The organism is Sagittula sp. SSi028, from assembly GCF_048553715.1.
GTDB lineage: Bacteria > Pseudomonadota > Alphaproteobacteria > Rhodobacterales > Rhodobacteraceae > Sagittula.
This window is the reverse complement of sequence record NZ_JBLZNC010000003.1, coordinates 111,378-169,048: the sequence shown is the minus strand read 5'-3', so window position 1 is coordinate 169,048 and position 57,671 is coordinate 111,378. Positions and strand designations below refer to the sequence as shown.

General features: G+C 63.5%; 50 protein-coding genes and 1 tRNA gene (2 of these 51 cut by a window edge). 37 read left to right on the top strand and 14 right to left on the bottom strand.

Features of this window, described 5'->3' with window-relative positions:
• The 10 genes from hydA to ACN5AZ_RS06920 form a co-directional block, all read left to right on the top strand.
• A protein-coding gene (gene hydA, locus ACN5AZ_RS06965; RefSeq protein ID WP_419428138.1) for a dihydropyrimidinase crosses the window boundary here: on the top strand, nt 1-383 show its final stretch. 1,072 nt of this gene lie to the left of the window's left edge; 383 of the gene's 1,455 nt are visible here — the last part of the coding sequence; its start codon lies beyond the left edge, outside the window; its stop codon occupies nt 381-383.
• Between the two features lie 118 nt (nt 384-501).
• Complete coding sequence (locus tag ACN5AZ_RS06960; protein ID WP_419428137.1) at nt 502-846, top strand: hypothetical protein; 345 nt, start codon at nt 502-504, stop codon at nt 844-846.
• A 210-nt stretch (nt 847-1,056) separates the two neighbouring features.
• Nucleotides 1,057-1,836: an ABC transporter ATP-binding protein gene (locus tag ACN5AZ_RS06955; protein ID WP_419428136.1), complete on the top strand. Its 780-nt coding sequence runs from the start codon at nt 1,057-1,059 to the stop codon at nt 1,834-1,836.
• Nucleotides 1,833-2,285: an N-acetyltransferase family protein gene (locus ACN5AZ_RS06950; RefSeq protein WP_419428135.1), complete on the top strand. Its 453-nt coding sequence runs from the start codon at nt 1,833-1,835 to the stop codon at nt 2,283-2,285. The genes ACN5AZ_RS06955 and ACN5AZ_RS06950 overlap by 4 nt, the downstream gene beginning before the upstream one ends.
• 8 nt (nt 2,286-2,293) lie before the next feature.
• On the top strand, nt 2,294-3,241 hold the full coding sequence (locus ACN5AZ_RS06945) for an ABC transporter permease (protein WP_419428459.1): 948 nt from the start codon (nt 2,294-2,296) through the stop codon (nt 3,239-3,241).
• Nucleotides 3,242-3,341: 100 nt separating this feature from the next.
• Nucleotides 3,342-4,190, top strand: coding sequence for an ABC transporter permease (locus ACN5AZ_RS06940; RefSeq protein WP_419428134.1), 849 nt, complete (start codon nt 3,342-3,344; stop codon nt 4,188-4,190).
• A 54-nt stretch (nt 4,191-4,244) separates the two neighbouring features.
• Complete coding sequence (locus tag ACN5AZ_RS06935) at nt 4,245-5,231, top strand: ABC transporter substrate-binding protein (protein WP_419428133.1); 987 nt, start codon at nt 4,245-4,247, stop codon at nt 5,229-5,231.
• Nucleotides 5,232-5,446: 215 nt separating this feature from the next.
• The gene (locus ACN5AZ_RS06930; protein ID WP_419428132.1) at nt 5,447-6,730 is read left to right on the top strand and encodes a calcium-binding protein; all 1,284 of its coding nucleotides are present in this window, start codon (nt 5,447-5,449) and stop codon (nt 6,728-6,730) included.
• Between the two features lie 147 nt (nt 6,731-6,877).
• Nucleotides 6,878-8,623 carry an alpha-amylase family glycosyl hydrolase gene (locus ACN5AZ_RS06925; RefSeq protein ID WP_419428131.1) on the top strand — a complete coding sequence of 582 codons (1,746 nt, stop codon included), beginning with the start codon at nt 6,878-6,880 and terminating at the stop codon, nt 8,621-8,623.
• Between the two features lie 106 nt (nt 8,624-8,729).
• Nucleotides 8,730-9,650, top strand: a complete 921-nt coding sequence (locus ACN5AZ_RS06920; protein WP_419428130.1) for a calcium/sodium antiporter — start codon at nt 8,730-8,732, stop codon at nt 9,648-9,650.
• A 13-nt stretch (nt 9,651-9,663) separates the two neighbouring features.
• On the opposite strand, the gene ACN5AZ_RS06915 is transcribed toward ACN5AZ_RS06920, so the two are convergent.
• The 5 genes from ACN5AZ_RS06915 to ACN5AZ_RS06895 form a co-directional block, all read right to left on the bottom strand.
• Nucleotides 9,664-10,896, bottom strand: coding sequence for a glycosyl transferase (locus ACN5AZ_RS06915; RefSeq protein ID WP_419428129.1), 1,233 nt, complete (start codon nt 10,894-10,896; stop codon nt 9,664-9,666).
• On the bottom strand, nt 10,889-11,671 hold the full coding sequence (locus tag ACN5AZ_RS06910) for an HAD-IIB family hydrolase (protein WP_419428128.1): 783 nt from the start codon (nt 11,669-11,671) through the stop codon (nt 10,889-10,891). Before ACN5AZ_RS06910 ends, ACN5AZ_RS06915 begins: the two co-directional genes overlap by 8 nt.
• A 136-nt stretch (nt 11,672-11,807) precedes the next feature.
• A complete protein-coding gene (locus tag ACN5AZ_RS06905) occupies nt 11,808-12,764 on the bottom strand; it encodes a hypothetical protein (protein WP_419428127.1) in 957 nt (318 codons plus the stop codon).
• Between the two features lie 131 nt (nt 12,765-12,895).
• Nucleotides 12,896-16,396, bottom strand: coding sequence for a DNA polymerase III subunit alpha (gene dnaE, locus ACN5AZ_RS06900; RefSeq protein ID WP_419428126.1), 3,501 nt, complete (start codon nt 16,394-16,396; stop codon nt 12,896-12,898).
• 149 nt (nt 16,397-16,545) lie between these two features.
• Nucleotides 16,546-18,063 carry an MDR family MFS transporter gene (locus ACN5AZ_RS06895; protein ID WP_419428125.1) on the bottom strand — a complete coding sequence of 506 codons (1,518 nt, stop codon included), beginning with the start codon at nt 18,061-18,063 and terminating at the stop codon, nt 16,546-16,548.
• Between the two features lie 172 nt (nt 18,064-18,235).
• Between ACN5AZ_RS06895 and ACN5AZ_RS06890 the strand changes: the two genes are divergently transcribed.
• From ACN5AZ_RS06890 to pdeM, 10 genes are all read left to right on the top strand, one after another.
• Nucleotides 18,236-18,841, top strand: a complete 606-nt coding sequence (locus ACN5AZ_RS06890; RefSeq protein ID WP_419428124.1) for a MarR family winged helix-turn-helix transcriptional regulator — start codon at nt 18,236-18,238, stop codon at nt 18,839-18,841.
• A 207-nt stretch (nt 18,842-19,048) separates the two neighbouring features.
• Nucleotides 19,049-20,407, top strand: a complete 1,359-nt coding sequence (gene xdhA, locus ACN5AZ_RS06885; protein WP_419428123.1) for a xanthine dehydrogenase small subunit — start codon at nt 19,049-19,051, stop codon at nt 20,405-20,407.
• Nucleotides 20,404-22,809 (top strand): xanthine dehydrogenase molybdopterin binding subunit, encoded by a 2,406-nt coding sequence (gene xdhB, locus ACN5AZ_RS06880; protein WP_419428122.1) that lies wholly within the window; start codon nt 20,404-20,406, stop codon nt 22,807-22,809. The genes xdhA and xdhB overlap by 4 nt, the downstream gene beginning before the upstream one ends.
• Before the next feature lie 12 nt (nt 22,810-22,821).
• The gene (xdhC, locus tag ACN5AZ_RS06875) at nt 22,822-23,769 is read left to right on the top strand and encodes a xanthine dehydrogenase accessory protein XdhC (protein WP_419428121.1); all 948 of its coding nucleotides are present in this window, start codon (nt 22,822-22,824) and stop codon (nt 23,767-23,769) included.
• Nucleotides 23,736-25,259 (top strand): ABC transporter ATP-binding protein, encoded by a 1,524-nt coding sequence (locus ACN5AZ_RS06870; protein ID WP_419428120.1) that lies wholly within the window; start codon nt 23,736-23,738, stop codon nt 25,257-25,259. The genes xdhC and ACN5AZ_RS06870 overlap by 34 nt, the downstream gene beginning before the upstream one ends.
• Nucleotides 25,260-25,301: 42 nt before the next feature.
• Complete coding sequence (locus ACN5AZ_RS06865; protein WP_419428119.1) at nt 25,302-26,387, top strand: ABC transporter permease; 1,086 nt, start codon at nt 25,302-25,304, stop codon at nt 26,385-26,387.
• Between the two features lie 31 nt (nt 26,388-26,418).
• Nucleotides 26,419-27,342 (top strand): ABC transporter permease, encoded by a 924-nt coding sequence (locus ACN5AZ_RS06860; RefSeq protein ID WP_419428118.1) that lies wholly within the window; start codon nt 26,419-26,421, stop codon nt 27,340-27,342.
• A gap of 32 nt (nt 27,343-27,374) precedes the next feature.
• Nucleotides 27,375-28,448, top strand: a complete 1,074-nt coding sequence (locus tag ACN5AZ_RS06855; protein WP_419428117.1) for a BMP family ABC transporter substrate-binding protein — start codon at nt 27,375-27,377, stop codon at nt 28,446-28,448.
• Between the two features lie 174 nt (nt 28,449-28,622).
• Nucleotides 28,623-31,046, top strand: coding sequence for a ligase-associated DNA damage response DEXH box helicase (locus ACN5AZ_RS06850; RefSeq protein WP_419428116.1), 2,424 nt, complete (start codon nt 28,623-28,625; stop codon nt 31,044-31,046).
• A 63-nt stretch (nt 31,047-31,109) separates the two neighbouring features.
• Nucleotides 31,110-31,775: a ligase-associated DNA damage response endonuclease PdeM gene (pdeM, locus tag ACN5AZ_RS06845; protein ID WP_419428115.1), complete on the top strand. Its 666-nt coding sequence runs from the start codon at nt 31,110-31,112 to the stop codon at nt 31,773-31,775.
• 108 nt (nt 31,776-31,883) lie between these two features.
• On the opposite strand, the gene ACN5AZ_RS06840 is transcribed toward pdeM, so the two are convergent.
• The gene (locus ACN5AZ_RS06840; RefSeq protein ID WP_419428458.1) at nt 31,884-32,930 is read right to left on the bottom strand and encodes an aldo/keto reductase; all 1,047 of its coding nucleotides are present in this window, start codon (nt 32,928-32,930) and stop codon (nt 31,884-31,886) included.
• Nucleotides 32,931-33,116: 186 nt separating this feature from the next.
• On the opposite strand from ACN5AZ_RS06840, the gene ACN5AZ_RS06835 reads away from it, so the two are divergent.
• Entirely contained in the window at nt 33,117-33,818 is a 702-nt protein-coding gene (locus tag ACN5AZ_RS06835; RefSeq protein WP_419428457.1) for an ImuA family protein, read from the top strand.
• On the opposite strand, the gene ACN5AZ_RS06830 is transcribed toward ACN5AZ_RS06835, so the two are convergent.
• The gene (locus ACN5AZ_RS06830) at nt 33,721-34,269 is read right to left on the bottom strand and encodes an REP-associated tyrosine transposase (protein WP_419428114.1); all 549 of its coding nucleotides are present in this window, start codon (nt 34,267-34,269) and stop codon (nt 33,721-33,723) included. The two genes, ACN5AZ_RS06835 and ACN5AZ_RS06830, sit on opposite strands and share 98 nt — an antisense overlap.
• A gap of 162 nt (nt 34,270-34,431) precedes the next feature.
• On the opposite strand from ACN5AZ_RS06830, the gene metG reads away from it, so the two are divergent.
• The 4 genes from metG to truB all read left to right on the top strand — a co-directional run bounded on the left by metG (nt 34,432) and on the right by truB (nt 39,608).
• Nucleotides 34,432-36,144, top strand: coding sequence for a methionine--tRNA ligase (gene metG, locus ACN5AZ_RS06825; RefSeq protein ID WP_419428113.1), 1,713 nt, complete (start codon nt 34,432-34,434; stop codon nt 36,142-36,144).
• A gap of 255 nt (nt 36,145-36,399) precedes the next feature.
• Nucleotides 36,400-37,221: a LysR family transcriptional regulator gene (locus ACN5AZ_RS06820; RefSeq protein ID WP_419428112.1), complete on the top strand. Its 822-nt coding sequence runs from the start codon at nt 36,400-36,402 to the stop codon at nt 37,219-37,221.
• 47 nt (nt 37,222-37,268) lie between these two features.
• The gene (locus ACN5AZ_RS06815) at nt 37,269-38,642 is read left to right on the top strand and encodes an MATE family efflux transporter (protein WP_419428111.1); all 1,374 of its coding nucleotides are present in this window, start codon (nt 37,269-37,271) and stop codon (nt 38,640-38,642) included.
• 57 nt (nt 38,643-38,699) lie between these two features.
• Complete coding sequence (gene truB / locus ACN5AZ_RS06810) at nt 38,700-39,608, top strand: tRNA pseudouridine(55) synthase TruB (RefSeq protein WP_419428110.1); 909 nt, start codon at nt 38,700-38,702, stop codon at nt 39,606-39,608.
• A 6-nt stretch (nt 39,609-39,614) separates the two neighbouring features.
• Here the strand turns inward: truB and ACN5AZ_RS06805 are convergent, their stop codons facing one another.
• Nucleotides 39,615-40,442 (bottom strand): alpha/beta fold hydrolase, encoded by an 828-nt coding sequence (locus tag ACN5AZ_RS06805; protein ID WP_419428109.1) that lies wholly within the window; start codon nt 40,440-40,442, stop codon nt 39,615-39,617.
• A complete protein-coding gene (locus tag ACN5AZ_RS06800; protein WP_419428108.1) occupies nt 40,442-41,119 on the bottom strand; it encodes a haloacid dehalogenase type II in 678 nt (225 codons plus the stop codon). The genes ACN5AZ_RS06805 and ACN5AZ_RS06800 overlap by 1 nt, the downstream gene beginning before the upstream one ends.
• A gap of 168 nt (nt 41,120-41,287) precedes the next feature.
• On the opposite strand from ACN5AZ_RS06800, the gene ACN5AZ_RS06795 reads away from it, so the two are divergent.
• The 7 genes from ACN5AZ_RS06795 to ACN5AZ_RS06765 all read left to right on the top strand — a co-directional run bounded on the left by ACN5AZ_RS06795 (nt 41,288) and on the right by ACN5AZ_RS06765 (nt 47,494).
• Nucleotides 41,288-41,716 carry an FKBP-type peptidyl-prolyl cis-trans isomerase gene (locus ACN5AZ_RS06795; RefSeq protein WP_419428107.1) on the top strand — a complete coding sequence of 143 codons (429 nt, stop codon included), beginning with the start codon at nt 41,288-41,290 and terminating at the stop codon, nt 41,714-41,716.
• Between the two features lie 166 nt (nt 41,717-41,882).
• Nucleotides 41,883-42,668 carry a 3-oxoadipate enol-lactonase gene (gene pcaD / locus ACN5AZ_RS06790; protein ID WP_419428106.1) on the top strand — a complete coding sequence of 262 codons (786 nt, stop codon included), beginning with the start codon at nt 41,883-41,885 and terminating at the stop codon, nt 42,666-42,668.
• A gap of 1 nt (nt 42,669) precedes the next feature.
• Complete coding sequence (locus tag ACN5AZ_RS06785; RefSeq protein WP_419428105.1) at nt 42,670-43,401, top strand: alpha/beta fold hydrolase; 732 nt, start codon at nt 42,670-42,672, stop codon at nt 43,399-43,401.
• 5 nt (nt 43,402-43,406) lie between these two features.
• Nucleotides 43,407-44,729 (top strand): lyase family protein, encoded by a 1,323-nt coding sequence (locus tag ACN5AZ_RS06780; protein ID WP_419428104.1) that lies wholly within the window; start codon nt 43,407-43,409, stop codon nt 44,727-44,729.
• Nucleotides 44,730-45,935, top strand: a complete 1,206-nt coding sequence (locus tag ACN5AZ_RS06775; protein ID WP_419428103.1) for a TCR/Tet family MFS transporter — start codon at nt 44,730-44,732, stop codon at nt 45,933-45,935.
• Nucleotides 45,936-46,002: 67 nt separating this feature from the next.
• Nucleotides 46,003-47,091 (top strand): zinc-binding dehydrogenase, encoded by a 1,089-nt coding sequence (locus ACN5AZ_RS06770; RefSeq protein ID WP_419428102.1) that lies wholly within the window; start codon nt 46,003-46,005, stop codon nt 47,089-47,091.
• Nucleotides 47,092-47,164: 73 nt separating this feature from the next.
• Nucleotides 47,165-47,494, top strand: coding sequence for a metalloregulator ArsR/SmtB family transcription factor (locus ACN5AZ_RS06765; protein ID WP_419428101.1), 330 nt, complete (start codon nt 47,165-47,167; stop codon nt 47,492-47,494).
• Nucleotides 47,495-47,592: 98 nt separating this feature from the next.
• Here ACN5AZ_RS06765 and ACN5AZ_RS06760 read toward each other — a convergent pair whose 3' ends face one another.
• Nucleotides 47,593-49,488, bottom strand: coding sequence for an acyl-CoA synthetase (locus ACN5AZ_RS06760; protein WP_419428100.1), 1,896 nt, complete (start codon nt 49,486-49,488; stop codon nt 47,593-47,595).
• Between the two features lie 149 nt (nt 49,489-49,637).
• Between ACN5AZ_RS06760 and ACN5AZ_RS06755 the strand changes: the two genes are divergently transcribed.
• From ACN5AZ_RS06755 to ACN5AZ_RS06745, 3 genes are all read left to right on the top strand, one after another.
• Entirely contained in the window at nt 49,638-49,940 is a 303-nt protein-coding gene (locus ACN5AZ_RS06755; protein WP_419428099.1) for a DUF1992 domain-containing protein, read from the top strand.
• A gap of 73 nt (nt 49,941-50,013) precedes the next feature.
• On the top strand, nt 50,014-51,210 hold the full coding sequence (locus tag ACN5AZ_RS06750) for a class I SAM-dependent methyltransferase (protein ID WP_419428456.1): 1,197 nt from the start codon (nt 50,014-50,016) through the stop codon (nt 51,208-51,210).
• A 42-nt stretch (nt 51,211-51,252) separates the two neighbouring features.
• Nucleotides 51,253-51,927 (top strand): SOS response-associated peptidase, encoded by a 675-nt coding sequence (locus ACN5AZ_RS06745; protein WP_419428098.1) that lies wholly within the window; start codon nt 51,253-51,255, stop codon nt 51,925-51,927.
• Here ACN5AZ_RS06745 and ACN5AZ_RS06740 read toward each other — a convergent pair.
• The 4 genes from ACN5AZ_RS06740 to ACN5AZ_RS06725 form a co-directional block, all read right to left on the bottom strand.
• Nucleotides 51,924-53,699, bottom strand: coding sequence for a hypothetical protein (locus tag ACN5AZ_RS06740; RefSeq protein WP_419428097.1), 1,776 nt, complete (start codon nt 53,697-53,699; stop codon nt 51,924-51,926). The genes ACN5AZ_RS06745 and ACN5AZ_RS06740 overlap by 4 nt on opposite strands.
• A 108-nt stretch (nt 53,700-53,807) precedes the next feature.
• The gene (locus ACN5AZ_RS06735) at nt 53,808-55,049 is read right to left on the bottom strand and encodes an NAD(P)/FAD-dependent oxidoreductase (protein ID WP_419428096.1); all 1,242 of its coding nucleotides are present in this window, start codon (nt 55,047-55,049) and stop codon (nt 53,808-53,810) included.
• 82 nt (nt 55,050-55,131) lie between these two features.
• Nucleotides 55,132-56,199 (bottom strand): methylglyoxal synthase, encoded by a 1,068-nt coding sequence (locus ACN5AZ_RS06730; RefSeq protein WP_419428095.1) that lies wholly within the window; start codon nt 56,197-56,199, stop codon nt 55,132-55,134.
• The gene (locus tag ACN5AZ_RS06725) at nt 56,189-56,953 is read right to left on the bottom strand and encodes a bifunctional hydroxymethylpyrimidine kinase/phosphomethylpyrimidine kinase (RefSeq protein ID WP_419428094.1); all 765 of its coding nucleotides are present in this window, start codon (nt 56,951-56,953) and stop codon (nt 56,189-56,191) included. Before ACN5AZ_RS06725 ends, ACN5AZ_RS06730 begins: the two co-directional genes overlap by 11 nt.
• 76 nt (nt 56,954-57,029) lie before the next feature.
• Between ACN5AZ_RS06725 and ACN5AZ_RS06720 the strand changes: the two genes are divergently transcribed.
• Both ACN5AZ_RS06720 and ACN5AZ_RS06715 read left to right on the top strand, forming a co-directional pair.
• Nucleotides 57,030-57,103: transfer RNA gene (locus ACN5AZ_RS06720), tRNA-Gly, on the top strand.
• Between the two features lie 121 nt (nt 57,104-57,224).
• On the top strand, nt 57,225-57,671 hold the beginning of the coding sequence (locus tag ACN5AZ_RS06715) for an ABC transporter transmembrane domain-containing protein (protein ID WP_419428093.1). It continues 1,347 nt past the right edge of the window; the window shows 447 of its 1,794 coding nt (coding positions 1-447); its start codon is at nt 57,225-57,227; its stop codon lies off the right edge, out of view.

Genomic DNA, 57,671 nt, shown 5'->3' with positions numbered 1-57,671 from the left:
CCGAGGAATTCGTGGCCGTCACCTCCACCAACATCGCGAAAATCCTGAACTGCTACCCGAAAAAGGGCGCGATCCGCGTAGGCGCCGATGCGGATATCCTTGTTCTGGACCCCGAGAAATCAAAGACCATCACCGCCGCCACACAAACCAGCGCCATCGACTACAACGTCTTCGAAGGCCACGAAGTCAAAGGCCTGCCCCGTTTCGTGATGACACGCGGCCATGTGGCTGTCACCGATGGCACACTGACCTCGCGCGAAGGCCACGGTGAATTCGTCGCCCGCAAAGGCCGCACCCCCACCAACACCGCCCTGTCGAAATGGAAGGATCTGACCGCGCCCCGCCCCGTGGAACGCACGGGCATCCCCGCCACCGGCGTGTGACCATCTCCCCCGCAGCGTCGAACACCCCCTCGCTGCGGGCCCGCCCCCCTTCGTTTTTCCTTGGCGCAAATACCTTTTCCCGCTGTGCCACGCAAAATCACCAAAGAGGCAAGCACCGATGATCCGCTGGTTTATCTTCTTTCTGGCCCTGCCCGCTGTGGCGGCAGCAGATACCGATGTCTACGCAAATGCCGCGGGCTGCGCACGGCTCGCAGGCGAGGTGGCCAACGACGATATGGTGATTTTCCGCCCGGGCGAAAGCATCACCTTCTGGGAAAGCACCTGCCAGATCCTCGACGCCACCATGGTCGGTGCAGGCGCGATTGTGCACACGGTCCAATGCTCCGGCGAAGGGGACACCTGGGAGGATTACTACATGATCGAGACCGCCCCGGTTGACGGGTTCACGCTCCACCCAGAGGATCAGCCGGAGGCGCGCGTGGATCTCGCACCCTGCCCCTGACCTCTTCACTGCCAGCCAGAACGCCAGCACCAAAATGACCTTACCCCGCACCCCAAACCCTTTGCGACGCCCCGCTTGCGGGTCTGCGACACGTGGGTCCCTTGGCCAACCGGCATCCCGCCGCCGCCTCTCACAACACGACAAACCAAACGATCCGCCCGCAGGCAGCCCAACGGCCACCGCGGGCCAAAAGAGCCGGAGCACGCGCCGATGACCGCCATTCCCGTAATTCAGGCTAGTAACCTCGACCTGACATTCCAGACCGCCGATGGCCCCGTGCACGCGCTCAAGGACGTCTCCCTCGACATTCCGAAAGGCGCGTTCGTCTCCTTCATCGGGCCCTCCGGCTGCGGCAAGACCACCTTCCTGCGCTGCATGGCTGCGTTGGAAACCCCCACAGGCGGCACGCTGACGGTCAACGGGATGACACCGGATGATGCCCGCCGCGCCCGCGCCTATGGCTATGTGTTTCAGGCCGCAGGCCTGTACCCGTGGCGCACCATAGGACGCAACATCGCCCTGCCGCTGGAAATCATGGGCTACGGCAAAGCAGACCAGCAAAAACGCATTGCCAAGGTCCTCGACCTCGTCGAACTCACCGGCTTTGAAAATAAATTCCCCTGGCAGCTGTCCGGTGGCATGCAACAGCGCGCCTCGATCGCCCGCGCTCTGGCCTTTGACGCAGACATCCTGCTGATGGACGAACCCTTCGGCGCGCTTGACGAAATCGTCCGCGACCGCCTGAACGAGGAGCTGCTGCGCCTCTGGGCCAAGACCAAGAAAACCATCGGCTTCGTCACCCATTCCATACCGGAGGCGGTCTACCTCTCGACCCATATCGTGGTGATGTCGCCCCGTCCGGGCCGCATTACAGATGTGATCGAAAGCCCCCTGCCCGCCGAACGCCCGCTCGATATCCGCGACACGCCGGAATTCATCGACATCGCCCACCGCGTCCGTGACGGGCTGCGCGCGGGGTACGAGGAATGATCGACACCGCCCAAAGACCACGCCCCGCCACGCTGCGCCCCGCCAACCACGACGACATCCCTACCATGGCCCGGATCGTTCATGACTGGGAATGCGCCACCGGCTACATCGCCGACACGCCCGATGTGGAAACGCTCGAAGGTTTCATCGCCGACGCCTTTGAAATGCGCGAGATGACCGTCGTGGGCGACCCCGTCTTCGGATACCTCTCCATCGATCCCGCAGATAACAAACTCGGCGCGCTTTACCTGCGACACACCGGACAGGGTAACGGAAAGCGGTTGATGGATCACGCCAAACAAGGCCGCAACCAACTGTGGCTTACAGTCTATGTCACCAACACCCGCGCGCAAAATTTCTACCGACGCGAGGGGTTTCTGGAAACGCGACACCTCGCAGCCGACCGCCCCGGCGCGCCAGATATGCTGCGGATGGAGTGGCAGGCATGAAACAGACCTTGCGCAACATGACACCCGTGCTCTGCGTCATCGCAGCACTGATCGCACTGTGGTACGCCGCAGCCGTTCCCATGAACATCAAAGAAGTCCTGACCGCTGCCGAACGCGCGGAACAAACGGTCACACCAGCCGGCGCCAACACGCGCCGCGATATGGGCAATCTATCGCTTGCACTGCAAAACCCGCAGCATTGGGACAAAAGCTGGTCCACCACGCGCCCTGTTCTGCCCGCCCCCCACGTGGTCGTGCAGGAACTCTACAAGTCCACCATCGATGAAGAGCTCAACGGGCGTCGTGGGCTCGCCCGATCCGGCAGCCTGTCGAACCGCGGCCTGCTGCATCATGCCTTGGTCACCCTGAACGCAACCTTCCTCGGTTTTGTCATCGGCACGGCGCTCGGGGTCATTCTGGCGGTGGGCATCGTCCACTCCCGAACCATGGATATGAGCGTGATGCCTTGGGCGATCGTCAGCCAGACCATCCCCATCGTCGCGCTGGCCCCGATGATCATCGTGGTGCTCTACTCCATCGGCATCCAAGGCCTTCTGCCCAAAGCCGTAATTTCCGCCTATCTCAGCTTCTTTCCCGTTGTCGTCGGCATGGTCAAAGGCCTGCGCGCCCCCGACCACATGCAAATGGATCTGATGACAACCTACAACGCCTCAACCCGCGACAGGCTTTTGAAACTGCGCCTCCCCGCTTCCATCCCCTACCTCTTTGCCTCTTTGAAAATTGCCATCGCCGCCAGCCTTGTCGGTGCCATTGTCGGCGAACTTCCGGTGCAAAAGGGCGGGCTCGGCGCGCGTATGCTGGCCGGCAGCTACTACGGGCAAACCGCCCAGATCTGGGCCGCCTTGTTTATGGCCGCCGCACTCGCCGCCACACTGGTCTGGGCCATCGGTGCCATTGAGCGACGCACGTTGAAACACATGGGGATGGCGCAATGACCCAAGCAACCCGATCAAAAGCGCGCCCGCCCGCCCGTTTTTCCTTGGTCCAAATACCTATGCACGACCCTGCCCCGCGCATGGCCTTCGGAGGTGCCCCATGACGTTGATCCTATTCGCACTTGTGTTGTGGCTGCTGGGCTGGGCGTTGAACGCGGTGCTGGCAAACGGGCCTTGGCGGGATCTGCGCCTCACACAGATCGCGGTTCCGCTGATCTTTGGTGCCACCGTCCTCGCCATGTGGGAGCTCATCGTGCGCGGGGCCGAGGTGCCACGGGTTATCCTTCCACCCCCTTCGGAAATCGCCGAAACCTTCGGGGCCAACACAGCGCTGCTTTGGGGAGATTTTGTCCAGACCATCCTCAAAGGCGCGCTGTCGGGCTATCTCATGGGCAATATCGCGGCCTTCCTGACAGCTTTGCTGATCGACCGCTGGGACTTTTTGCGCCGGGGCCTGCTGCCGCTGGGCAACTTCATGGCGGCCTTGCCCATCGTCGGCACAGCCCCGATCCTTGTGATGTGGTTCGGCTTTGGCTGGCAATCCAAAGCCGCCGTTGTCGTTTTAATGGTCTATTTCCCGATGCTGGTGAACACAGTGGCCGGCCTGTCCGAGACCACCGCCATGCAGCGCGACCTGATGAAGACCTATGCCGCCTCATGGGGGCAGACATTGATGGCCTTGCGCCTTCCGGCGGCGCTGCCGTTTATCTTCAACGGATTGAAAATCACCACAACCCTGGCGCTGGTCGGGGCCATTGTTGCGGAATTCTTCGGCTCCCCCACGCTCGGCCTCGGGTTCCGGATCTCCACCTCGATTGGTCAGCTCGATCTGGCACTGGTGTGGTCGGCGATCCTGACTGCCGCTTTGGCAGGCACCGCCTTTTACGGGGTCATGGCCTGGCTCGAGAAACGTGCAACTTTCTGGCACGCCAGCCAACGCAAACGATAAGCTTCACCACGACCCCCGGCATAGAATCGGGGCACCAACCAACAGGAGAAGACCATGAAGACCAAACTCGCTGCATCCGCGCTGGCGCTGCTCGCCAGTCAGGCCTTTGCTGCCGACGATGTGACGCTTCAGCTGAAATGGGTCACGCAGGCCCAGTTCGCAGGCTACTACGTCGCATTGGAGAACGGCTATTACGAGGATGCCGACCTGAATGTCACCGTCCTGCCCGGCGGTCCCGACATCGCACCGACCCAAGTCATCGCCGGCGGCGGTGCGGATGTGATCGTGGAATGGATGCCCGCCGCGCTCGCCGCACGGGAAAACGGCTTGCCGCTGGTCAATATCGCCCAGCCGTTCAAATCCTCGGGCATGATGCTGACCTGCTGGAATGATGTGGGCATCGAAGGTCCTGAGACGCTGGCAAACCGCACCTTGGGCGTGTGGTTCTTTGGCAATGAATACCCGTTCCTGTCCTGGATGTCCTCGCTGGGCATTGCCACCGACGGCAAAGCCGAGGGCTCTGTCGAAGTGCTCAAACAGGGCTTTAACGTCGATCCGCTGTTGCAGCGTCAGGCGGACTGTATCTCGACCATGACGTACAACGAATACGGTCAGGTGCTGGACGCAGGTGTTGGCGAAGAAGAGCTGATCACCTTCAAGTATCAGGACCAAGGCGTCGCCACCATGGAAGACGGCCTGTACGTGCTGGAGGAAAACCTGTCGGACGAGGCCTTTGTCGACAAAATGTCCCGCTTTGTCGCGGCCTCCATGCAGGGCTGGAAATGGGCCGAGGAAAACCCCGAAGAGGCGGCGATGATCGTTCTCGACTATGACGAGACCGGTGCACAGACTGAAGCGCACCAGATCCGTATGATGGGCGAGGTCGCCAAGCTGACTGCCGGTTCAAATGGCGCGTTGGATGAAGCGGATTACCAGCGCACCGTGGACACCTTGCTGGCGGGTGGTTCCGATCCGGTGATCACCAAACAGCCCGAGGGTGCCTGGACCTCTGTGATCACGGACAAGGCGCTGACGAACTGATATTGGTTTCACGGCGCTGTTCGCGCCGCGACCGACCGGGGAGGGCGCTGCCCTCCCCGGACCCCTCCCGAGGTATTTACGCCAAGAAAAAGCAAAAGCTGCGGCCCGCCGGGATGGCGCAGTACGTTGATTTCCGGGGCAAATAGATATTTACTTCTCCGCTAAGCGGGTACTATGTTTCGGACTATCTCTTTTTACGTGCTTGGGGGCGCTTGATGTTTTATTTGGCCGTTTTTTTAGGCCTCGCCGGTGTGGGCGGGGCATTTGTTGCGATTACAGACACCCAAGAGCCGGAGGAGGCGGACGTCGATCCCGGTGATGGCAGTGAAGACCCCGTTGAGACGCCAGTGTCCGATGAGCTGCTTACGGGCGGGGACGGTCCGGATCTTTTGCTGGGGGGGCCCGGGCAGGACACGCTGATTGGCGGTGGCGGTGCGGATGAGCTGTTTGGCGAGGCGGGTCAGGATTCTCTGGACGGCGACGCTGGAGATGATTTTCTGGATGGTGGTGCGGGCGATGATTCACTGCAGGGCCATGCCGGATCCGATACGCTGTCAGGAGGAGACGGGGACGACCTGATCGGCGGGGGTGAGGGAGACGATCTTATCCTCGAAGGACGTGACGGGGACGATACCCTGTATGGTGGGTCCGGCAATGACACCATCCAAGCCGGTGCGGGTGATGATTGGGTCTATGCCGCCGAACCTGCTCCGCTGGATGGCGGCGAGCCCAATCGTAATCTGGTTCACGGCGGGTCAGGTGACGATGTCATCTTTGGCGGTGCTCAAGAGGATACGCTGCATGGCGGCGAGGGAGATGATGCCCTGCATGGGGATGGTGGCGATGACCTGCTGCTCGGTGGTCCGGGAGACGACAGCCTCTCCGGTCAAGGAGGCAATGACCTACTGGTTGGTGGCACTGGATCCGATGACATCTGGGGCGGTTTCGGGTCTGACACCCTGCACGGGGGTGCGGGCGATGACAGTCTGTTTGAGCGGCTGAGCGGCGCAGATCACGACCTGCTTTTCGCAGAAGACGGCGATGATACGATCGAGACCTATGGAGATAGCGATCAGGCCACGGCCGACATTTCCGGCGGGGCGGGTGACGATCTGATCATTCATAACGGCGGGGGATGGCTGGATATTCTCGGCGGTGACGGCGCGGATAGCGTTGTTCTGGACGCAGATGGCGGCGCGTGGGTGTCGCTTTATGATTTTGACCGTGACGAGGATACGTTGATGTTGATGCTCCCGCCCGAGGTCGATCCCGCACAGGTTCGCGTGGCCTATCTGGGCAATGATTTCGGTGCTGCGGAATTTGGCGTCTTTGTCGACGGCGACTTTGGCCTGAATATCGAGATCCACAACGTCGCGCCCGAAGATCTAGATGGCATGTCCGTGGCATTGATCAACGCAGGAGATGAGGCAGCCCTGACCGATGGGGAAACTGTGGTTCCGCAAGGGGAGATGGTGCTGACCACGGTCGGGGTCATGTGATCGCGACGGCGCGGGACGTGCAGGGCTCTGACGCTGCCCGGTTTTGAGGCAACACAAAGTGCCAAAGCCGGATTTTGCGGCAGGCCCGGTTCCCCCCCGAGACGCCACGCGATAGCGTCGCAGGAAAGACCCAAGGGGACCCGCGCGATGTCCAAGACACCTTCTGCATTGATAAACCGTCTGAATGCGCTGCTGATGCGGCTTTATCCCGACATGGACACCGACGCGCTGTCGGCGCAGGTGGTCGATGCCTTTTGGCCCGAGGGGGCAAAGCCGCGCGGGCGCGCCCGACAGCCCGGCAATTCCATGTGGACACAAAAGGACGCACTGCTGATCACCTATGGCGACAGCATCATGGACGGATCGCACAAGCCGTTGGATCTGATGCGCGATTTTCTGGCCGAAAACCTGAAAGGCGTGGTGAACGGGGTGCATATCCTGCCGTTCTTTCCCTTTACCTCGGACGACGGGTTTGCGGTGACGGACTATCGCAAGGTGAACCCCAGTCTTGGCGATTGGCCCGACATCCAGCGCATTGGCGGCGAATGGGATCTGATGTCCGATCTGGTGATGAACCACGTGTCGTCGCAGGGCACATGGTTCAACGCCTATCGTCAGCAACAGCCGCCCTATGACACCTTCTTTTTCGAGGCCTCGCCCGAGGATGACCTGTCGATGGTGGTCCGCCCGCGGACCACGCCGCTGCTGCAAGAGGTCGAGACCGCCGCAGGGCGCAAGAACGTCTGGTGCACCTTCAGCCACGATCAGGTCGACCTGAACTTCAAAAACCCCGAGGTGCTGTTGGAGATCATCCGCATCATCCGTTTGCATGTGGATATGGGGGTCAAGATCATCCGGCTGGATGCGGTGGCTTTCATCTGGAAAGAGCCCGGCACCCCGTCGATCCATCTGCCGCAGACCCATGCCATTGTGCAGCTGTTGCGCGTCCTGTCGGATTTCGCGAAAGAGCCGGTGATCCTGCTGACGGAAACCAATGTGCCCAAGGCAGAGAACCTGTCCTATTTCGGCCAGCTCAACGAAGCGCATTGGATTTACAACTTTCCGCTGCCGCCGCTGATCCTGCATGCGATGCTGTCGGGAGATGCGCATTACCTGTCGAACTGGATGCGCGCCATGCCCCCTGCCCCGCAAGGCTGCGCCTATCTGAACTTCACCGCCAGCCACGATGGCATTGGCATGCGCCCTGCCGAAGGTCTGCTGCCTGACGAGGAAATCGCACAGATGATCTCGACCGTGATGGACAGCGGCGGTCGGGCGTCCATGCGTGCGCTGCCGGACGGGGGCACGTCTGTATACGAATTGAATGCCACATTCTTTTCCGCCGTGGCCAAGACCTACCGCGGCGACACCGCCCATCACATCGACCGTTTCATCGCCTCGCAGACCATTGTGATGTCGCTCGAAGGGGTGCCTGCCTTCTACATCCATGCGATGCTGGCCTGTGAGAACGACACCGATGGCGTGGCGCGCCGCAATATGAATCGTGCCATCAACCGCCACCGTTGGGACTACCCCGAACTGCGCGCCCTTCTGGATGACCCCGACAGCGCACAGGCGCAGGTTCTGGGCAGCTTGTCAGAGCGTCTGAAGCTGCGGGCCAAACAACCCGCCTTTCACCCCAATGCCACGAATTTCACACTGAATCTGGAGCCTCGGGTCTTTGCCGTATGGCGGCAGGCCCCTGACAGATCGCAGTCGATCTTTGCCCTGCACAACGTCAGTGCAGAGACCGTTGATCTGGCCCCCAAGGCGATGAACCTGATTGCCGACGAACATTGGGTGGACCTTTTGACCGGCGAGACGCTGCACCCCGAAGAAGACGGTGTCACCCTTGCCCCCTATCAATGCCGCTGGATCACGAACAAGCCCTGACGGGGCCGTAAAATCCCTGCGCCGCCTCTTGACGGCAAGGGGCGGCGCACCGACATCCGCACAGTCAGGCCCGCATGCCGCTGGCCGATTGTGAAAGTCCTCTGACATGTCGATCTGGTTGGCCATTCTGGCCGGTCTTGTGCTGCTGGTTCTGGGCGGCGAAAGCCTTGTGCGTGGGGCGTCGGCGCTGGCACGGCGCTGGGGCGTCTCGCCCTTGATGATCGGTTTGGTGCTCGTGGGCTTCGGCACCTCCCTGCCAGAGCTTGTGACCTCGGTTCGGGCGGCGATGATCGGGGCCTCAGGGATCGCCTATGGCAACATTGTCGGCTCGAACATCGCCAACATCCTGCTGATCGGCGGGTTGGCGGCCATGTTGCAGGCGATCCCCGTGGGGCGCGCTGCCTTGTACCGCGACCTGCCCGTGATGATGGGCGTGACCGCAGGCTTCGCCCTGCTGGCCGCAACCATCGGCATGGGACGCGGGGCTGGCATGGCCGCATTGGCGCTATTGGTGGCCTATGTGGCACTGGTCTGGCGGCAAGAACGCCACCACCCCGACAGTGCAGACGACATCCAGACACAGACCCTGCCAACCGCCGCGCTGATGACAGTGGCAGGGCTTGCCATGATCATCATTGGCGGTCGATGGCTCGTCGATGGGGCCGTGGCATTGGCCGAGCAGCTCGACGTGCCGCAAAGCGTCATCGGGCTGACCATTGTGGCAGTCGGCACCTCCCTGCCCGAGCTTGTGACCTCTGTCATCGCGGCTCTGCGTCGACAGGTCGATCTGGCGTTCGGCAACATTGTCGGCAGCAACATCTACAACATTCTGGCCATCGGCGGGGTGACCGCCATCGCCGCACCGGGTCAGGTGCCAGACCGCATCGTGTGGACCGACAACATGGTGATGCTCGCGGCCTCGGCGCTGTTTGCCTTTGCCGCGATCACCGCCACCCGCGTCAGCCGTGGGGAGGGCGCGGCGCTGCTGACATGTTACGGCGGCTATTTGCTGTGGCAGATCGTCTAGGCAACCGGGGCCGTCAGAACGACTTGGCCCCGAATTCCGCGTTGTCAGCGGCGACGATGGCATGCAGTTCCTGCACCAATCCCGGCTCGGCGGCGTTCACGCGGCTCCAGTTCGGGATGAACGGGGCCTCGTTGGGCTTGGCCAAGAACACATGCCCTGCCGCCATGATGTTTTCGGCAAACAGTTCGATGGTCTTTTCTTCGCGGTGGCGATCGATGCTTAGCCCGTTCATGCGGGCGTCGTTGTCGTAGAATTCCAACAGATCCAGCGCGATCCGGTAGTAGGTCGCCTTGAGTGCACGGAATGTATTCGCTGTGAATACAGTGCCATCCGCCGCGAGTTTGCGAAACACCGCCTTGCAGATGTCCGTGGACATGCGGTTCAGCCCGCCTGCGGCGTCTGCCTCGGACACATCTTGGTGCTTGTGATCGTAGGCATCCGAGATTTCCACCTGACAGACGGAATGGCGGCCAGAGTTGCGCCAGACCTCGGACAGCACCCCGATCTCAAGCCCCCAGTCGGACGGGATGCGCAGATCCGGGACCAGCCCCGTGCGCATGGCAAATTCGCCCGACAGCGGATAGCGAAAGGCCCGCAGGTAGTCGATGTAATCGCGGTCGCCGATGACCTTTTTCAGCGCGATCAGCAAGGGCGACACCAGCAGCCGGGTGACACGTCCGTTGAGCTTTCCGTCGCCAATGCGTGGGTAGTACCCTTTGGACAGCTGGTAGCGAAAGTTCGGATTGACCACGGGATAGACCAGACGCGCCAGCATATCCTTTTGATACGTCACGATATCACAGTCGTGCAGCGCCATGACAGAGGTGTCCGCGCAGCCGATCATATAGCCCATACAGGTCCACATGTTCTTGCCCTTGCCGGGCTCCTTGGGCGCCAGACCCAGCCCGTCAAGCTTGTCCATATAAGCCTTCATGCGGGGGCTGTCGTTCCACAATACTACATGTTCCTGCGGCAGCACGGCAAAGAAATCCTTGGCGCGGCGGTACTGTTCCTCGTCCGCGCGGTCCAAGCCGATGATGATGCGGTGCAGGTAGGAGACCTCGCTCAACTCCTTGAGGATATTGCCAAGCGCGGGCCCTTCGAGCTCCGAGAACAGCGAGGGCAGGACAAGGCTGATCTTGCGGCTTTGGGCAAAGCTTTCGATCTCGTAGACCATTTCGTCCACGGGCCGGTGACGCAGGTTGTGGAATTGCGCGATATTGCCGTTCTGGTGAAAGTCAGCCATGGGACTCGTCCTGTTCAAGTTCATTCAGCAAGGCAAGGATCGCCTCGTTCCACCCCGCAGGGCCAATAGCATCTGTGCGGCGAATGCGGCCTGTGGCCTCTCCGTCCAGTGTGGGCAGACCGACACCGTGATCGTTGCGCACGATCACGCCATGGTCGGCCTCTTGCAGCATTTCCGTATCATTGGGGGCGTCGCCCAGGGCGATGGTGACCGTGCCGCCCAGTTCGCGGCAGACCTCGCGCATGGCGTCGGCCTTGGTCCGGCCAAGCGACAGGGTCAGGAAGCGGCCACCATAGCGGGCAGACACCCCTTGGGCAGCGAGGTTTTGAACAAACGCCAAGCGCTGCGCATCTGTGCCGGACCATTGACCGGGCTCGGAGAACATCCGCTGTTTGGCCATCGCGGCGCTATCCAGTGGCAGCCCCGTCATGGCGGCAACCCCCTCCGCATCCACGTCACCAAAGCCCAAGAAATGTGCACGCAAGTCCTGTGGCGTGCGCGCAAGGGCCGCGCGGATGGTCGCCATGTCACCCTCGGCCTGAAGCGGCTGGCCCGGCCGGTACACACCTGCCCCGTTCTCGACAATGGCTGGCGTGTCGCCCAACGCCAGCGCGCTGTGCAATCGTTCAACTTCGGCTGCGGTTTTTGACGTCGCCAACACCAGAGGAATCTCGCGTTTCGCCAGTTGAGCCAAGGCCGGCTCGGCGGCTTGCCACGAATAACTGGCATGATCCAGAAGGGTTCCGTCCAGATCGGAAAAGACGATGAGACGCAAAAAACAGCTCCGGCGAATCCAACTTGTCTTGGACTATGGCGAAGCAGGCAGCATTCCACCACCCCACCAATGACATGCTCAGGTTTTACGCACGACCGCATTAAGGGAAGCCTAAAAAACGGGCAACGCCTGTGGGTCAGCCTTTGACGTCTGTGGCCACAACTTCGCCGTCGTGGAGCAGGATGTTCTTCCAGCGGGTGTTGTCGCCGAAGCGTTCATAGACGCTGACAAACACTGTGGTCTTGGCCAAAGCATCCATTTTGGACCCACAGGGCGCCCCCCGCCCACTGCGACAAAAGCCGGTTTTCACCTGCTCGTAGGCGGCGTCGGTGGCTGACACCGGCAGAGTGCCACCCGCAGGCCCGTAGTGGATCTGCTCCCACGTCTCGGGCGAGCCAAAGACCACCAGCGCTGCGGTAAACTGACGGGCGCAGTCATCCTGAAATCCCGTCATATAGAACGTGCGCGCGCCCGAACTGCCTGGCGCGCTGTCATACAGATCATAGCCGCCGCGTCCGCTGTCCGGCCAGCTTTGCGTCTTGCGCCCCAAGGCGCTGGTCGGCACGTCGCACACGCGTGCGATTTCGCCATAGGGCAAATCGGTGCCAAGCGGGACGATGGTGTAATCCGGCGCGCCCGGCTTTGGGCCTGCGGATTTGCGGCCACCGCCGCCAAACAGACCGCCCCGGCGGGTCTTGCGCGGTGCCACAGCGGCAACTTCAACGCCTTCGGCAGTGTCAGCACTCGGCGCATCGGCCCCGAGCAAACGACCCAGCACACCTGTTTGACGTTCTGCCGGGGCATCTGTTGGCGTCTCGACAACCACATCCGTGGTCTCCTCGGCATCGGCGGCTGCGGTTTCCTCGGCCACGGCGGGCGTGGACGCTTGGGTCTTGCCCGCGTCGGCGCGCCCCTTGAGGTAGCCCAACAGGCCGCCGCGTGGCGCGGTGCCGGTGGCGCGCGCCGCAGGCAAAGTGTCGGACGCCTCACCGCTGGCCGCGACATCCGCCTGACCCGTTGTTTCCGCCACCTCCACATCCGCAAGGCGCGGCACATCCCGCAATGGATCCTGCGCACAGGCAGTCAATGTCAAAACGGCTCCGAGACCTAGGCAAAGCGTGCGCATGTGTTCTCCTGCGGGGTTTCCCCCTCGTAGCGCGAAGACCACCTGCCCGTCCACAGTGCCTTCACGGCAGCACGGGTCACCGGCGGATTGACGCGGAGTCAGAAATCCTCGACCGCCATGACCCCGTCCAGCGATTTCACAGCGCCTTTGATTTCGGGCGTGACGGGATAATGCTGGTCCAGATCAAGCTCCACCTCGCCGGGCAAACCGGGGTCAGCCAGCCGCAGATGCACGGGGCCACGCGGGGCCTTTTGCATCTTTTCGCGGGCATCTTCCAACACGCCTGCGATCAGCGACATCGCCATGGCATTGTCGACAAAAATGCGCATGCCCGACGGCCCGGCCTGCGCTGCGGCCATATCCACCGGCATCACACCACGGGCCAGCAGTTTGAGCTGGTCGGATTCCATCGTTGCCTCGACCGTGACGACGACCTTGGACCCGGTTTCCAGATGTTCGCGGCATTTCTCCAAAGTGTCCGAGAAAATCGTGACCTCGTAGGCGCCGGTGGGATCGGACAACTGGGCAAAGGCAAACCGGTTGCCGCGCGCGGATTTGCGTTCCTGCCTGCCCGCGACCACACCCGCCAGTTTGGCCACAAGCGGGCCACGCTCGGCCTTGGCGGTGACCTCGTCCAGAGTGACCACGTCCTGACGTTTCAGCGACGCCATGTAATCGTCCATCGGGTGGCCGGACAGGTAAAAACCGACCGCCTTGAATTCCTCGGCCAGCCGTTCGGCGGGCAACCAGTCAGACACCGGCGACAGGCGCGGTTCGGGCAGGTCATCGCCCGCCTCGCCAAACAGCGACACCTGTGCGGATGCCTTTTGTTCGTGGATCGCCGCCGAATAGGCCACCAGCGCATCGAGACTGTCGAAGACACGGCGGCGGTTCGGGTCCAGCACGTCGAAACATCCCGCGCGGGCCATCATCTCCAACGGACGCTTGCCGACCTTTTTCAGCTCAACGCGGCGCGCGAAATCAAAGACCGTGGTAAAGGGTTTATCCCCCCTGCCCTCGACCACCAGTTTCATCGCCTCCAAACCTACGTTCTTAAGCGCGCCCAGCGCGTAGACCAGTTCCTGATTGACCACGTCAAAGGTCGCAAGCGACCGGTTCACGCACGGCGGCACCCAACCCAGCTTCAACCCCTTGCGGACCTCTTCAAAGTAAACGGCCAGCTTTTCGGTCAGGTGGATATCGCAGTTCATGACACCGGCCATGAATTCGACCGCATGGTTCGCCTTGAGCCACGCGGTGTAATAGGACACCACCGCATAGGCCGCCGCGTGGGATTTGTTGAAACCGTAGTTGGCGAATTTTTCCAGCAGGTCAAAGACCTCCATCGCCTTCTTTTCGTCTACCCCGTTTTCCTGCGCGCCTTTGACGAATTTCGGGCGTTCGGCGTCCATCGCCTCCTTGATCTTTTTACCCATCGCGCGGCGCAACAGGTCCGCGCCGCCCAGCGTGTAATTCGCCATGACCTGCGCGATCTGCATCACCTGTTCCTGATAGACGATGATGCCTTGGGTTTCCTCAAGGATATGGTCGATCGACGGGTGCACCGAGGTGATCGGCTTCAGCCCGTTCTTCACCTCGCAGTAAGTCGGGATGTTCTCCATCGGACCGGGACGATAAAGCGCCACAAGCGCCACGATGTCCTCGATACAGGTGGGTTTCATCCGCTTGAGCGCATCCATCATGCCGGTGGATTCCACCTGGAACACGGCGACGGTCTTGGCGCTTGCATACAGCTTGTATGTCCGCTCGTCATCAAGCGGGATAAGGTTGATCTGGTTCTCACCGCCCTCGGCGGGTTCATACAGTTCGGTGCCATCTGCGGCCACATGCAGCGGACGGCCCGATTTGTAGATCAGGTCGCAGGCGTTCTGCACCACGGTCAGCGTCTTCAGGCCAAGAAAGTCGAATTTGACCAGACCCGCCTGTTCGACCCATTTCATGTTGAACTGCGTGGCGGGCATCTCGGATCGCGGATCACGGTAAAGCGGGACCAGCTCGTCCGTGGGGCGGTCCGCGATGACCACACCGGCCGCGTGGGTGCCCGCAGAACGCAACAGCCCCTCGACCTGCATGCCGTATTTCAGCAGTCGGTCGACGACTTCCTCGTTGCGGGCCTCTTCGGCCAGACGGGGCTCGTCCCGCAGGGCCTGTTCGATGCTGACGGGTTTGACCCCTTCAACCGGGATCATCTTGGACAGGCGATCCACCTGCCCGTAGGACATCTGCAGCACCCGCCCCATGTCGCGCACCGCCGCCTTGGACAAAAGCGCGCCAAAGGTGATGATCTGCCCCACACGATCATGGCCGTATTTGTCCTGCACGTAGCGGATCACCTCTTCGCGGCGATCCATGCAAAAGTCGATGTCGAAGTCCGGCATCGACACACGTTCCGGATTCAAAAAGCGTTCGAACAGCAGCGAATAGCGCAGCGGATCAAGGTCGGTGATGGTCAGCGCATAGGCCACAAGCGAGCCCGCGCCGGAGCCCCGCCCCGGACCGACGGGAATGTCGTGGTCCTTGGCCCATTGAATAAAATCCGCAACGATCAGGAAGTAGCCCGGAAAGCCCATGCCCTCGATGATGCCCAGCTCGAAATCCAGCCGTTCCTGATATTCTGCTACCGGCACCGCATGGGGGATCACCGCAAGACGCGCCTGCAGCCCCTCGTTTGCCATACGCCGCAGTTCCGCGACTTCGTCATCGGCGAATTTCGGCAGGATCGGATCGCGGCGATAAGCCATAAAGGCACAGCGCTGCGCGATCTCGACTGTGTTTTCCAGCGCCTCGGGAAGATCGGCAAACAGCACCGCCATCTCCTGTGGCGTCTTGAGGTAATGCTGCGCGGTCAGACGGCGGCGTGGTTCGATCTGGTCGACATAGGCACCCTCGGCGATACAGATCATCGCGTCATGGGCCTCGTACATCTCGGTCTTGGGGAAATACACGTCGTTGGTGGCCACCAGCGGGATCGACAGGTCATAGGCCATCTCGACCAGACCGCGCTCGGACAGCTGTTCCGCCTCGGGCAGTTGCCCGTCCTCGCCGGGGTGGCGCTGCAATTCGACATAGAGACGATCGGCAAAAATGTCGGCAAAGCGGCGCATCAACATGTCTGCCGCCGCCCGCGACCCTTGTTGCAGCAAGCGCCCCACCGGTCCGTCCGGCCCGCCCGTCAGGCAAATCAGATCCTCGGAATGCGCCTCCAGCTCGGCCAGCGTGATATGCGCCAGCTCGTTGTCGCGCCGCATATAAAGGCACGAATTGAGCTTCATCAGATGTTCGTAGCCACGCTCTGTCTGCGCCAACAAGACGATGGGCGCGGGGTCTTTGACCCGCTCGCCCGGCTGCGGATCGACATAGCGCAAATCGATCTGGCAGCCGATGATGGGCTGCACCCCCGCCCCTGCCGCACCAACGGAAAATTCCAGCGCCGCAAACAGGTTGTTCGTGTCGGTGACGGCGATTGCCGGCATTCCCATATCCGCCACGATGCCCGGCAGTTTCTTGAGACGCAACGCGCCTTCGAGCAGGGAATATTCGGTATGGGTGCGGAGGTGGATGAATCGGGGATTTGCCATGGCGCGACAGTAGTCTGCCCTGCCCCGCTCTGGAACCCCGTTCGTGACGGCAGCCGCCCGAACGTCGCGCATAAAAAAGCCGGCTTGTCAGAACTGACAAACCGGCAGGAACGACGTGGGGATCACGTCGGGGGAGACACCTCAGACCGTCAGGCAGCGCCCAGCGGCAATTCACGCAAGCGTGTCGACATCAGACAGGCCAAAGCCGCCGCTGCGGCTGCCATCCAGAACACCGGATGCAGGGCCGCGCTGAACCCGTCCATCACGCGCAACTGCAGCTCTGGCGGCAGGGCGCGCAGGGTTTCGGCCCCAAGGGCGCGCAGCCCGCCCGCCGCTTCGGGCAGATGCGCGGCCAGATTGCGCGCCAGACCCGCGCTGAACACCGCCCCAAAGAATGCGGTGCCCAATGCGCCACCGATCAGCCGGAACATATTCGCGCTGGCGGTGCCCACACCCAACTGGCTGCGCGGGATCGCATTCTGGATCGCCGCTACACCGACAGAAAACACCGGCCCCAATCCCAGCCCCACCAGAACCAAGGTCGAGGCGATCAGCCACAGCGGGCTGTTTTGCGACAGGGTCGTCAGGCCCAGCATGGCCGCCGCCAGCAGCCCTGTCGACAGGGTCGGCATCAGCTTGTACCGCCCGGTTCGGGACATCACCCGCCCCGCCATCGTCGACGCAAAGATCAGCCCGCCCATCATGGGCACCAGAAACAGACCCGACGCCGTCGGAGAGACGCCTTTGACCACCTGCAAAAACAACGGCAGGAAGGTGATCGTGCCGAACATGCCCATCCCCACCAGAAAGCCGACCGCATTGACGACGACAAAGGTGTTGTTGCGAAACAGGCTCAGCGGCAGGATTGGCGCCTGCGCCCGTGTTTCCACACGAATGAACATCCCCAGCGCCGCCACCCCGGTCGCCGCCAAAGCCAAGACCGGCACACTGTCCCAGCCACCTGCCTCGGCCGCCGCATTGGGCAGCACCACGATGCAGGCCAACAGGCTGGCCAGCAGCGCGGCCCCCGCATAGTCAACCGGCTGCGTGTTGCCCTTAGAGCGCGCGGGCAAGGCCGTGCTCAGAATGACAAAGGCCAACAATCCCACGGGCAGGTTCACAAAAAAGATCCAGTGCCAGTTCCACGTCTGCACGATAAAACCACCCAGCAGCGGCCCCACGACCGTCGACACGCCAAAGGCCGCCCCCATCATGCCCTGCGCCATGCCCCGTTGTCGCGGCGGCAGCAGATCCCCCACGGTCGCCATGGAGGTCACAATCAGTGTCCCGGCCCCGAAGCCCTGCACCAGACGGCCTGCAATGACCTGCCCCATGCCCTGCGCCAGACCGCAGATAACCGCGCCGACGGTGAAAATCCCGATCCCCACCTGCAGCACCAACTTGCGCCCGTACATATCTCCCAGCTTTCCGGCCAGCGGTGCCGCCACGGTCGAGGCCAGAAGATAGGCCGTGATCACCCATGTGATGTGATCCATCCCCCCCAGATCCGCGACCATGATCGGCAAAGCCGTCGACACGATGGTCTGCCCCAGCGAGGCAAACAGCAAAGTTGCCGCAACGGCACCCAGAATCACGCGGGTTAAAGCGGGTTCAATTGCATCATTTGTTGCCGGATCAACGTCTGCGGCTGTTTCTGCCAGTGACATTCGTGAAAATCCTTGGATATCTTGCCGCAATCTTGCGCACTGAACGCAGCGTCGCCGTTACGGGCACGTTGATATGTGTAAGAGTTAAGGGTAGATATGTGCGAATGACAATTACATGTCAACGGCACGCAAGTAGAAGAGCAGGCGCGCCACCGCGCAGGGGATGTTGAAAATGGCAGAACGCGACGAACTGATGAAAGACAAGCTTGCTCCGGCGGGTGTGGACGCCGAGCACGCGCAGGCCGCGTTGGACATTGATGCCATTCTGCAGGTCTGGCGCCGCAAGGTGTTCAAGCGCGAGCTGGGCTATCGTGCCCTGTCGGAACTTGGTCTGCCGCTGGAACTGCCGCAACTGGACGTGCTGATGGCCGTCTGGGCCCCTGCCAATGAATTCGGCGAAGACGAGGGCACGGAAACCATGGTGTCGACCGTCGCCCAGCGCCTGCACATCGACCCCTCGCGCGCCTCGCGGGTCACGTCGGATCTGATCGGGCGCGGTTTTCTGCGCCGTGCTGTGTCACAGGCAGACGCCCGCCGCACCGTGCTGGAGCTGACCGACGAGGGTCTGCGCATCGTCGAAGCGGTGCGCACCTACAAATTCCTCGTGCTCGGAAGCTACCTGCAGGACTGGACCGCCGAGGAAATCGCCACCTTCATCCCGCTTCTGGCGCGCTTCAGCCACTGGTCCGAGGTCGCGGCCTGCCCCGGCGGCTTGGTGACCGAAGAAATCGCCAAATTGCGCACCGCCCTTGCCGATCTGGGAACAACCGCCGACTGACGCATAAAGCGCACAAAATTTGTGCGCCTGCCGCTGCGATACCGCGAAATTCAGGCAGTTTAAACTTGCCAAGGCGCGACCTCGCCCCGTAGCCTACGGGGCAACGGCAATCCGCGCGCCTTCTACGCCGCATCGAGGGCGCGCACGGCGGAACCACCCGTCGCAACAACATCTGCGTTGTTTCTGGTACTGCGGCGGGTTTGCTAAATGGATATCACCTTTCTTCTGAACGGAAGAGAAGTGTCCCTGTCGAACGTCTCCCCGACCCTGACTTTGCTGGACTGGCTGCGCGAGGATCGTGCGCTGTGCGGCACCAAGGAAGGCTGCAACGAGGGCGATTGCGGGGCCTGTACGGTTATGGTGACAGACGGGCACGGCGCGCGGACATTGAATGCCTGCATTCTGTTCATGCCCCAGTTGGACGGCAAGGCGGTTCGCACCGTCGAAGGCATCGCCGCCCCTGATGGCGCGCTCCACCCTGTGCAGGACGCGATGATTGCGCAACATGGGTCGCAGTGCGGCTTTTGCACGCCGGGATTTGTGGTGTCCATGGCGGTGGCGCATATGAACGGTGACGCCGCGCATGACGATGCGCTTGCCGGAAACCTGTGCCGCTGCACCGGCTATGCGCCGATCATCCGCGCCGCAGAGGCCGCCGCCGATCAGCCCGCGCCCGCGCATTTGCACGACACGCCGCCCGCCGCTGCGACAAACCAGTTTGCCCCCGACAGCGCCGATGCCTTGGCCCGCCTATACGCGGAACACCCCGACGCCACGTTGATTGCGGGGGCCACGGATGTGGGTCTGTGGGTGACCAAACAGATGCGCGATCTGGGCACGGTGATCTTCCTTAACCGCTGTGCCGACCTGCAAAACATCGACGTCACCGACGAGGCGATCACCCTTGGTTCAGGCGTGACCATGGACCGTATGCGCGACCTGATGGAGGATCATCACCCCGCCTATGCCGAGATGATCCGCCGCTACGGCTCCACCCAAGTGCGCAATGCCGCCACCATCGGCGGCAATGTGGCCAACGGATCGCCCATCGGGGACAACCCGCCTGCGCTGATCGCGCTCGGGGCTTCTGTGCACCTGCGCCATGGCGACGCGCGCCGCACTCTTCCCATTGAGGATTTCTTTGTCGATTACGGCAAACAGGACCGCGCGCCCGGCGAATTTGTCGAGGCCATCAGCATCCCCCGCCAGCCGGACCGGTTGCGGGTTTACAAGCTGTCGAAACGGTTTGATCAGGACATCTCGGCGGTGTGCGGCGCCTTCAACATCACTGTCACCGACGGCACGGTCAGCGCCGCGCGCATCGCCTTTGGCGGCATGGCTGGCATTCCGAAACGCGCCACCCACGTCGAGGCGGCGATCACCGGACAGCCCTGGACCGACGAGACGCTGATCAACGCGTGGCAGGCATGGGAGCGCGATTTCCAGCCCCTGTCCGATATGCGCGCCTCTGCCGACTACCGGATCACCGCCGCCTGCAATATGTTGTCGCGGGTGCTGCTAGAGGATCTGGGCGCAACCGCCAGCGTGCTGGAGGTTCAGCCATGAGCATTCGCAAACCCCTGCCCCATGATTCCGCGAAGCTGCATGTCACGGGGGCCGCGCGGTATCTTGACGATATTCCGCTGCCCGCCTCGGCCCTGCATCTGGCCTTTGGCCTGTCGCCGATCGCCCGTGGGCGGATCGTGTCGATGGATCTGGACGCGGTGCGCGCCGCAGAGGGCGTCGTGCAGGTCTGGGAGGCCCACGATCTGCCGTCGGATTGCGATTGCTCGCCGTCCATGCATGACGAGCCGTTGCTGAGCGACGGGACGATCCACTATCAGGGCCAGCCGCTGTTTCTGGTCGCCGCAACCAGCCACGCCGCAGCCCGCCGCGCCGCGCGTCTGGCGCAGATCGAGACGGAGGCAGAGACCCCCATCCTGACCATTGAACAGGCACTGGAGGCGAACAGCCGCTTCGAGGACGGGCCGGTGGTCTGGTCTCGTGGGGATGCGGCGCAGGCCATCGCAGACGCCCCCTACCGGATCGAAGGCACCATCGAGATGGGCGGGCAGGAACATTTCTACCTTGAAGGCCAAGTGGCCGCAGCCCTGCCGATGGATGACGGCGGGCTGCATGTGCACAGCTCGACCCAGCACCCCTCGGAGATCCAGCATAAGGTGGCCCACGCGCTGGGGCTGTCGATGCACGACGTGCGGGTGGAAACCCGGCGCATGGGTGGCGGCTTTGGCGGCAAAGAAAGCCAGGGCAACGCGCTGGCCATCGCCTGCGCGGTGGTGGCCAAGGCTACGGGCCGCGCCGCCAAGATGCGCTATGACCGCGACGATGACTTCATCATCACCGGCAAACGTCATGATTTCCGCATCACCTATACGGTGGGGTTCGACGATGAGGGGCACCTGCTGGGCGTGGACTTTGGCCATTACACCCGCTGCGGCTGGGCGCAGGATCTGTCGCTGCCGGTGGCTGACCGTGCCATGCTGCATGCGGACAATGCCTATCACCTGCCAGCTGTGCGCATCGAAAGCCACCGGCTGAAAACCAACACCCAGTCCGCCACCGCCTTTCGCGGGTTTGGCGGGCCTCAGGGTGTGCTGGGCATCGAACGGGTGGTCGATCACGTCGCGCACGAGCTGGGTCTTGACCCGCTGGAGGTGCGCCGCCGCAACTACTATGCCGCGCAGCCGCCCCTTCCCCATGACTCGCCTGCCCCGCAGGCCGAACTTCCCGACCCGCGTGCCGATCAGACCTCGCGCGGGGCGCAGGGCGATCTGCCCGACGGGCCCATTCCGGCCACGCCGGACGGTGTGCAGACCACACACTATGGCCAGCCGGTCGAAGGCTTCATCCTGCATGAGCTGACAGAGAAGCTGGCCACCAGCAGTGACTACCGCGCCCGTCGCACCGCAATTGCAGAGTGGAACGCGCAAAACCCGATCCTGAAACGCGGCATCGCGCTGACCCCCGTGAAATTCGGGATTTCGTTTACGCTGACCCATCTCAATCAGGCGGGCGCCTTGGTCCATGTCTACCACGACGGGTCCATCGCGATGAACCACGGCGGCACCGAGATGGGACAGGGGCTGTTCCAGAAGGTCGCGCAGGTGGCCGCGCAGGTGTTCGGCGTGTCGATGGATGTGGTGCGCATCACCGCCACGGACACCGCCAAAGTGCCCAACACCTCTGCCACGGCGGCAAGCTCCGGCGCGGACCTGAACGGCGCGGCAGTGGCGCAGGCCTGTGCCAAGATCCGCAACCAGATGGCCGCGCATCTCGCAACGCTTTACGGTGGCGCGGCCACGGATGTGCAGTTCGCCCAGAACGAGGTGCGCGTCGGTGACACCACGCTCAGCTTTGCCGAGGCCGCCGCCCTGTGCCATCAGGGCCGTGTCAGCCTGTCCGCGACAGGATTCTACAAAACGCCCGATATCTCTTGGGACCGCAAAGCCGGTCAGGGCCGCCCGTTCTATTATTTCGCGCACGGGGCCGCCTGTACAGAGGTGGTCATCGACACGCTGACCGGCGAGAACCGCATTTTGCGCAGCGATGTGCTGCACGATTGCGGCCAATCGCTGAACCCGGCGCTGGACCGTGGCCAGATCGAAGGCGGCTACGTCCAAGGCGCGGGCTGGCTGACCACCGAGGAGCTGGTCTGGGACAATGCGGGGCGGCTGCGCACCCATGCGCCCTCGACCTACAAGATCCCCGCCTGTTCCGACCGGCCCGACATTTTCAACGTGGCGCTGTGGGATGACCCCAGCCCGGTGCCCACGATCTATCGGTCCAAAGCTGTGGGCGAGCCGCCCTTTATGCTGGGCATCTCGGCCTTTCTGGCGCTGTCGGATGCGCTGCGGGACTGTGGCCCGGCCTATCCTGCGCTGCACGCCCCCGCCACGGCGGAACGGCTGCTGATGGCGGTGCGCGATCTGCGCGTCACAAGTGTCTGACGGGGGCGGGGCATGAGCTTTGATCTCGATCGCCTGCGGGCGGCAGTTGCCGCCCATGGCACCGTCGCGCGCGTCGTCGTGGCTGACACTGCCGGATCCACCCCGCGCGAGGTGGGCGCGTCCATGCTGGTCTGGCGCGATGCGACCGGACGGCTGGCGCAATCCGGCACCATCGGAGGCGGCGCGCTCGAACTCGACGCCATGGAACACGCGTTCACCCGAAACGGCCTGACCCGACATCCGCTGGGCCCCGATCTGGGGCAATGCTGCGGCGGGGCGGTGACGCTGCTGACCGAACGGTTCGACACAAGCACCCTGCCCGATGGGACGGCCCCCTTTGCCCGCGGTGTGGGCGAGAAGCCGCTGTCCGTGCACCGGCTGCTGGATCGCGCCCGGGGACAGGGCCAGCCCCCCGCCCCGCAACTGTGCGACGGCTGGATGGTGGAGCCGATCAGCACGCCCACCCGCCAGATCTGGATCTGGGGGGCCGGTCATGTGGGCCGCGCACTGGTATCTGTGCTGCACCCGCTGCCCGATCTGGCCATCACATGGGTTGATACCGCGCCGGACCGCTTTCCCGATGACATCCCCGCAGGCGTCAACATCGTCCCTACCGCCGATGCCGCGCTTTTGATGACCCATGCCCCTGAAAATGCGGAACATTTGATTCTCACCTACAGTCACACGCTGGATCTGGCGCTTTGTGCTGCGGCCTTATCGCGGGGCTTTGCCTTCTGCGGATTGATCGGCTCGGACACCAAAAAGGCGAGATTTACCCGACGCTTGCGCGCTATGGGTCACAGTGATGCTGAAATCGCACGCATATGCTGCCCAATTGGGCAAAAACATCTGGGCAAGGTGCCTCAGGCCATTGCCATCGGCGTCGCCGGACAGATACTCAGCCGCCACACAGAGGAGAGCCAATCGTGGACAGCCCCCTTCTCCGCCTCGACGGCCTGACCAAAGCCTACCCCGGCGTGATTGCCAACGACCGCGTGTCCTTTGACATCGGGCGTGGCGAGATTCACGCCCTGCTGGGGGAAAACGGCGCGGGCAAGTCCACCTTGGTCAAAATGATTTACGGTCTGGTTAAGCCCGACAGCGGCCAGATGCTGCTGGATGGCTCCGACTTCTCTCCTGCCAAACCGTCCGAGGCCCGCGCCAAGGGCGTCGCCATGGTGTTCCAGCATTTCTCGTTGTTCGATGCGCTCAGCGTGGCGGAAAACGTGGCGCTTGGCATGGAAACCCCGCCGCCGATGCGCGATCTGGCCCGCCAGATCCGCGAGGTGTCGGAAACCTACGGGCTGCCGCTCGACCCGTCGCGCACCGTGGGCACCCTGTCCGCAGGCGAACGCCAGCGGGTCGAGATCATCCGCTGCCTGCTGCAGGACCCGCGCCTGCTGATCATGGACGAGCCGACATCTGTGCTGACCCCGCAAGAGGTCGATATCCTGTTCGAGACCCTGCGCAAGCTGCAGTCCGAAGGCACCTCGATCCTGTATATCTCTCACAAGCTCGAAGAAATTCGCGCCCTGTGCGATCACGCCACGATCCTGCGGCTGGGCAAGAACGTGGGCACCTGTACCCCGCGCGAAACCACCGCACGCGAAATGGCAGAATTGATGGTCGGCACCAGCTTTGCCACGCCGGTCGCGCGCACCACTGCCAAGGGGGATGTTCTGCTGGAAGTGCGCGGGCTGTCCCTGCCCGCCCCCGGTGCCTTTGGCACGCCGCTGCGCGACGTGTCCTTTCAAGTGCGCGCGGGCGAGGTTCTGGGCCTCGGCGGTGTGGCCGGCAACGGGCAGGACGAGCTGCTCGACACCCTGTCCGGGGAACGGCTTGCCCCCGCAGGAACGGTCCATTTCAAAGGCAGCGACATCAGCCGACAGGGGCCCGCTTCGCGTCGTCAGAACGGCTTGCTCAGCGGCCCCGAAGAACGGCTTGGCCATGCGGCGGCACCGGATATGAGCCTGACGGAAAACGGGTTTCTCACAGCGGCCTCGCGCAAGGACCTGCTGCGCGGCGGGTTCATAAACTGGGCGCGGGCCCGCAGCTTTGCCGAGGAGGTGATCGCCGAATTCGACGTGCGCACCCCCGGCGCGGGCACCGCAGCGCGCGCGCTGTCGGGCGGCAACCTGCAGAAATTTGTGGTGGGTCGTGAAATCCAGCAAAGACCGGATGTTCTGGTGCTGAACCAGCCCACATGGGGCGTGGATGCGGCGGCGGCGGCCTTTATCCGGCAGGCCATTCTGGATGTGGCCGCCCGTGGCGGTGCCGTTGTGGTGATCTCGCAGGATCTTGATGAGCTGCGCGAGGTGTCGGACAATTTTGCCGCCCTGAACGAGGGCCGCCTGTCCGCGATCCGCCCCATGGCCAATCTGGATCTCGACCAGATCGGCCTGATGATGGGCGGTGCCCACGATATGGAGGTGGCCCATGTGGACGCCTGACCGCGCCTTTGACGCAGCCCCCCTGACGACCGGAGCTTTCGCATGATCCGCCTAGAGAAACGCCCCCAGCCGTCGCGCCTGTGGTCTGCCCTGACCCCGGTGATTGCGGTGGTGCTGACCATGATCGTGGGCGGGCTATTGTTCGCAGCCCTTGGCGCCAACCCCTTTGAGGCGATCCGCACCCTGTTCTGGGACCCGCTGTTCCACCCGCAATTCGCGGGCTATTCGCGCCCGCAACTGCTGGTCAAAGCCGCGCCGCTGATCCTGATTGCCATCGGGCTGTCCATCGGCTTTCGCGCCGGAGTGTGGAACATCGGGGCCGAAGGCCAGTATATCATGGGCGCGATTTGCGGCGCGGGGGCCGGTCTGGCGCTGTACCCCTCTGACAGCGTGCTGCTGTTCCCGATGATGATTCTGGCGGGGGCTTTGGGCGGCTGGGCCTGGGGGATGATCCCCGCGTTGCTGAAAACCCGCCTTGGCACCAACGAAATCCTTGTCTCCTTGATGCTGGTTTACGTGGCCGAGACCATTCTGGGCTCTGTGTCGACGGGCCTTTTGCGCAACCCCGAAGGCATGGGCTTTCCCGGGTCGCGCAACTTCAAACAATGGGATGCGGCCCATAACGGCGAGCTGATTGCCAACACCGGCGCCCATTGGGGTGTGATCGCGGCCTTCATCGCGGTGATCTTTGCCTATGTGCTGCTAAGCCGCCATATTCTGGGCTATCAGGTGCGCCTGACCGGCGAAGCCCCCCGCGCAGCACGGTTTTCCGGCGTAAATCCCACGCGCATGGTACTGTTTTGCCTTGGTCTGTCAGGCGCGCTGGCAGGGATGGCGGGCCTGTTCGAGGTCACCGGCCCCGCAGGCCAGATCAGCATCGATTTCAATTCGGGCTATGGCTTTACCGCGATTATCGTGGCCTTCTTGGGCCGCCTGAACCCTATCGGCATTCTGCTGGCAGGGCTTTTGATGGCGCTGACCTATATCGGCGGCGAGCTGGCGCAGTTGATGTTGTCCCTGCCCGCCGCGGCCATCCAGCTGTTCCAAGGCATGCTGTTGTTCTTCCTTTTGGCGATGGACGTCTTTACCAATTTCCGCATCCGTTTCGGTCAGGGGGCAAAGACATGATCCCCACGCTTGTTGTTCAGGAGGTCGCGCGATGGACCTGAGTTCGATCAATCCGATCCTTCTGGTGGCCTCGATCATGGTGTCCGCCACGCCCATTCTGTTCGCCGCCATCGGCGAGATGGTGGTGGAGAAATCCGGCGTGCTCAATCTGGGCGTCGAGGGCATGATGATCACCGGCGCTGTGATCGGCTTTGCCATTGCGATCAACACAGGCTCGCCGCTGTTGGGCTTTGTGGGGGCGGCCTGTGCCTCGGCGGTTTTGTCGCTGTCCTTCGGGCTGCTGACCCAGTTCCTGCTGTCCAACCAAGTGGCCACGGGTCTGGGGCTCACGCTGGTGGGGCTGGGCCTGTCGAGCCTGATCGGCAAGCCTTATGAAGGCATGAAATCCCCCACCCTGCCCAAACTGGACCTTGGACCGCTGTCGGATCTGCCCGTGGTCGGGCGCATGCTGTTCAGCCATGACGTGATGGTCTACGTCTCGCTGGTGCTGGTCGCGGCCACATGGGCCTTTTTGAAATACACCCGCGCCGGTCTGATTCTGCGCGCGGTGGGCGAAAGCCACGACAGCGCCCATGCGCTTGGCTACAAAGTGGTGCGCATCCGTTTGGCGGCCATCTGTTTCGGCGGCGCCTGCGCGGGGCTCGGCGGGGCCTACCTGTCGCTGGTGCGCGTGCCGCAATGGACCGAAGGCATGACCGCAGGCGCGGGCTGGATCGCGCTGGCGCTGGTGGTCTTTGCCTCGTGGCGGGCGGGCCGTGTGCTGGTGGGTGCCTATCTTTTCGGCGGTGTCACCGTGCTGCAGCTGAACCTGCAGGCGGCGGGCGCCGATGTTCCGGTCGCGCTCTTGTCGGCCTCTCCGTATCTCATCACCATCCTTGTGTTGGTGCTGATCTCTGCCGTGGGACGCCATGGCGCGCCGGCCTCGCTGGGGCGTCCGTTCCACGCATCTTCTTAACGACCAATAACAAAACCTTAGGGAGTTCTACCATGCAACGACGTACTCTACTGGCTTCTGCCGCACTGGCCTTTGGCCTTGGCACCGCAGCCTTCGCCCAGGATCCGGTGACCGCCGGCTTCATCTACGTTGGCCCCGTGGGCGACGGCGGCTGGACCTACGAGCACGATCAGGCCCGCCTGAAAGTCGAAGCCGAACTGGGCGACAGCGTCAAAACCATCTATCAGGAATCCGTGCCCGAAGGTGCAGACGCCGAACGCGCGATCACCCAGATGGCCCTGTCCGGCGCGGACATCATCTTTACCACGTCGTTTGGCTACATGGATCCGACCATCGCCGTGGCCGAGAAATTCCCGGACGTGAAATTCGAGCACGCCACCGGCTACAAGACCGCAGACAACGTGTCCGTTTATTCGGCACGTTTCTATGAAGGTCGCGCCATCCAAGGCCACATCGCGGGCAAGATGACCAAGACCAACAAGATCGGCTACATCGCCTCCTTCCCGATCCCCGAGGTCATCCGCGGCATCAACTCTGCCTATATCCACGCCAAGAAAGTGAACCCCGATGTCGAATTCTCGATCATCTGGGCCTACACATGGTTCGACCCGGCCAAAGAAGCGGACGCCGCCAAGGCGCTGATCGAAAACGGTGCCGACGTGATCCTGCAGCACACCGATTCCACCGCACCGCAGGCCGCCGCCAAGGAAGCCGGCAACGTCATCACCTTTGGTCAGGCATCCGATATGGCCGACTACGCCCCGCTGCCGCGCGTGTCCTCGATCATTGATGACTGGGGCCCCTACTACATCGACCGCGTCAAAGCGGTGATCGACGGCACCTGGGAGAGCAAGAGCACATGGGACGGGATCGGCGCAGGCATGGTCGGCATCGGTGAGATCACCGACGCGGTCCCCGCTGACGTCAAAGAAGAAGCGCTGGCCATGAAAGAGGCCATTGCGTCGGGTGAATACCACCCCTTCACCGGCCCGCTGAACAAGGCGGACGGCTCCGTCTGGCTGGCCGAAGGCGAGACCGCATCGGACGGCGATCTGGCGGGCCTGAGCTTTTACGTCGAAGGGCTGGACGCGGAAATCCCGCAGTAAGACCTTTTTCGGTTATGAACAGGGACCCTCGCGCTGCGGCGCGGGGGTCTTTTCGTATCTGGCGTCCCGTTTGAGGAGACGTGAGCGCATAGGTATTTGGACCAAGGAAAAGCACCCATGTGGTGTGACAGCAGCCGGGGTCGTTTTCTTGTTTGATGCGCCTATCTATGGCCAATGACAGAATTGCCCCCCCCTTTGCGCGATTGGTTTGACCGGCGCGGCTGGTCGCTGCATCCGCACCAGCGTGAGATGCTGGAACGTGGTGACGCAGCGCAGCTTTTGCTGATCGCGCCCACGGGCGGCGGCAAGACGCTGGCCGGTTTTTTGCCGACGCTGGCTGAGCTGACCGAGGCCCCGCGTGCGGGTCTGCATACATTGTATATATCGCCGCTGAAGGCCTTGGCCGCCGATATCCGGCGCAATCTTTTGATTCCCATCGAAGAGGCGGGTTTGCCGATCCGGGTGGAGGATCGAACAGGGGATACGCCATCCTCGCGCAAGCGGCGGCAGCGCGCCGATCCGCCGAACATTTTGCTGACAACGCCGGAATCGCTGGCGCTTTTGACCTCTTACGAGGATGCGGCGCGCACATTTGCCGGTGTGGAGCGGGTGGTGATCGACGAGATCCATGCGCTGGCGGAGTCAAAGCGGGGCGATCAGCTCATGCTGGCCTTGGCGCGGCTGCACTCCATGGCGCCGGGGTTGCGGCGCGTGGGGCTGTCGGCCACGGTCGAGGATCCGGAGGCCATTGCGCAGTTGATGTCATTTGGATCCGCGCAGACCGAGATCCTGCATGCAGACCCCGGCCCCGATCCCGACATTGCGATGCTGAAAACGGAAGCTGCTCCGCCTTGGTCCGGGGGCGGGGCAGCTTATGCCATTCCGGCGGTGCTGGAACAGGTCAAGCGGCACAAGACCACTTTGATCTTTCACAACACCCGCGCGCAGGCAGAGATCTTTTTCCACAATCTGTGGCTCGCTAATGAAGAGGCGCTGCCGATCGGTATCCATCACGGGTCGTTGGATCGCGGCCAACGTGAAAAGGTCGAGGCTGCTATGGTTTCTGGCGATCTGCGGGCGATTGTCTGTACGGGATCGCTTGATCTGGGGATTGACTGGGGCGATGTGGATCTGGTCATTCAGGTGGGCGCGCCCAAGAACGTGAAACGATTGGTGCAGCGCATCGGGCGGGCGAACCATCGCTACAATGCCCCCTCCAAAGCCTTGCTGGTTCCGGCCAACAGGTTCGAGATCGTGGAATGTGTCGCGGCATTGGAGGCGGTGAAAGCGCATGATCTGGATGGCGCGCCGCGCGGGCCCGGCCCGCGTGATGTGCTGTGCCAGCATATTCTGATTGCGGCGGCCTCGGGGCCGTTTGAGGCCGATGATCTCTATGCAGAGATGTCGGCGGCAGGGCCATATCGCGGGTTGCAGCGGGCGGAATTCGACGACTGCCTGCAGTTTTGTGCCACCGGCGGCTATGCCTTGCGGGCCTATGACCAGTGGCAGCGCTTGTTACAGCGCCCAGACGGGCTGTGGCAGCTGCGCGATCCGCGATCCGCTGTCCGCATCCGGCAGAATATCGGGACGATTCAGGACACGGATACGCTGAAAGTGCGCTGGCGTGGACGCGGCGGGGCGCCTTTGGGTGAGATCGAGGAAGGCTTTGCAGCGCAGCTGACGCGCGGGGATACCTTTTTGATTGGCGGGCAGATCGTGCGCTATGAGGGGCTGCGCGAGTTGGTGGTGGAGGTCAGCCGCGATGCGCAGAAAAAGCCCAAAATCGCGACGTTTATGGGCACCAAATTCGCGACCTCCACACAGCTGTCGGACCGGATCTTGCGGATGTTCCAGCAGGAGGACTGGCCGCAACTGCCGCAGCACACCGCAGATTGGCTGGCGTTGCAGCGCACACGCTCGCACTTGCCACAGCCGGGGCGGTTGCTGATCGAGAGCTTTCCGCATGAGGGCCGCGAGCAGATGGTGGTCTATGGCTTTGCCGGGCGCAACGCCATGCAGACGCTGGGGCTGTTGCTGACCAAGCGGATGGAGGAGATGGGGCTGGCACCGATGGGGTTTGTGGCGACAGATTATGCGGTTCTGATCTGGGGGCTGGATGCGGTCGTCGATCCACGTCCGCTGTTTGATGTCCATGCGTTGGAGGACGGGTTGGACGGCTGGCTGGCGGGCAATGCGGTGATGAAACGGACCTTTCGGGCGTCGGCCACCATTGCAGGGCTGATCGAACGGCAGGTCGGCGGGCAGCGCAAAACCGGGCGGCAGGCGACCATGTCATCGGACATTCTGTATGACACATTGCTGAAATACGACCCTGATCATCTGCTGATGCAGATCACCCGCGAGGAAGCCATGCGCGGTCTGGTCGATTTTGCCCGTATCCGCGAGATGTGCGAACGGGTGGGGGATCGGATCGACCATGTGCGGCTGGACCGCGTGACCCCGCTGGCCGCTCCGCTGTTTTTAGAACCCGGCCGGGTGCCGGTGCGCGGCAGCGCCGAGGAGAGGCTGCTGGAGGAAGAGGTCACCCGTCTGCTCGATGAAAGCGGATTGGCGCAGGTTGTTGCGACGGCCAAGTGATGGCGGGTGGCTTACCGGCGCAGCACCCTTGCGGGTCGGGTGCTCGGGTGGCAAAGACAAACCATGAACACGCATGATTTCACTTTTGCCGGTGCTGCGCTGCGGGCGTTGCCCTCGGGCGGGTTATACTGGCCGGATATGCGTTTGCTGGTGGTGTCGGACCTGCATCTTGGCAAATCGGCCCGGCTGTCAGCCGTTGGTGGCGCGCAGCTGCCGCCCTATGAGGTCCGCGCCACGCTGGAGCGTCTGGACCAAGATCTGGAGGCCACGGGCGCGGCACAAGTGCTGTGTCTGGGGGACAGTTTCGACGCGGTCGGTCTGGACCGCTGCCTGCCCGAGCAGGATCTGCTTTGGCTGCAACGCTTGCAGGCCGGGCGGCGCTGGACGTGGATCACGGGAAACCACGATCCGGGGCCGCTGGACCTGAAGGGCGCGCATCTGGCAGAGCTGGCGCTGGCGCCATTGGTGTTTCGTCATATCGCCGCCGATCATCCGCAGGGCGAGGTGTCCGGTCACTACCACCCCAAACTGCGATTGCCGCTGAAGGGGATGTCGGTGACGCGGCCCTGTTTCCTGTATGACCGGAACAGGCTGATCTTGCCCGCTTATGGGGCGTATACCGGCGGACTGTTCAGTCATGACGCGGCGCTGTGTCGTCTGTTGTCGCCTGACGCCTGTGCGATCCTGACCGGCCCGCGCCCCATGGCCGTTCCCATGCGCCGGAGCTGAGCGGTCCGTGGGGGTTTCACACCCCCACACCCCCGTGAGGTATTTTGACCAAGAAAAAACAAGGCCGTGGGCTGCGCCCGTCGTGACATGAGACGGGCGCAGCACCGTTCAGTAGGGCATCGGGTGGTCTTTGTGCGCGGCATCGATCGCGGCCAGCACATCGTCGGACAGGGTGATGTCTGCGGCAGGCAGAAGCTGTTCGAGCTGTGCAGTGGTGGTTGCGCCAAAGATGGTCGAGGCCACAAAAGGTCTGCGGGCCGACCACGCCAGTGCCATCTGTGCGAGATCAAGCCCTGCGTCTGCCGCGATTTTGGCGTAGGCGTCGACCGCCGGGAAAACCCTGTCGGATTTGCGGCCACCGAGGTTGCCGTTCAGCGACATGCGCGAACCTTCGGGGACGGCGCCGTTTTGGTATTTTCCGGTCAGCAGCCCCGCCCCGAGTGGGGAGTAAGGCAGCAGGCTTACGTCTTCGTAGACCATCATTTCGGCCAGATCCGTGTCCGCCATGCGGCACAGCAGGGAATATTCGTTTTGCATGGACGCGACACGCGGACCGCCGACACGTTCCGCCGCGTCGAGCCACATCTTTGTGCCCCATGCGCTGTCATTGGAGAGGCCGAAGTGGCGAATGGTGCCACGTTCGACCTCGGCCTGAAGCGCGCCGAGGCAGTCTTCGATATCCGCTTTGACCTGATCGTAGGTCCAGCCTGATGCGGCGGGGGTGTAGGTCCAGTTCTTGCGGAACATAAAGCTGCCGCGATTGGGCCAGTGGAACTGGTAGAGGTCGATGTAGTCGGTTTTGAGGCGCTTGAGGTTTTGCTCGATCGTGGTGCGGATCGTTTTCGAGGAGATCGGTGCGCCGTCGCGGGCAAAGCTGCCTTCGCCGGAGTGTTTCGTGGCCAAGATCCAGTCCGAGCGGCGGCCGGTCTTTTCAAACCAGTCGCCGATGATGATTTCGGTGTTGCCCATGGTTTCCTTGGCCACCGGGTTCACCGGGTACATCTCTGCGGTATCCATGAAGTTGATACCGGCATCATAGCTGCGTTCGATCTGGGCAAAGGCGTCTTCGGGCGGGGTTTGATTGCCGTAGGTCATCGTCCCAAGGCACAGTTCAGAGACCATCAGGCCGGTGCGGCCCAGCGGGTTCATTTTCATCGCGGATGTCCTGCTGTTCATGCGTTCGGCGCATACTGGCCAGAAGTCCGGGAAAGCGCAAGCAAAGGGGTGCTATTGGCATGGGGGTCCCACGCACACATTGAGAACATAATGCGAACATGTTATGGGATTCGCATGACACCGGATGCTTTGCTTTCTCGTAAATCCCATCAGTCCAGGCCCGCTGTGGCCCTGGCCGAGGGCGTGAGCTTTGCGCTGGCGCGGGTGCATGAGCTGTGTGGCGGCGCGCGGCGCACGCTGGCTTTGCAATTGGCGGCGCGGGTGCTGGGGCACAGGCCTGCGCCCGTGATCTGGATCCTCCCCGAGCATGTGAGCACGCGCCTGACTGCGACCGGTGTGCAGCCCATTGTCGCGGCGGGACAGTTGCTGTTTGTGCGCCCTGTGCGGGCGCAGGATGTGCTTTGGGCGATGGAGGAAGCGCTGAAAGACGGGGCAGCGCCTGTGGTTGTGGCCGAGATGGACAGCCCGCCCGGCATGACCCCTGTGCGGCGTCTGCATCTGGCGGCGGAAGCGGGCGCACGGGTCGAAGGGGCCGCGCCTTTGGGGTTGATCCTGACGCCGGATCGGGGGGGCGCGCCGGGGATCGAGACACGCTGGTCCTGTGATCCCGCGCATATGTCGGAGGCTACGGGGTGGCGTCTGGAACGGCTGCGCGCCCGCATGCTGCCCCCCAAGGTCTGGTTGTGGACCGGTCATGCTTTGCGCGACTGGCCCTTTGGCGCGGGGCCTCTGCCCGTTCAGGCGGGGCACAGCCCCGCCCTACGAAATGTCACCGCGCAACCGGGAGCCCCCTATCGCTATCTCCCCCGTCGCCTGCCTGCGACGAAGCAAGATGGCACCCCTGTCGATGCCCGGCAAAGCTGCTGAACGGCCAGTCCTCGGCCTGCCGGACAAGCCCTGCACGCACAGGAGCCACGCGGCAAAGGTGCATATGGTGGGCGAGATCGTCGGGACCTCTGATATGATGTTCCCAGAACCGGTTTTGCCAGACCCGCCCCTCGGCCCCAGACGCATCATGGCGTAGGTCGGGGCTGTGCCCCGACGCGGTCGCGCGCAGGGACCGGGTGAAACGCGCCTTTATCGCCCCCCAGCGCAGCCCATAGGCGCAATCCCCGTCCGGCAGCCGCCAGATGGCATGCATCCGATCCGGAAGCACCACCCAGGCCACCACCTGTACCGGTCTGTCCCGCAGCGTGCGGCCCACGGCCCACCGCAAGGTATCGATCTCGCGCACCAAAAGGTCATCCCCCCGCCGCGCCAGACAGACCTCGAAATACACCAGCCCGCCTGCAATATAGCGTCTACGATATCGCGGCATCCCCTGTTCCCGTCTCATTCGCCGGACTCAAGATGCGCGGTCATGGTAAACAGGGGCCTAATCAACGTCCCGACACCGCCGGTCCACGAAATCCGCGCTACCCACTGGCAACGGGCGTGGCTCTCGGGTATTCCCTCGCGCAAACCTGAAAAGGATGTCCGAATGGCCCGCCACCTCATCACCTCTGCAATTCCCTACATCAACGGCATCAAGCATCTGGGCAACCTCGTGGGCAGCCAGCTGCCTGCGGATCTGTATGCCCGATACCTGCGTGCCCGTGGCCACGAGGTTCTGTACCTTTGTGCCACGGACGAACACGGCACACCGGCCGAGCTGGCTGCGGCCAAAGCGGGCAAGCCGGTCGCGGAGTACTGCGCCGAGATGCACGAGGTCCAGGCGCGCATCGCCGAAGGGTTCCGCCTGTCGTTTGACCACTTCGGGCGGTCGTCGTCCGAGGCGAACAAAACCTTGACCCAACATTTTGCAAAGGTGCTCGACGAACAGGGGCTGATCCGCGAAGTGTCTGAAACACAGATGTATTCCCACGCGGACGGGCGTTTCCTGCCGGATCGTTATATCGAGGGCACCTGCCCCAACTGCGGCTTCGACAGTGCCCGCGGCGACCAATGCGACAACTGCACAAAGCAGCTGGACCCGGTTGACCTGATCAACCCGCATTCGACGATTTCCGGCTCGACCGAGCTGGAGATGCGCGAGACCAAGCATCTGTATCTTGCCCAGTCGCAGATGAAAGACCGGCTGGAAGAATGGATCGACACCCGCGAAGGGTGGCCGGTGCTGACCACCTCGATTGCCAAGAAATGGCTCAACGACGGCGACGGGCTGCAGGATCGTGGCATCACCCGTGATCTGGATTGGGGCGTTCCTGTAATGAAAGGCGACGCACCTTGGCCCGGCATGGAAGGCAAGGTGTTCTACGTCTGGTTCGATGCCCCGATCGAATACATCGCCTGCGGTCAGGAATGGGTCGACGCGGGCAAGGGCACCGATTGGGAACGCTGGTGGCGCACCGACAAGGGCGCGGATGACGTGCGCTACACCCAGTTCATGGGCAAGGACAACGTCCCCTTCCACACCCTGTCCTTCCCGGTGACGATCCTTGGCAGCGGCGAGCCGTGGAAGCTGGTGGATTACATCAAATCCTTCAACTACCTGAATTATGACGGCGGGCAGTTCTCCACCTCTCGTGGCCGTGGCGTCTTCATGGATCAGGCGTTGGAAATCCTGCCCGCCGACTACTGGCGCTGGTGGCTGCTATCCAATGTCCCCGAGACCTCGGATTCCGAGTTCACGTGGGAGCATTTCCAGCAGGGCGTGAACAAGGATCTGGCGGATGTGCTGGGCAACTTTGCCAGCCGTGTGACGAAATTCTGTCGCTCCAAGTTCTCCGAGGCTGTGCCCGCAGGCGGCACCCCCGGTGCGCGCGAGGAACAGTTGATCGCCGATCTGACCGCCAAGATCCGCGAATACGAAGGCCATATGGAGGCCATCGAAATCCGCAAAGCCGCAGCCTCCTTGCGCGCTGCATGGGTGCTGGGCAACGAATACCTGCAAGAGGTCGCGCCTTGGTCGACGTTCAAGACGGACCCCGAACAGGCGGCGATGCAGATCCGCCTCGCCCTGAATATGATCCGCCTTTATGCGGTGATTTCTGCCCCGTTCATCCCCGATGCTTGCGCTGATCTGCGCCGCTGCATGGGGTCGGACGATGACAACTGGCCCAGTGATGTGGCCGCTGCCTTGCAGGTCATGCCCGAAGGCCACGCCTTTACCGTGCCGGATGTGACCTTCCGCAAGATCACCGATGCGGAACGGGAAGAATGGCAGGAACGCTTCGCGGGCACACGCAGCTGAACCGCGCCGCCCGTCGGCCCATAACGCGCGCTTTCAGGCGCAACCAGAACCGGCGGCGCGCCCAGCGCCGCCGACTTGCTATGCGGGCGGCGATAAGCTGCCTTTCCAAGGACCGGCAGGGCGCTGCGCCCGTGCCACCCAAAACGAGAAGCGGAGAGGTCATGGTTTCACTTTCGTTACAGGTTGCGCGAAGTTCCCTCATGATCCGTTGGAAATCGCTTGGCGGATAGCTGACAAAGCGGCAATCTGGGTTTCATGGATGAAACCCCCAGCCTTGATGATCTGGCGCTCTTTCTGACTGTTGCGCGCGCGGGTTCCCTATCGGTCGCCGCCAGAGAGACCGACACGCCCCTGCCCACCCTGTCACGCCGTATGGCGCGGCTGGAACGGGCCATCGGGCGCACGTTGTTCACGCGCGGCCCCTCCGGCTACAGCCTGACCGCAGAAGGCCACAGCCTGTCGCGCCGCGTGGCCGATCTGGCAGAGGTGCAGCAGGCCGCCCGCCAATGGGTGCAGCAGGGCCAAGGCCCCCTGCCCGTGCGCATCACGGCAGGTTTCTGGACCTCGCGCCATCTGGCCCAGACCATGACGCCTGATCATTCGGCCCTGTGGCGGCCCGCATTTGTGCCCTCGAATGCGGATCTCGACCTTGCGCGGCGCGCGGCAGACATCGGCATCCGCAACCGCCCGCCAGACAGCACGCGGCTGGCCCGCCAACGCCTGCGCCGCATCGACTATGCGATCTATGCCATCTCCGACGGGGTCGCGGATTACGTGGGGCTGCCTGATACGGTTGCCTCGACACCCTCGCAACGATGGCTGCGCGCCACCCATGGCGACCGGATCACCACCACCGCCAGCGACCCGCGCCTGTGTCTCGATCTTGCACTGGCGGGGTTCGGCCGCATCGTATTGCCCACCTTTGCCGGTGACGCCGAAGACGGATTGCAGCGCCAGTCCGATGCTATACCCGAGCTGTCCCATGACGAATGGCTGGTGTCGCACAGCAATGCCCGCCACGACCCGCCCATCCGCGCCGCGCTGGACGCCATCCAAGCGGTCTTTGCCCGGCGCTAAGCCGCTGCCCGCTTGCCTTTGCGGCATCTCGGCCCATTTCCGGCGTCATGGCTGATCGCAATTTGAACAAAGGCCCCGTGGGCCGTGCGCTGTGGCGCGTCTCGGCTCCGATGAGCCTTGGCATCCTTGGCACCTTGTCGGTGGGGCTGGCGGATGCGGCCTTTCTGGCGCGCGCTGGTCAGGCCGATCTGACGGCGGTGGGCTACATCTACCCCGTCACCGTGGCCCTGACGTCGCTAAGCATTGGATTGGGTGCAGGGACATCCGCCGTCGTCAGCCAAGCGCTTGGCCGCGAAGGAGATGACGACGCCCGCGCCGCGCGATTGGCCCTGCATGCCATGATCTTTGCCACCGCATTGGGGATGCTCGTGGCTGTGGTTTTTTGGCTGACGGCGCCGATCATCTACGGCGCGATGGGCGCATCGGGCGAGATCCTTGATAAGGTGTTGGCCTATGTGCCGTGGTGGTGCGCGTCCTTTCCATTCATGGTGGCAGGCATGGGTCTGAACGCCGTTTTCCGCGCGGGCGGTGAAAGCCATATCTCCGCCACTGTGATGTTGTCGCAATCCCTGATCAACATCGCCGTCACGCCCCTCTTCATTTTCGGCTGGGGCATGATCCCCGCTCTGGACACCGAAGGCGCGGCCATTGGCACGTTCATCGCACGGGCTTTGGGGCTTGGCGGGTTGCTGGTGTTTTCGCTGTACAGCGGGCGGCTGTCGGTGTCGCGGTCCTGCCTGACGGGGCTGCGTGACAGCCTGACCCGGATTGCCAAGATCGGCGGGCCTGCCGCGGCCTCCAACGCCATCAACCCACTGGGCCTGTCGCTGGTGACGGCGGCGGCTGCCACCTTGGGCGATGCGCAGGTCGCAGGCTTCGGGGCGGCCACCCGTGTGCAATCGCTGCTGTTCGTTCCCATGCTGGCGCTGTCGGCAGGCATCGGGCCGGTGGTGGGTCAGGCATGGGGCGCGGAAAAGCGCGACCGGGCGCAGGATGCCACCCGCCTGACGTTCCTGAGCTGCGTCATTTACGGGGCCGGACTGGCGGCGGTGCTGATGCTGGCCGCGCCATGGCTGGCCCATCTGATGACCGACGGCAGCGACGCCGCTGCCTATGCCACGCAGTATCTGCGCTGGGGGGCACTGGGGTTCTTTGGCTACGGTATTCTGGTGACGGCCAATGCCGCGATGAACGCCTGCGACCGCGCTTTGTGGTCCATGGGGCTGTCTGCCTCGCGCATTGCGGTGGTCTATGTGCCGCTGGCATGGCTGGGCGCGCAAATCGCGGGCTTTGCCGGGATCGTGTCGGCCTTTGTCGCGGCAAATCTATGGGCCGTAGCCGGAGCGCTCTACCTGACCCGCCGCGCGGGCATCCTGCGGCTAGAGCCGCCCACCACAGGCGCACAGCCAACCGCCGATTGACAGGGCAGCCGCACCTTGCTACGCCGCGCGCCGCATCACACATGGGGACAGACAGACATGGCACGCAAGCGTAAGGGCCGCGATATTTCCGGCTGGCTGATCGTCGACAAGCCGGCGGGCATCACGTCGACCGCCGTGGTCAACAAGGTCCGCTGGGCCATGGACGCCAAAAAGGCAGGCCATGCAGGCACGCTTGACCCCGAGGCGACCGGCCTGCTGGCGGTGGCCCTGGGCGAGGCCACAAAGACCGTCCCCTACATCACAGACGCGCTCAAGGCCTATTCCTTTGTTGTGCGCTGGGGGCAGGCCACCAACACCGACGACACCGAGGGCGAGATCATCGCCACCTCGGATCTGCGCCCCTCTGACGACGAGATCAAGGAAGCCTTGCACGGGTTTGTCGGTGACATCATGCAGGTGCCGCCACAGTTCTCTGCGGTCAAGATCGACGGCGAGCGCGCCTATAAACGTGCCCGCGACGGCGAAGAGATGGAGCTGGCCGCTCGTCCGCTGTTTGTCGAATCCCTGCTGCTGAGCGACCGCCCCGATGCCGACACCGCTGTTCTGGAAATGACCTGTGGCAAGGGCGGCTACGTGCGGTCCATCGCGCGCGATCTGGGGGCGGCGCTGGGGTGCCATGCCCATGTGCTGACGCTCCGCCGCGTCTGGTCCGGCCCCTTTGATCTGGACGGCGCGGTGACCATTGAACAGATCGACGCGCTGGCCAAGACGCCGGATCTGGACGCTTTCCTGAAACCGCTGGAGCTGGGGCTGGACGATCTGCCCGAATTGCGCTGCACCCCCGAGGGCGCGGTGCGTCTGAAAAACGGCAACCCCGGCATGGTGCTGGCCTCCAACGTCGAATACGGCGACGAGGCATGGGCCAGCCTTGACGGCAAACCCATTGCGGTTGGCCGCTTCAAGGCGGGCGAGCTGCACCCCAGCCGCGTGTTCAACCTCGACTAAAGCGGCTCAGCCCTGCGCGCCCATGGCCGCCAGCCAGTCGCGCAAGGCCGTCAGGCTCTCCGGCTCGTCAAGAAACGGGATATGGCCGCGATCTGGCACCTCTGTCGCGATGGCATCTGGCCTGCGCGCGCGCATCTCGGCAAAGGTCTCGGGTGCCAACAGGTCAGAGTTTGCGCCACGGATCATGGCCAGCGGCAGCCCCTCCAGCGCGTCAAAGAACGGCCAAAGGTCGGGCGCAGGTTGCGCACCGCCGCCCAACACGGCGTCGCGCAGTTTCGGATCATAGGTCAGCGCCAGACCGTCCTGCGTGACGGCGAACAGGCGCGCGGCCTCTTCCATCCAGCGGCTGTCGGGCAGCCGGAAGCCCGTCATATGCGCCTTGCGATAGGCTGCGACCTGTTCCAGCGCCTCGAAAGCCGGCGGTTTGCCGAGGTAGTTCTTGATCACATCCAGACCGGCGTCGGCGATCTCTGGCCCGACGTCATTCAGACATACGCCAAGCAGCCGGTCCCGCGCGGCAAAAGCCAGCCCCATGGCAATCAGCCCCCCGCGCGAGGTGCCCAGCACCGCCGCCCGCGCCACCCCGAGATGGTCGAGCAATTCGATGGCATCGCGTCCCTCGACCGGAATGGTGTAGGTCTCATAAGGCGCCCAGTCCGACTGCCCCCGCCCGCGGTAATCCATCCGGATCAGCCGCACCTGCGACAGATGCGGGGCCACGAAATCGAAATCCCGCCCATCGCGCGTCAGACCCGCCAGACATAAAACCGGCAGGCCCGCCCCCTCATCGGTGTAATGGATCGACACCCCGTCAGAGCTGGTAAAGCGCGGCATCAGACAAGCTCCGCTATAGCGTTAAGGTCGGCGACCACATGCGCAGGCTGCGCCATGAGCCGGTCCACCGGAAGGCCGTTGCGATTGACCCATGCCGTTTCAAACCCGTAGGCCTGCGCCCCTGCGATGTCCCATCCGTTGGACGACACGAACAACACATCCGAAACGGCGCAGCCCATCCGCTGTGTCACCAGATCATAGACAATGCGCGCGGGTTTGAATGTGGTGACGCTTTCAACGCTGATCACCTCTTCGAGGAACGACCCAACCCCCGAGGACTCCACCGCCCCCTCCAGCATATCCTTGCTGCCGTTGGACAAGATCGCCGAGCGCAGGCCCGCCGCCTGCAGCCGCGCCAGAACAAAGGGCGCTTCTTTGTAAGCAGGCAATTCCCAATACAGCGCCAGCAGCCGTTCGCGCAGTTCCAGATCCTCGCTCAGGCCTGCGCGCTCCATCGCCCAGTCCAGCCCGTCCTGCGTGACCTGCCAGAAAGACACGTAATCGCCGGTCACCGCGCGCAGCCACGAATACTCCAGCTGTTTCGCCCGCCAATCCGCCGCGATCTGTGGCCAGACCTGCGCCAACGCGTCCCGGCCCGGCTCATCTGCGGCGACCCGCGCGGCCGCCGCCACATCGAACAGCGTTCCATAAGCGTCGAATATGCAAACCTTGGCCATCGGGCTCCCCTTCCCTGAAAACTCTGCCGACCCTAGGCGCAATTTGTCCCGATTGGCCACCTTGTTTGCAATCCGGCCCCGCAATCCCTAGGTTACGGGCGAGCCTCAGAGCACCCGGCATATGCACCGGCCTCTGCAAACCCTTTTCCCGACAGACAGGATACTTTCATGACGCAGGTTAAATCCGGCGATACCGTTCGCCTTCACTACACCGGCACGCTTTCCGACGGGTCCGAATTCGACAGCTCGCGCGAGCGCGATCCGCTGGAATTCGAAGTCGGCTCCGGCCAGATCATCCCCGGTCTCGACAAGGCCATCCCCGGCATGACCGTGGGCGACACCAAAAAGGTCGAGATCCCCGCCGTCGAAGCTTACGGTGAACCCGATCCGCAGGCCCGCCAGGACGTGCCGCGCGCGGAAATCCCCGACGATATCCCGCTGGAGGTTGGCCTGCAGCTGCAGGTGCAGACCCAGACCGGTCAGGTCATGCCCGTGACCGTGCATGAAGTCAGCGAAGAAACCGTCACGCTGGATGCGAATCATCCGCTGGCCGGCAAGGACCTGACCTTTGACATCGAACTGGTGTCCATCGCCTGAACGCCTGTCGCCCTAGGCGACATAAGGTGACATCGAAGGGGGCGCGGGGCCATGCGGTCTGCGCCCCCTTCGCGCATCCGGCCCGCAGGCAGACGTGCGGCAAGGGTTCCTTCTGCGGCCCGCACTGGTTACATAGCGCAACAGACCGGAACAGAGAGACCAGCCCATGCAGATGGCCACAAGCGGCGACACGCGCCTGCACTACATCGTCAGCGGACCCGAAGACGGCATGCCCGTGGTCTTTGCCAACTCTCTGGGGACCGATCTGCGGCTGTGGGACAAGGTGCTGCCGCTGCTGCCTGCGAACCTGCGCATCTTGCGGTTCGACAAACGCGGCCACGGGCTGTCCGAAGTGCCGCCCGCCCCCTATTCCATGGGCGCGCTGATTTCCGACACGGAGCGGCTGATGGACCATGTGGGGTTCAAGAACGCCGTGGTTGTCGGACTGTCCATTGGCGGCATGATCGCCCAAGGTCTGGCAGCCAAGCGTCTGGATCTGGTGCGCGCGCTTGTGCTGTCGAACACCGGTGCCAAGATCGGCACCCGCGATATGTGGCAAGAGCGCATTGATGCGGTGACGCAGGGCGGCATGGCTTCGGTGCTTGATGCCACCATGGGCCGCTGGTTTTCCAAACCGTTTCACGCCACAGACGAATTCCCCGGCTGGCAGCAGATGTTTCTGCGCACGCCGGTGGACGGCTGGACCGGCTGCGCCGCAGCCATCGCGGGCACCGATTTCATCTCGTCGACCAGCGGGCTGCGGCTGCCGACCTTGGCCATCGCCGGGTCAGAGGACGGATCGACCCCGCCGGATCTGGTGTTCGAGACCGCCGATCTCATCCCCGGGGTGCAAAAGCATCTGATCCGTGGCGCGGGCCATCTGCCCTGCGTCGAAGCCCCCGAAGAATTCGCCCGCGTTCTCAGCGATTTCCTCATCGCTCAGGGAGCCTGACATGGCGCGTTTTATTCTGGTGCACGGATCGGCCCATGGGGCGTGGTGCTGGCGGGACGTTGTCCCCGAACTGCTCGCCTTGGGGCACGAGGCGGTGGCGCTGGATATGCCCGCCCACGGCGAGGATCGCGGCAATATCGAAGACGTCACCCTTTCCGACTACGGCCAGCGCATTGCCGAACATCTGGACGGCCCCGCCATTGTGGTGGGCCATTCCATGGGCGGCTATTCGATCACCCAAGGGGCCGAAATCGCCCCCGAGAACATCCGCAGATTGGTCTACCTGTGCGCCTACACACCTTGGCCCGACCATTCCTTGGCACAGATGCGCGCGCAGGCCGATGAACAGCCTCTGCTGCCGCTGATCCGCATGGCTGCAAACAAACGCAGCTTTACCTTTGACACATCCGGCGGGACGAATGCGTTCTACCATGACTGCCCGGCCACGTCGGTGCTTTATGCGGTGGCGAACCTTTGCCCCGAAAGCGTGGCCGCCTCGAACACGGCAATTGATTTGACCGACCGCTCTGGCGCGCTGCCCAAAAGCTACGTCATTTGCACGCAAGACCGCGCCATCCCGCCCGCGTTCCAACGGGTGATGGCGCAGGCCTTTGATCCGCGCGACGTGCACGAACTCGACAGTTCGCATTCGCCGTTTTTCTCTATGCCGGACAGGCTGGCAGCGCTGCTCGATCAGATTGCGCGCCAGACCCACGAACAAGACGGACTTTGACACCTATGCCCGCGACGCCCTTTGACAGCATCCACCTCAGCCATTTGTTCCCCAGCGGGGACACCGCGCGGCTGTTTTCCGACAGCGCAGAGATCCGCGCCTTGATGCTGGTCGAAGGCGCCTTGGCCAAGGCACAGGGCGCGCGCGGCACCATTCCCGAAACCGCCGCCGCCGCCATTCATCGCGCAGCTCTGGAATGCCAGATCGATCCGGTCGGGCTGGCCAAATCGACCGGCTTGAACGGCGTGTCCACACCCGCATTGGTCGAGGCCTTCCGCGAGGCGATGCAAGCGCCCGAACACGCGGCCTTTGTCCATTGGGGCGCGACCTCGCAGGACATTCAGGACACCGCGCTTATGCTGCGCCTGCGGCAGGCCATCACCCATCAAAGCGACCGGCTGCGCGCCACGCTGATCGCGCTGGCCGAGCTTGCCGACGCCCACGCGGACACCCCGATGGCGGGGCGTACCTTTGGCCAGCATGCCGCCCCGACGAGCTTTGGCGCGCAGGTCGCGCAATGGGGCGCGCCGCTGCTGTCGCTGTTCAAAGGGTCCGAGGCGATCCGCGGCAACCTGTATGTCTCCCTGTCGGGCTCTGTCGGCACGGGGTCCCATCTGGGCGATGACCCCGCCGCCCTGCGCGCGGATCTGGCGCAGGGGCTGAACCTGACCGACCCCGAGCGCTGCTGGCACACCGACCGCTCCCCCATCCTGAACATCGCCGCATGGTTCACCCGTTCGGCCCTTGCGGCAGCACGTCTGGCCGAAGATCTGTGGCTGGCCGCACAATCCGATGCCGCCGAGATCACCCTGCCGCAAGCGGGCGGATCGTCCACCCTGCCTCAGAAACAAAACCCGGTGCAGCCCTCTGCCTGCGTGGCTTTGGCCCGGCACGCCCAAGGGCTGCATGCCACGCTCGAAGGTGCAAGCATGCACCGCCAGCAACGTGATGGCGCGGCTTGGTTCACCGAATGGCTGACCCTGCCGCAACTGGTCTTGGCCGCAGCCTCTGCCATGACACATGCGCAGGCGCTGGCCGAGACCCTGACGCCCGACACCGCCGCAATGTCCGCCACGCTGGAAGCGAACAGCCTTGTGCACGCCGAGGCGCTCAGCTTTGCCTTGGCACAATCCATGCCCCGCCCCAAGGCGCAACACATCACCAAAACCCTGTGCCAGCAAGCGCGCGAGACCGGAAGCCCGCTGTCGCAGATCGCGCGCGAAGCCCACCCTGACCTGCCGCCGTCGGTCTTTGACAGCGCCGCCAATCTGGGCTGCGCCCCGCAAGAGGCCCGCAGCTTTGCCCAAGCGGTCCGGGCGGCGCTGTAAATGATGCGCCTGCCTGTTGTTTTTCTTTTGGTCACCGTGGCCATCGACGCCATGGGGATCGGCCTGATCCTTCCGGTGATGCCGGATCTGATCGGCGAGGTGTCGCATCGTGGTCTGTCCGGCGCTGCCGTCTGGGGCGGTGTTCTGGCGACGGCCTATGCGGTGATGCAATTCCTGTTTGCCCCCTTTCTGGGCGCGCTGTCCGACGCTGTGGGGCGACGGCGGGTGTTGCTGTTCACGTTGGGTCTGATGGTCGTCGATTACGTGGTCATGGCTGTGACCCAAGACCTGACCGTGCTGCTGATCGCGCGGATCATCGGTGGCTTTGCCGCTGCAACCCATTCCACCGCCTTTGCCGCGATGGCCGACCTGTCACCGCCCGACAAACGCACGCAAAGCTTTGGCCTGATCGGCGCGGCCTTTGGTCTGGGCTTTGTTCTGGGGCCGACCATCGGCGGCCTGTTGGGCGAATTCGGCACGCGCGCGCCCTTCTGGCTCGCCGGTGCGCTGGCGGCGGCCAATACGTTGCTGGGCATCTGGGCCTTCCCCGAGACCCATAAACCGGAAAACCGACGTGCCTTTAACTGGCGCGAGGCCAATCCCTTTGGCGCGTTCAAGGCGATGGGCAAGCTGCCGGGCATCCGCCGTGGTCTGACGATCATGTTCCTGTATCACGTGGCCTTTGCGGTCTATCCGGCGGTCTGGTCGTTCTTTGGCCATGCCCGTTTCGGGTGGAGCGCGGCGGTCATCGGCATCTCGCTGGGCATCTTTGGCTTGTCCTATGCCGCCGTTCAGGCCGGGATCATCCGCCTGCTGCTGCGCTGGTTTGGCGAAGGCGGCACCGCGATCTTTGGGCTGCTGTGTGCAGGCACGGCCTTTGGCCTGATCCCCTTTATCGACGATGGCATGACCGTTCTGGCGCTGACACCGGTGGCCGCGATGGGCGGGACGCTGGGTCCGGCGATGCAGGGCATGATGAGCAAAAGCATGGGCGAGGACCGCCAAGGCGCGCTGCAGGGCGTGTTGTCCTCGACCGCGGCGCTGGCCTCTGTGGTGTCCCCGATGCTGATGACGTCGGTGTTTGCCGCCTATACGGCGCCGGGGCGCGATCCCTTTCCCGGTGCGCCATTCCTTGTCTCGCTTGCCTTGGTCTGTCTGGCGCTGGCGCTGTTTGTGACCCGCCGCCCCATCCCCGCCCGCGCCTGAGCGTATCCTGTTGGGGCTTGCGCCAAGGCGCTGCGCAGGCAACGCTCCTCCCATAGGGGAGGACGACATGAGAGATATTCGCGCGGCGGTCTGCACCGCCTTTGATGCGCCTTTGCAGATCGAAGAACTGCGGCTGGCCCCACCCGATGTGGGCGAGATCGAGGTCAAGCTGGACGCCGTGGCCATCTGCCATTCCGACATTTCCTTCGCCGAAGGGGCGTGGGGCGGCGATCTGCCCGCCGTCTACGGGCACGAGGCCAGCGGGCGCATCACCGCGCTGGGACCGCATGTCGACGGGCTGAATCTGGGCGACCGGGTGGTGGTCACTTTGATCCGCGCCTGCGGGCAATGCGTGCCTTGTGCCAGTGGCAAGCCCACGATCTGTGAACATCAGAACGGCCATCGCTCGCCGCTGACGCGGGCAGACGGGACGCCGGTGGATCGGGGCATGAATTGCGCAGCCTTTGCCGATCACATGGTGGTGCACCACAGTCAGGTCGTGGCGCTGCCCGATGCCCTGCCCGCGGAAAGCATCTGCCTGCTGGCCTGCGGTGTCATCACCGGCATCGGCGCCGTGATCCACGCAGGCCGTTTGCGCGCGGGCGAGGATGTGGTGGTCATCGGCGCAGGCGGCGTCGGTCTGAACGCTATCCAAGGCGCGCGCATCGCCGGTGCCCGTCGCATCGTTGCGGTCGATATGTCCCCAGACAAGCTGGAGGTCGCGCGCGACTTTGGCGCCACTGACGGGGTTTTGGCCACCGAAGCCTCTCCCTGGCGCGCCGCGATCAAGGCAATGGGCAAAGGGGCCGATGTGGTGGCCGTCACCGTGGGCGCAATCCCCGCCTATGACAGCGCGATGCGCTATCTGGGCTGGGGTGGGCGCATGGTGATGGTGGGCATGCCCCACGCCGGTGCCAAGGCGCAATATGAACCCGTCATTCCGGCCTTTACCGGACAGCAGATGATCGGATCAAAGATGGGGGATGTGGTGATCGCCCGCGATATTCCGTGGATGGCGGATCTGTACACGCAGGGGCGATTGAAACTGGACGAACTTGTCTCGGGCCGCTGGCGGCTGGATCAGATCAACGAGGCCATCGCCGACACCAAAAGCGGCGCGGCCCGGCGCAATGTCATTTTGTTCGATGATCCGTGATCTCCATTCCGCGTCTCGTTTTTGCCCAACAAAGGGTGTATAACTGTCCAGACCCTCCTATGTAGCATTTACGATGACACAGACCGTTGCACCGCCCCCCGCCGAAATGGAAGCCAACGCCCGCGCGGCCGCCGGCTTTCTGAAAACGCTCGCCCATGAAGGGCGGTTGATGATCCTGTGCCACCTCGGCAACGGGGAACGATCGGTCGGAGAACTGGAACGGCTGTTGGACATGCGTCAGGCCGCCGTCAGCCAGATGCTGGCCCGTTTGCGCGACGAGGGGTTGGTCGACACCCGCCGCGAGGGCAAGACGATCTACTACCGGCTGGCCAACGACCAGACGAGCCGCGTGATCAACCTGATGTACGAGATGTTCTGCGCAAATCAGGACCCCGAGGCCTAAGCCGTCATAGGCCCCGAATGTCAAAGGCGCGCCCGATGGGGACGCGCCTTTTTTGTGGTGTGCTGCGGCCAGCGTGATCCGACGCTGGCCGTGTTCATTTAAGCTGCGGCGACCGCTTCGGCGCGCTCCCACGGACGCGTGAACGCCCCCAGAACCGCTGTAACATCCGCATCGCTCGCGCCATTCATCTCGACCTGCGCGACAAGCCCGCGCGCCTTGTCATCAATGACCGACACAACACGCCCCGGGCAGCCCGCCTTTTCCAGCGCGGCATTGTAGACCCGTGTGATTGCGTGCTTGCGCAGATCGGGTTTGAACACCTTGCCCACCGCCGTCTTGGGCAGTTCTGTCAGGATGGTCATATGTTTGGGGTGCGCGGCACGTTCGTGCACATGGACCTTGGCATATTCCAGAAGCTCGGCCTCTGTCGTCTCGGCTCCGTCGACCAGCTCGACAAAGGCGCAGGGCAGCTCGCCTGAGTGTGCGTCGGGCTGGCCGATCGCACCGGCAAAAGCCACCGCCGGATGGGTCAGCAGCGCTTCTTCGATCTCGGCGGGGTCAATGTTGTGACCGCCACGGATGATCAGATCCTTGGCCCGACCGGTGATCCACAGGTAGCCGTCCTCGTCCATCCGGCCCAGATCGCCCGTGCGCAAATGCGTGCCATAGTGGTACAGATCGACGTTTTTGTCCGCCTCGGTGTAGGTCTTGCCCGCATAGACACCGGGGTTCGAGATGCAGATCTCGCCAATCTCGTTGGTGCCACATTCCTGCGGCGCGCCATCCACCATCCGGACGATCTTGACGTCTGTGTAGGGCAGCGGAATGCCGACAGAGCCGACTTTCTTTTCGCCGTCCGGCGGGTTCACCGACACCAGACAGGTGGCCTCGGTCAGGCCGTAGCCCTCGCAGATCGTGACCCCGCAGGAGGATTCAAACCGCTTGAACAGCTCCAGCGGCATCGGAGCAGAACCGGAGAACGCCGTTTTCACGGTCGAGATATCCGCATCCACCTTGCGCTGCATCAATGCGGACACGGCGGTGGGCACGGTGATGATAAAGGTGGTTTTCCAGCGTTCGCACAGCTTCCAGAAGTTGTCGAACACGCCCTCGCCGCGATAGCCCGCAGGCGTCGGGAACACCACATGCGCGCCCGAGCGCACCATCGCCATCAAGATCACATGGCAGGCAAACACGTGGAACAGCGGCAGCGGGCACATCACGCTGTCTTCTTCGGTGAACAGCAGTTTGGACCCCAACCAGCCATTGTACAGCATGCCCGAATACAGGTGCTGCGCGACCTTCGGCATGCCGGTGGTGCCGCCGGTGTGGAAATATGCGCCCACGCGATCGCCCCGACTGTCGGCAAAGGCCAAAGTCTTGGGCTGGCGCGCGGTTTCCTTGCGGAAGCATTTGTAATCAGCGTGGCGCGGCCCTTCGAGCTTGGGACGCAGCAGCGGCACCAGCCACTTTTTCGGCGGGGTCAGATAGCGGTTCAGATCCACCTCGAGAACCGTATGCACATGCGGCGCGTGGCGCACGGCCTCGTGCACCTTTTGCGGCACATCGGTTTTGGGGAACGGTTTGAGCGTGACCACCACCTTGGCGTCGGTCTCGCGCAGGATGGAGGCGATCTGCTCAGGCTCCAGCAGCGGGTTGATCGGATTGATGATCCCCGCCACGGCACCGCCCAGAATGGTGGTGATGGTTTCATTCGCGTTCGGCAAAACGCAGGCGATGACGTCGGTTTCGCCAATCCCCAGCTCGCGGAACAGATTGGCGGCCTGCGCGGTGCGCTCATGCACCTCGCGCCATGTCAGTGTCTCGGCCTTATCGGTGGGGCCGGACTGCAACTGGTAGCTGAATGCGGGGCGATCAGGAAAGGCCTCTGCCGTTCGCGTCAATTGTCCCCACAGCGTTGCGGGCACATCGCGCTCCGCAAACGGCTTTTCCTGTTGCAGAGCATCCCTGTCCTGCACGGTAGCAAAAACCATGCTATTCCTCCCCTTTTTCTCTCCAACCCGAATGTTGTCCAGTATGCCGCCATAGCGCAAGCCACTGCGGGGCCAAGCCCCCCCCTTCGTGACGCAGCGTTCTTGGGCGGGGCTGGCGTGAAACGTTCCTATATGCCAAATTGCGCCTCATGGACCACCCTTTGATTGACCTGATCAATGCCCGTATCGCCCGCGCCGAGGCCGATGGCGCCTTTGACGATCTGGCAGGCAGCGGCCAGCCCTTGGATCTGTCGGACAGGACGGATGACGCGGCCATGAACCGTATCCTGCGCGACAATGGCGCGGTCCCCGAGGTGGTGGCGCTCAGCCGCGACATCTCAAGGTTGCGCGAGGCATTGCGCGACTGTTCGGATCGCACGGAACGCCGCAGGTTGATCGCCGAGATCGCGCTTCTGGACACACGGTTGGAGATCGCCAAGCAACGTGGCTAAGCCCCCGTGTTGCTGGCCAATCCCCGCCTGATCGGGCACAGAGGGTCACGCACAGGCAAGACAGGGCATGGAAATGGTCACCGTCAGCGAACAATACGAAGATTTCCCCTACCCCGCCCGCGACCCCGCAGACGAGGCAAAGCGGCTGATCGGCGGCTCGCCCTCGCGCCCGTCCGAGATGGATCACCACCTGTGGGGAGGCCAGCGCGATTGGTCCAACCCCCTGCGCGTCCTGATCGCTGGTGGTGGCACGGGCGATGCGCTGATCCAACTGGCGCAACTGATGACCAGCGCGGGCGCGCCTTATGACATCACCTATATCGATCTGTCCAAGGCATCGCGCGCCATCGCCGAGGCGCGGGCGCAGGCGCGTGGCCTGACCGGGATCCGGTTTCTGACAGGCTCGCTTCTGGATGCGCCGGACTACGGGCCGTTTGACTACATTGACTGCTGCGGCGTGCTGCATCACCTGCCCGACCCCGACGCGGGCTTTGCCGCACTGCGGGCGGCGCTGGCCCCCGGTGGCGGTCTGGGCTGCATGGTCTACGCGCCCTATGGCCGCTCCGGTGTCTACCCGCTGCAGGAGGCATTTGGCGCGCTGTTCGCGGGGCTGCCTGCCAAGGACCGCCTGACCAAAGCCAAGGAGATCGTGGCCAATCTGCCCGAAGGCCACCCCTTTGCCGCCAACCGCAATCTGATGGATCACGAACAAAGCGATGCGGGGTTCTACGATCTGCTGCTGCATTCGCAGGACCGCCCCTATTCCGTCACCGAGCTGCTTGAGACCTGCGCCCGCACCGGATGGCGGCTGCAAAGCTTTGTGCAGCCCGGGCTTTACGATCTGGCACGGCTGACGGAGGTGCCCGCAGATATGGCGCCGCACAGCGCCATGGCCGTCGCCGAAAAACTGCGCGGGACCTTGCGCAAACACGTAGCTTATCTGGTGCCAGATGACGAGGATCGCGCCCTGCCGAAGCCGTCGCAAACGCGTCTTGTCCCGCGCTTTCAACTGCCACAGCCCGCGCGCGTGGCGCAGATGATCGCACAAGGCAAACCGCTGCCCGTGTCCCTGCCCGAGGCGCAGACGCAGATCGCGCTGCCCCGTGACGCCGCCCCTTTGATCGCCGCCGCTGATGGTCGCCGGTCGCTGGCACAGATTGCGCAGGCGACGCGCATGGATCCGCTGCGCTTTGGCAGCCTGTGGGCCAAGGTGCACAAGGAGTTCACCGACTGGGGGCTTTTGCACTACACGCGGTTTGGTCTGGGGTGATTTTCCCGTAGTCTGGCCCCGCGACCTGAGGGAGAGACCGCCATGTGTGGACGTTTCGCCACCACCCTGCCCAATGATGCTATGGCGCAGCTGTTTGCGGCCACGCCTGCGAATGATCTGCCCGATGTGCCGAATTACAACGTCTGCCCCACCAATGATGTGCAGGTGATCCAGTGGGATGGGCAGCGGCGGTTGCAGGGGATGCGCTGGGGGTTCCTGCCGCATTGGTACAAGGCCCCGAACGATGGCCCTTTGCTGATCAATGCGCGCGCAGAGACCATCGCGGAAAAGCCCGCCTTTCGCGCCGCCTGTCGCGCGCGCCGCTGCCTGATCCCGGCCAGCGGTTTTTTCGAATGGACCAAAGACGCCGAAGGCAACCGCCTGCCGTGGTATATCACCCGCCGCGATGGCGCGCCGCTGGTGATGGCCGGTGTCTGGCAGGACTGGTCTGCGGGGGAGGACAGCTTTCGCAGTTGCGCCATTGTGACCTGCGCCGCAAATGACCCGATGGCCGCGATCCACCACCGCATGCCGGTGATCCTGTCCGACAACACTTGGGCGAAATGGCTGGGCGAGGAAGGCCACGGCGCTGCCGCGCTGATGGTGCCCGCCCCGGACGACGCTCTGGACTTTCACCGGGTGTCCACGCGCGTGAATTCCAACCGCGCGTCCGGGCCGGAGCTGATCGAAGAGGTCATCGACCCCGAAGACCGCTAGAGCGGCGCACAGCCGAGCAGGAACAACAGCGGCAAGAGCCCCGCAAGCCACGCCCCGCCAAGGCCACCGCCGTCGTCATCTGCCGCCTCCTCTGTCAGGCTGTCGATCTCGGCACTGTCATCGGGCTCGGCGCTCTGTGCCTCTGGAAGCTCTGCCGCGTCAGGCGGTGGCATGCTGGTGTCTGGCAGGTCAGGCGGCGCGCTGGCGTCAGGCAGGTCAGGGATCACGGCGGCCTCGGCCATAGCGGTGGCCGCGAACGTCGGGGCAAACTCCGTCGTTGGCGTGACATCGCGCAGCACCAGTTGCATGATTTCGCCCGGGGCGAGCACCGCATCGACCACGCCCTGATCATAGACATCTTCGGGCGGTGGTGTTTCGCGCAAGGCGGGGCTTTGGGTGTTGCCAGGGGCGAACCCCTCGGCCACGCCCAGAACCGTCACATCCACCTGCCCTGCCCCCGCGATCAGAGCCGAGATATCGACCACGGAGTCCGTGGCCGCGTCGCGTAGGTTCGACGTGATGTAGACCACCATATCCTGCCCGTTGCCAAAGGCGTGGACATCCAGCTCCGGCGTTTCAAATTCGGTGTCGCGGTTGTCCGCGCTTGGCGTAAAATCCAGCATCCGCATGCCAACCAGCGTTTCAGACATCACCGAGAACATCTCGCCTGCGACCGTGGGCGTGTCAAAGGATCGGCCAAGGGCAAGCGCCGTGTCGGTGTTCTGGATCAGGGGCCAGACCTGTGCTGCATCCACGCCCAACCGCAGAAATTCCTCCATCTGTTCCAGCATTTCCTGCGCCTGCCACAGGCCATAATCCGTCGTATCCTCCAGAGCCTGCGTGTTGGATTTCTGGTTCCACTCCGTCACATGAATTTCCAGCGAAGGGTCGATGGATTGCCAATGTTCCTCGACCTGTTCGATCTGGAACCACCGGCTGTGCGGCACCTCTGGCGCGCGGCTGTAGGCATGGGCGATCACGCCATCCGTCGCCTCCAGTGCATCCTCATCGAAATAGGATGTCAGGATGACATTATTGATCTCGGTCCAATCGGGGGAGGCGCCGTTTTGGTCCAGCTCGATCCCATATGCAGCCTCGAGGTCGGACAGAATATCGGCGGTGCTCATCCCCTCGTATTGCGCGGCAAGGTCGGAGTAGCCGAAATTGGTGCCCACCTGCACCAGCACGTCGATCTGGGCGGCCTGCGGATGTGTGGCCACCATGTCGGACAGAACACCATCCACAATCTGCGCCATATCCGCCGCCAATCGCCCGTATTCGGCGGCGCTCATCTCGCCCGAGCCCCAGTATTCATTGCCGATCTCGAAAGCCGCGACTGTCCCGTCACCATAGACGCCGCCCACCACATCGCGCACGAATCCGGTCAGCACCTCGCGGTCGATGGCGGGCATCCGGTCGCCGTTGTCGTCAAGGCGCGTGTTCGACAGTTGGTCCCGCGTGGGGATCACAATGCTGACCGCCCGCCCGGTGTCCGCGGAATAGGCCATCACATCGGACAGCGGAATGAACTCGGTCGTGGTGCCGTCACGCGGGTCCACCACCTGTCGCGCGTCGGGGTCCCGCAGGTTGAACAGGTATTCTGACAGCGATCCACCAGGGTAGCGCAGATCTGTGATCCCCAACGCATTGATCGCCGCGTCATAGCTGCCCGGTCCGGTCATATCACCGCGCGGGGCAAGGATATTGCCCCCGAACAATGCCGGAGACGCGACCGCGCCCAGCGCGACCACATCGGTTGTCAAAATTGGCATGGCCCCACCCGTTCGTCCTGTGTGACGAAGAGTTTGGCGGCCAATTGGAAACAATCCCTAAACCGACTGGGGATAACTGCCTAAAATCTGAACAACCGACGGCGGGCGTTACGGGTCAAATCGGGCGGGGCTGAAGGGGGCCATGTCGATATTCGGCGTCTGCCCACAAATCATCTGCGCCAGCATACGACCCGTCTTTGGCCCGCCTGTCAGGCCAACATGATCGTGACCAAAGGCAAGATAGGCCCCCGGCGCGGTCGCCGCCGGACCGATCACCGGCAGCGAGTCGCTCATGCTGGGGCGGTGGCCCATCCATTCGACGGTCTTTTCCCACCGAAGCTGCGGCAGCGCCTTTCGAATGTGCCGGTCCAACAGCGCAAAGGGCGCCCGCGACGCCCCCGCCTGAAGCCCGCCGAATTCCACCACGCCCGCCAGTCGCAACCGCCCGTCCATCGGGGTGACGACGAATTTGCCGCTGGCCACCATCAGTGGCGTTTTCGGCATGATATTGGGACCGTAGAGTTCCAGATGATAGCCGCGCTCTGTGTCGAGCGGGATCTTCAGACCCAACCGCTTTGCCAGCGTGTTCGACCACGCCCCCGCCGCCAGCACCACCGCGTCACAGTCCAGCCGGTCCCCGCCCATTCGCACGCCTGTCACGCGCCCGTTCTCGCGTATGATATCGGCGACGTTTGCGCGCAGGACACGCCCGCCCTCCGCCGCCACATGATCCGCCAGCGTTTTGACATATCGGCCCGGATCGCGAATGCGCCCGTGATCGGGCAGGCGCGCGGCAAAGCGCATGTCGGGGCCGTAACAGGGATCAAAGGCGCGCAGCGGCGCCTCCTCCAGCAGGTCCCATCGAAATCCCATCTCGCGCCGCACCTGCCAGGTCAGAGCGTCGGCCTCGTATTCGGCGCGGCTGCCGTAGAGGTACAGGTAATCGGTCGGCACGATGTAGCGTTCGGCCCCGGTCCCACTGGCCAGTGCAAGATGATCGTTCAGGCTGTCCCCGATAAGCGAGGTCGCCGCACGGGCGCGTTTGCGCACCCCTTCGGCGGTGGCCTCACGCAGGAACCGCAACCCCCAAGGGATCAGTTTAGGCAAATAGCGATAGCGCAGGAACAAGGGTTGGTCAGGGTCCAGCAGCATACGTGGGGCCTGCGCCAGCAGTCCTGGCACCGACACTGGCACAACCGCCGCGCTGGCCAGAACCCCGCCATTGCCGTGGCTGGCCCCCTCCCCCGGGGCCTTGGCGTCGATCAATGTCACCGTGCATCCCGCGCGCTGCAGCCAGATCGCGGTCGACACCCCGACGATCCCCGCCCCGATGATTGCCACATGCTTCATGGCACACCCTTTTGTCTGCTCTGACCGGACGGTGCGCCGGGTGATCTGCCGCTGTCAATCTATGCCGCAGATCCTGCGGGCGTCACACACCTATCATGCCCGCCAGCAAGGCATCTGCTGCAGAGGGCGACAGGGCCAGCGGCGTATCGTGGTAAATCGCCAAGCGTGTCAGCGCCTGCAGATCCGCATCCCCCGCGTGACCACCCGACGGATCGGCAAAGAACACCACCGCGTCAAGCTCTCCGGTCGCGATCAGCGCGCCAAGTTGCTGGTCCCCACCCAACGCCCCGCGCTGCAAGCGTTTGACGGCGAGATCGGGCAACGCGTCTGTGATCATACGGCCTGTGCTGCCGGTGCTGATCACCCGCTGGCCGGACAAAAGCTGAGCGTGGCGCAGCACCCATGCCCGCAAATGTGCCTTGCGGTTGTTGTGCGCCACCAAGGCGATCCGGCGCGGCGCGCGGGACAGGCGGCGGGCTTGCCCCGTCATGCGCAAGATGGACTGAAGCTGGCCGATGAAGCCTTCGGTTTCTGCGGGGAACACCCCGTCCAGCGCGGCGCTGCCCACGGTGAACCCGGCCGCGCCCGCTTGTGCTGCAGCCTCGACCCGTGCCTGCCGGTCGATTGATCCGGCCATGATCACAGGCTTTGTCACCGCCGCGCAAAGCTGCGCCATCAAGGCAGGCACATCCCCGTCAAACCGATAGGCCAACAGGTCCAGACCGTGCACATGTTCCAGATCGGTCAAGCGGCGGGCGCTGTCGATGATCGCCTCGGCGGGGCCTTGCAGCACCGACGGGTGGCCAACGATCCGCCCGGGAAACGGATAGTAGCGCAGCGGGTGATCGCGAGTGATGGCTGTGACCTCGGGCGCGCGGGTGCCGCCCAGCAGGCAATCCACATCCAGCGACACCGCCGCACGGGCAGAGGCGATCTCGCTCTCCGCATCCAGACTGACCACCTCGAGGTAAGACCGACCACCGGCCTGCCGGATGACCTGCGCCAGTTCGCGCAGCTCGTCAAAGGGCAGGCCCACATCCTTGAAGCCGATGTGACGCACGCCACTTTCCAGCACCTGCTCCAGCCGCGCCCGTGCATCCGGGATCGTGCGGTCGTTCGAGGTCAACATAAAGATAAAGTCAAAGGCCATGCGGCTCTCCTATGTGGGCGGGGGCTTCGGTCCAATGGGGCTGCGACGCAGCGATGGCCAGATGCGGCGCACCAAGACTGTGTTTGATGAGGCATTGCAGATAACCAAGGGCCTGCCCCAATGACACCCCGGCCGCCAGAAACGCCGCCAGCGCATCCCCTGTCCCATGCGGGACGCCGCCATGCCGCTGCACGGGGTAGAACGTGGGTGTGTCCTGCGCATGATCCAGAACGCCAAACCGGCCAGCCACCTCGGCCGAGGTTTCAACCACGCGTGCGGTATCCGCGCCCCGTTGCGCCAGCCAATCCGCCTCGAAACGGTTTGGGGTGATGATATCGGCGCGCGGGACCAAAGCCTTGGCAATCGCACCAGCGACAGGTTCGGGCAAATACAGCCCCCCGGGCGCATCGCCAAAAACGGGATCGACGACAACGCGCAGCGCTGGCAAATCCGCGCGCAACCGGTCGATTAACCCGACCGCAAGATCCACGTGGTCTGGTGTCGGCAAATACCCCGTCTGAAGCGCGTCGGCCCCCTTCAGCAACCCGTGATCGAACAAAGCCCCGACCATAGCGTGCAACTGGTCCACCGGTGTCACAGCCCCGCCCGGCACGCCCAGTCCGGGATGATTGGACAGAACCACGCTCGGCAGGCCGATCACCTCGTGGCCAAGGGCCTGCAACACCGGCTGGCCCGCCGACAGCCCCACGTGACCGCAGGCCACAAAGCTGGACAGAATGACAACCCGCGCCACCGCGCACTCCTTTGCAAAAGCGGCCGGAAACCGGCTTGACCGCGGGCGGCGGCTGGCTTAATCACGGCTCACCCGAGCGGGTATAGCTTAATGGTAAAGCCCCTGCCTTCCAAGCAGGTTATCTCGGTTCGATCCCGTGTACCCGCTCCAGTTCCCCCCCCGGTTTTTATTCCCGCATATGCCGCCTGCGACGCTATTGTCCGCCATGAGCGCTTGACCATATGGGCCGCTGCCCCCAAAACCGCCGGTGCATTATATCCTTGGAGGCGGCATGGCGCGCACACCGGCAGACACCACGGGCGACGAGCGCGAAAAGTCCAAAAACGTGGGCGCTTTGCGCGCGCTCTGGCCCTTTGTGCGGCCCTATCGCGGGCTCATGCTCGCAGCCATCGCGGCCCTGATCCTGACCGCCTGCACCTCGCTTGTGCTGCCGATGGCCGTGCGCCGTGTCGTGGACAATTTCAACGGCACAGACGGCGCCATGCTGGACCGCTACTTCGGAGCCGCTCTGGGCGTGGCCGCCATTCTGGCCGTTGGGACCGCGCTGCGCTATGCCTTGGTGACGCGGCTGGGTGAACGGGTTGTGGCGGACATCCGCATGGCTGTGTTTGACCGCGTGATCGGGCTGTCGCCGGCCTTTTACGAAAAGATCATGACCGGCGAGGTGCTGAGCCGCATCACAACGGACACCACCCTGATCCTGTCGGTGATCGGGTCG

Bases quoted from the DNA above. Each gene is read 5' to 3' on its own strand.
- ACN5AZ_RS06960 (WP_419428137.1), top strand. From the start codon at position 502: ATGATCCGCTGGTTTATCTTCTTTCTGGCCCTGCCCGCTGTGGCGGCA.
- ACN5AZ_RS06955 (WP_419428136.1), top strand. From the start codon at position 1,057: ATGACCGCCATTCCCGTAATTCAGGCTAGTAACCTCGACCTGACATTC.
- ACN5AZ_RS06950 (WP_419428135.1), top strand. From the start codon at position 1,833: ATGATCGACACCGCCCAAAGACCACGCCCCGCCACGCTGCGCCCCGCC.
- ACN5AZ_RS06940 (WP_419428134.1), top strand. From the start codon at position 3,342: ATGACGTTGATCCTATTCGCACTTGTGTTGTGGCTGCTGGGCTGGGCG.
- ACN5AZ_RS06935 (WP_419428133.1), top strand. From the start codon at position 4,245: ATGAAGACCAAACTCGCTGCATCCGCGCTGGCGCTGCTCGCCAGTCAG.
- ACN5AZ_RS06930 (WP_419428132.1), top strand. From the start codon at position 5,447: ATGTTTTATTTGGCCGTTTTTTTAGGCCTCGCCGGTGTGGGCGGGGCA.
- ACN5AZ_RS06925 (WP_419428131.1), top strand. From the start codon at position 6,878: ATGTCCAAGACACCTTCTGCATTGATAAACCGTCTGAATGCGCTGCTG.
- ACN5AZ_RS06920 (WP_419428130.1), top strand. From the start codon at position 8,730: ATGTCGATCTGGTTGGCCATTCTGGCCGGTCTTGTGCTGCTGGTTCTG.
- ACN5AZ_RS06915 (WP_419428129.1), bottom strand. From the start codon at position 10,896: ATGGCTGACTTTCACCAGAACGGCAATATCGCGCAATTCCACAACCTG.
- dnaE (WP_419428126.1), bottom strand. From the start codon at position 16,396: ATGGCAAATCCCCGATTCATCCACCTCCGCACCCATACCGAATATTCC.
- ACN5AZ_RS06895 (WP_419428125.1), bottom strand. From the start codon at position 18,063: ATGTCACTGGCAGAAACAGCCGCAGACGTTGATCCGGCAACAAATGAT.
- ACN5AZ_RS06890 (WP_419428124.1), top strand. From the start codon at position 18,236: ATGGCAGAACGCGACGAACTGATGAAAGACAAGCTTGCTCCGGCGGGT.
- xdhA (WP_419428123.1), top strand. From the start codon at position 19,049: ATGGATATCACCTTTCTTCTGAACGGAAGAGAAGTGTCCCTGTCGAAC.
- xdhB (WP_419428122.1), top strand. From the start codon at position 20,404: ATGAGCATTCGCAAACCCCTGCCCCATGATTCCGCGAAGCTGCATGTC.
- xdhC (WP_419428121.1), top strand. From the start codon at position 22,822: ATGAGCTTTGATCTCGATCGCCTGCGGGCGGCAGTTGCCGCCCATGGC.
- ACN5AZ_RS06865 (WP_419428119.1), top strand. From the start codon at position 25,302: ATGATCCGCCTAGAGAAACGCCCCCAGCCGTCGCGCCTGTGGTCTGCC.
- ACN5AZ_RS06860 (WP_419428118.1), top strand. From the start codon at position 26,419: ATGGACCTGAGTTCGATCAATCCGATCCTTCTGGTGGCCTCGATCATG.
- ACN5AZ_RS06855 (WP_419428117.1), top strand. From the start codon at position 27,375: ATGCAACGACGTACTCTACTGGCTTCTGCCGCACTGGCCTTTGGCCTT.
- ACN5AZ_RS06850 (WP_419428116.1), top strand. From the start codon at position 28,623: ATGACAGAATTGCCCCCCCCTTTGCGCGATTGGTTTGACCGGCGCGGC.
- pdeM (WP_419428115.1), top strand. From the start codon at position 31,110: ATGAACACGCATGATTTCACTTTTGCCGGTGCTGCGCTGCGGGCGTTG.
- ACN5AZ_RS06840 (WP_419428458.1), bottom strand. From the start codon at position 32,930: ATGAAAATGAACCCGCTGGGCCGCACCGGCCTGATGGTCTCTGAACTG.
- ACN5AZ_RS06830 (WP_419428114.1), bottom strand. From the start codon at position 34,269: ATGCCGCGATATCGTAGACGCTATATTGCAGGCGGGCTGGTGTATTTC.
- metG (WP_419428113.1), top strand. From the start codon at position 34,432: ATGGCCCGCCACCTCATCACCTCTGCAATTCCCTACATCAACGGCATC.
- ACN5AZ_RS06820 (WP_419428112.1), top strand. From the start codon at position 36,400: ATGGATGAAACCCCCAGCCTTGATGATCTGGCGCTCTTTCTGACTGTT.
- ACN5AZ_RS06815 (WP_419428111.1), top strand. From the start codon at position 37,269: ATGGCTGATCGCAATTTGAACAAAGGCCCCGTGGGCCGTGCGCTGTGG.
- truB (WP_419428110.1), top strand. From the start codon at position 38,700: ATGGCACGCAAGCGTAAGGGCCGCGATATTTCCGGCTGGCTGATCGTC.
- ACN5AZ_RS06805 (WP_419428109.1), bottom strand. From the start codon at position 40,442: ATGCCGCGCTTTACCAGCTCTGACGGGGTGTCGATCCATTACACCGAT.
- ACN5AZ_RS06800 (WP_419428108.1), bottom strand. From the start codon at position 41,119: ATGGCCAAGGTTTGCATATTCGACGCTTATGGAACGCTGTTCGATGTG.
- ACN5AZ_RS06795 (WP_419428107.1), top strand. From the start codon at position 41,288: ATGACGCAGGTTAAATCCGGCGATACCGTTCGCCTTCACTACACCGGC.
- pcaD (WP_419428106.1), top strand. From the start codon at position 41,883: ATGCAGATGGCCACAAGCGGCGACACGCGCCTGCACTACATCGTCAGC.
- ACN5AZ_RS06785 (WP_419428105.1), top strand. From the start codon at position 42,670: ATGGCGCGTTTTATTCTGGTGCACGGATCGGCCCATGGGGCGTGGTGC.
- ACN5AZ_RS06780 (WP_419428104.1), top strand. From the start codon at position 43,407: ATGCCCGCGACGCCCTTTGACAGCATCCACCTCAGCCATTTGTTCCCC.
- ACN5AZ_RS06775 (WP_419428103.1), top strand. From the start codon at position 44,730: ATGATGCGCCTGCCTGTTGTTTTTCTTTTGGTCACCGTGGCCATCGAC.
- ACN5AZ_RS06770 (WP_419428102.1), top strand. From the start codon at position 46,003: ATGAGAGATATTCGCGCGGCGGTCTGCACCGCCTTTGATGCGCCTTTG.
- ACN5AZ_RS06765 (WP_419428101.1), top strand. From the start codon at position 47,165: ATGACACAGACCGTTGCACCGCCCCCCGCCGAAATGGAAGCCAACGCC.
- ACN5AZ_RS06760 (WP_419428100.1), bottom strand. From the start codon at position 49,488: ATGGTTTTTGCTACCGTGCAGGACAGGGATGCTCTGCAACAGGAAAAG.
- ACN5AZ_RS06755 (WP_419428099.1), top strand. From the start codon at position 49,638: ATGGACCACCCTTTGATTGACCTGATCAATGCCCGTATCGCCCGCGCC.
- ACN5AZ_RS06750 (WP_419428456.1), top strand. From the start codon at position 50,014: ATGGTCACCGTCAGCGAACAATACGAAGATTTCCCCTACCCCGCCCGC.
- ACN5AZ_RS06745 (WP_419428098.1), top strand. From the start codon at position 51,253: ATGTGTGGACGTTTCGCCACCACCCTGCCCAATGATGCTATGGCGCAG.
- ACN5AZ_RS06740 (WP_419428097.1), bottom strand. From the start codon at position 53,699: ATGCCAATTTTGACAACCGATGTGGTCGCGCTGGGCGCGGTCGCGTCT.
- ACN5AZ_RS06735 (WP_419428096.1), bottom strand. From the start codon at position 55,049: ATGAAGCATGTGGCAATCATCGGGGCGGGGATCGTCGGGGTGTCGACC.
- ACN5AZ_RS06730 (WP_419428095.1), bottom strand. From the start codon at position 56,199: ATGGCCTTTGACTTTATCTTTATGTTGACCTCGAACGACCGCACGATC.